This window comes from Microbacterium sp. MMO-35, from assembly GCF_037147555.1.
Classification (GTDB): Bacteria; Actinomycetota; Actinomycetes; order Actinomycetales; family Microbacteriaceae; genus Microbacterium.
Genome location: NZ_JBBCVH010000003.1, coordinates 446,987 through 504,157 on the forward strand (window position 1 = coordinate 446,987; position 57,171 = coordinate 504,157).

Genomic DNA, 57,171 nt, shown 5'->3' on the forward strand with positions numbered 1-57,171 from the left:
TCGGCATCGGCGCCCTCCGCATCGGCCGCTTCGACGGGGAGACCGTCCGGCTCTCGGCCGAGAAGCAAGTGGTGTACACCGTGGGGTCCCTGGGCGCGTTCGCAACGTGGCTGGGCGAGTACGACCCGTCCTCGCCTCCCTGGTACGGCACGGCGACCATCGCGGGTGTCGAATATCTGACGGGCAAGGACCGGGCCAGCACGCGCGCAGTCGACGAGTTCGCGGTGATCGATTCGACGGGGAGGACCTCCAACGTCTACACGGCGTTCCGAGGCATCATCATGGACTTCGGAATCCCGGGTGGATTGGCCTTCCTCGCCGTCGTCGGGTTCCTCTTCGGGCGCATCGCCCTGGTCGCCCGAAGAGGGAGCCCGGTCGCGGCCTCGCTCCTCGGCTACGGGTACGCGACGATCTTCCTGTCCGCCTGGCTTGCCATGACGACGTTCACGAACGTTCTCGTGGTCCTGCTCATCGCCCCGATCGTGGTCCGCTCGGCGTGGATCACCCGCGACTCATCGAACGGTCCGAGCTCGCTCGCGAACTGATCCACTCCGCCCCTCGCGTGCGTTCTCCAGGACCTCCGCGAGTTGGCGAGCGAGCACATCTCGATCGAACTCACTCCGCGCGAGATCTCGCGCCCTGCGGTGAACCTGCGCGAGCCGGGCGCGATCCGCGATCAGTCCCAGCAACTGGTGCGCCGCTGCCCGAAGATCATCGCGCTCCAGGACGAGGCCGACGTCGTGCGAGCGGATCAGGTCGGCCTGCCAGCCTTCGTGATTGATGGCGATCGCCCTCCCGGCCGCGAGCGAATCGAAGAACTTGTTGGCGCTGTTGGCATTCATGGCCGGGTTGTTCGTCACCACCGAGGTCGCGACATCCGCAGCGGAGAACACGGCAGGCATCTCTGCCTTCGGTACGGGGGGCATCACCCTCACGGTCTTTCCGAGCAGACCGTAGTCCTCCGCACGGGACCGCACCGCTGCCTCTCGCGCGCCGGAGCCGATCAAGGCGAAGACCGTGCGAGCATCCAGGGCGGCGGCCTCGCGAGCGACATCGACCAGATACTCGACCTCATTCGCCGCCCCGAACGTTCCCGTGTAGACGATGAGCGGTGCGTCGACGTCGATCCCGTGATCTCGCCGCCATCGCACTCCCACGGCGTCAGGAACATCGAACATCGACACGTCCGCCGCATTGGGGATGACCGAGATCTTCTGCGGATCGGCGCCCTGTTCCGCCGCGTCTTCCCGCATCCCGGGCGAGAGCGCCACGATCTTCGCCGAACGCGCGTACGCGAAGTGCTCGAGTCGGCGCGCGAGCCAGCGTGCGACCGGATGGGACAGGTAGCCCAGCGCGATCGGCACCGTGGGCCACGAGTCCCGGACTTCGAACACGATCGGTGTTCGCCGGCCGAGCGTGGCGAACCAGGCAGGCAGGAAGATCGTGAGCGGCGTGCTCGTCGCGAACACGACCTCCCCCTTCAACGATCGCGCTCGTGCGGCGCTCACAACGGCGAAAGTGACGAATGCGCGCACGCGCTGCAGGGAGCCCATCGAGTTGTCGTAGGGCACGTGGCGTGCGTGCACGGTGAAGCCCGCCGTCTCCCGTGTCGACCACTGCCCGCCGTGGTCGCCGGCGTCGCGCGTTGACGTGATCACATGAACGTCGTGGCCACGGTCGGCGAGCCGCCGCGCGAACTCGTAGGAGCGAGTGCCACCGGACTGCGCCGGCGTGGTGAAGTACTGATGAAGGTAGACGATGCGCATCGGAGTCACAGCCGGATCACCGCGCCGTCTTTGACCGCGTTCCGCGTGTCGAGCACCGGCGTGTCCGACGTTCGGAGCACATCGAGATCGAGAGCGTCGTGGTCGGTGACGAGCAGCACCAGATCAGCGTTCGCGACTTCGCCCCCCGTCAGATCGGCGCGTCGAACCCCCGCCGGCCACGCGTGCGGCGCCACATGCGGGTCCACGGCCGAGAGCTCCGCGCCGAGCTGTGTCAGGAGCGTCATGATGCGCGTCGCCGGGGCCTCTCGGACGTCGCCGGTGTTCTTCTTGTAGGAGAGCCCGGCGATGAGGATCCGGGACCCGTTCACCGATTTCCTGTGCGAGTTCAACGCGTTGATCACGCGCTCCACGACGTAGTCGGGCATGTGCTCGTTGACGTCGTTGGCGAGTTCGACGAACCGGAATGACGAGCCCAGTTCACGGCGCACCTGCCAGGAGAGATAGCTCGGATCGATCGGCAGGCAATGGCCGCCGACACCGGGGCCGGGGGTGAACCGCATGAATCCGAAGGGCTTCGTCGCCGCCGCATCGATGGCTTCCCAGATGTTGACCCCGAGCTGATTCGCGAACATCGCCAGCTCGTTCACCAACGCGACGTTGACATGCCGGAAGGTGTTCTCCAGCAGCTTCGTGAGCTCGGCCTCGCGAGTGCCCGATACCGGCACGGTGCGCTCGACGAACGTGTCGAAGAACTCCTGCACACGCGCGAGGGACGCTTCGTCGATGCCGGAGACGACCTTGGGCGTGGTCGCCAGGTTCCACCGGGCGTTCCCCGGATCGATGCGCTCCGGGGAGTAGCCGACGTGGAAGTCCGGTCCTGCCTTGAGCCCGCTGACGCTCTCGAGGATCGGAACCAGGAGCTCCTCCGTCGTACCCGGATAGGTCGTCGACTCGAGGATCACGGTCGCGCCACTGGTCAGGTGCACCGCGAGCGATCGACCCGCTTCCTCGATGAACGAGAGATCCGGCAGGGAGTCTCGCAGTGGCGTGGGAACGCTGATCACGGCGATGTCGAAACCCGCGGCCGCCGCGTAGTCGGCCGACGGCGTGTAGCGGCCTGAGTCGAGGGCGCTCGCGAGCGTGGCATCGCTGATGTCCTCCACGAACGAGGTGCCGTTCGCGAGGGCCTCCACGCGCCGAGGGTCGATGTCCAGCCCGACGACCGCGAATCCGGCTTCGACGGCCAGCATCGCGACGGGCAATCCGACATAGCCCTGACCGATGACCACAACCTTCTTCGGCATTGGTGTGAAACCCCTTCATATCGATGGATCTGTGATCGGCGTTGAGGGAATCCGCGCCCCGTTTCGCGCATTCCCCGCACTCCAGGCATCAGTCGGCGGTCCGGCTGATCAGGTCGTATCCGTACTTCGCCGCGGTGACCATCTCCGCCAGGACTCGTCGGGAACGCACGAAGCCCATCTGGCCGTGCTCGACATGGCGGACTTCCAGGTCGGTCATGTAGCTCGTGCGAAGCCCGAGCGCGCGGCTCTTCTCGGCGACGGTGAGTTCTTCGCCGAACAGGAAGATGGGATGAGACAGGTCTCCTCCTCGCCCGAAGTACTCCGGGAGGAAGATCATGAACGCGCCGTGCGCGGCGTAGATGTCGTCCGTGACGGTCAGCGCGCGACGGTTGAGCGGAGCAGTCAGGACGCGCTTGACCACGGATCCCATGATCACGGCCTGTGCCAGGGCCGGGCTGCTCATCCTCCGCATGCGCCTTCGCTGCTGAACGATGCTGGGACGATGAAGCAGATGCGGGTTCTGGTCGTCGCCGCTTCGGGCGGACAGGATCCGGGGAGCTATCACGCCGACGTCCTCCGGGCACTCGCGCGCAGCGCTCGCGATGCGCCCGAGGGTCTCGTCGTCGCTGAAGGTGATATCCACGTTGGTGACGATGACCGCAAGGGTGTCGCTCTCCACCCGGCCTTCGATGCCGAATCGCGCACCGCCGAAGTAGCCGAGATTCGTCTCGGGCGCGAGGATCCGAATGCGAGGATCATCCTCCTGGAGGCTGCGGATCCTCGCGTGCTCCGCCTGGTCGACGGAATTGTCGACGATCGTCAGCCGCCACTCGTCGAAGCGCTGGGCGCGAAGACTCGCGACGAACCCGGACAGATCGCCTGATCCGAAATAGGACACGGCCACGATCTCAATCGGCATGGCTCTCCCTCCTCATTCTTGTGGTCGCCCGCTGGCCCAGCCAGATCGATGCGGCGACGTAGAGCGCGGCGCCGCACGCGAAGATCGTGGCCGCGGCTCGGGTCTGATACAGGGGGACGAAGACGGTCAGGGCACCGATGGTCAGCGCACACACGCACAGGAGCATCGCCGTCATGGTGCCCGTGCGATTCATCATCTCCAGCGGCTTGTGCGCCTGCAGTGCGATCTGCCAGAGCGCGGCGCCGATGGCGAGCGGAAGGAAGACCGCCGGCGAAGGGGCGACGCCGTCGAGGAGGAGGGAGAGTGCCCAGGTACTGACCACGGCGAGGCCTGCGACGCAGGCGCCGGTGATGATCGCCACCGCGACGAGGAATCGGAGGTTGAGGCGGAGCGCCTCCGCGCGCTCGCCGGCGTTCCAGTGCTTCATGATCAGCGGATGGACGTACATGGTCAACGGGAACGCGACCATTCCCATCCCGCGGATGATGAGGTCGCCGGTGGCCGCATACAGTCCCAGCTGATCTGCCGATACCGTCGGCGCGAGCCACAGCCGGTCGAAGTACACGAGCACCAGCGAGAGTGCGAGCCAGATCGACATGGGCCACCCGTATCTCCAGAAGACCACGGTGGTCGGGCCGGTGGCGTCGGTCGTCTGCGGACGTCGCCGCTTCAGCACCAGGAGGGCGATGAGCGTCGACAGCGCATATCCCCCGATCATGCAGATCACCGGATCGAGTCGCCACAACGCAAAGGCGAGCAGACTGGCGCCAAGGGCGACGGCGGCCCTGACGATCTCAGCCGAGGAGTAGGCCGTCACACGCGCGCCGCTCTGCGCGTGTGCCTGCTGGACCAGATAAAGGCTGTTCAGAATGGAGAACACGACACCCGTGACGATGATCCAGGGCAGATTCGGGTCCTGCTGCCCCACCCACATCACGGTGACGGCGAGCGGGATCACACCGGCGAGGATCGACGCGGCGATCGCGTAGCGCGATACTCCGTCCGAGGATCGTTCGGCATCGCCGCTGAATCGCAGAATCGCCTGTCGGAGCCATCCGATCGTGATGGCTCCGCCGAAGTTGCCGATCACCCAGACGATCGAGTACATCGCATAGGGCGCCTGGCCGAACGTCTTGATCCACAGGGGCACCGTGATCATCCCGATCACCCCGGGCAGCACCTTGGCAATCGCATACCCGGTCAGATGCCGCGCCGGGCCTTTCAGAGCGACCTGCCCTCGGGATTCGCTACTCATCCGTCGCTCCCACCTCGCGCGCGGGAACGCCGACGACCGTGACACCGGGCGCCACGTCCCGCGTGACGCAGGCGCCTGCTCCGACCGTCGCGCCCGCGCCGATGCGCAGCCCCTGCAGGATCGTCGCGCCCGCGCCGATCAGCGACCCGGCGCCGACGTGGACCTCTCCGGAGACGATCGCTCCGGGATTCACCGAGACGTGGTCGTCGAGGATCGAGTCGTGCCCGATGACGGCCGCCGGGTTGACGTGCGCGTGCCGGCCGAGCCGGATGTTCGTGGAGATCTGCGCGCCGCCGCAGACGACGGCTCCTGCGGCGATGACGACGCGCGTCCCGATCACCGCCGCAGGGTGCACCAGGGTCGCCGGCCGCGCACCCCAGGCCTCGACCCTGTCCGCGATGCGCGCGCGCACCGCGGTGGACCCGATGCCCACCACGTAGCGGGCGCCCTCGAACCGCTCGCGATTCTCCTCGATCCCGCCGAGGTGGCGGATCCCGCGGTCGGCGAGCCGTTCGACCTGGATCTCGGCGGGTGCGTCGTCCACGACGCCGACGACATCCCAGAGCGCGCCCCGGGCGCCGGCGTTGATCGCCTCGATGACGTCGAGCGTCTCTCGCCCGAAGCCGCCGGCACCGATCACGATGATGCCCTCAGCCAACGGATCCACCGAACTTCGTCATCGTCGCCTGTCCCTCCGCCGAGATGCCCTCCCGGGCGATCACGGAGCGGATGGTCGCGAGGAGGATGCGGACATCCAGCTCCAGACCACGGTTGTCGACGTACTCCACATCGAGAGCGAACTTGTCCTCCCACGAGATCGCGTTGCGCCCGCTGATCTGCGCGAGGCCGGTGATGCCGGGACGGACCTCGTGCCGTCGCGCCTGCTCCGGGGTGTATCTCGGCAGGTACTCGACCAGGAGCGGACGCGGTCCCACCACGCTCATGTCCCCGCGGAGCACGTTCCACAGCGAGGGCAGTTCGTCGAGACTCGTCGAGCGCAGGGCACGGCCGAACGGGGTCAGTCGATCCGCGTCGCTGACCAGCCCCGCGGATTCGTCGATGTCGCGCATCGACCGGAACTTGCGCAGCAGGAAGACGCGCCCGCCTCGACCCGGTCTCGGCTGCACGAACAGGACGGGCCTGCCGAGTCGGATCGCCACCGTGAGCGCGACGATCGCGAGCACCGGCGACAGCAGGACGAGCGCCACGACGGAAGCCACGATGTCGAGGAGGCGCTTGAGGAGATCGTAGGGGCGGTTGTCGGGTGCCACGGTTCAGCGCCCTCGAACGAAGGCACCGATGCCCTCGACGACTCGAGCGCGCTGCGACGCGGTCAGCGCCGACCCGCTGGGCAGGGTGAGGCCCGACGCGAACAGCTTCTCCGACGCGCCGTTGATGCTGCCCCGATGGTGGGCGAACACCGGCTGCGTGTGCATCGGCTTCCACAGCGGCCGGCTCTCGATGTCGTCCTGCGCGAGCGCCCGGGCGAGCTCGGACGGCGCCCAGCCGGCGCGGTCCTCGTCGACCAGGATCGACGTCAGCCAGACGTTGTCGTGCTCGTCTCCCTCGGCTCCGAAAACCTCGACCCCGGCGACCCCGGCGAACAGCTCCTTGTAGATTTCCCGCATCTCCCGCCGACGCGCGATCATCGCGTCGAGCCGCGACAGCTGCGCTCGCCCGAGAGCGGCGAGCAGGTTGCTCATCCGGTAGTTGTAGCCGATGTCGACGTGCTCGTAGTGCACCACCGGCTGACGGGCCTGCGTCGCGAGATACCGCACGTGGTCCGCGATCTCCGCGTCATCGGTGAGCAGCATGCCGCCGCCCGAGGTCGTCATGATCTTGTTCCCGTTGAAGGAGACGATCGATGCGCGCCCGAAGCTGCCCGCCGCTCGCCCGGCGTGCGAGGCGCCCAGCGACTCCGCCGCATCCGCGAGCACGGGGACGTCGAACTCCGCCGCGATCGCGAGGATCGACGTGTAGTCCACGGCCTTGCCGAGCAGGTCGACGGGAACGACCGCGCCGACATGCTCACCCGCGTCGCGCAGGCGCGTCAGAGCCTCTCGCAGCAGCGTGGGGTCCATGTTCCCGGTCTGCGGATCGGCGTCGACGAAATAGGGCTCGGCCCCCGTGTAGACGATCGCGTTGGTGGTCGCCGCGAAGGTCATCGTCGACGTCACGACGACGTCGCCGGGAGTGACACCCAGCGTCAGCAGCCCCAGGTGCAGGGCGGCCGTCCCCGAGCTCAGCGCGACGCCGTGCCCGACGTCGAGGCGCGCGGCCAACTCGGCCTCGAACGCGTCGACGTCCGGGCCGAGCGGTGCGATCCAGCCCGAACGCATCGCGGAGATGAGCGACTGCTCCTCCAGCTCCGTGACGTCCGGGGAGGACATGTAGATCCGATCAGCCATTCGCGGCGGCCTCCTGCAGCGCACGGGTCGATACGTCGACGACCTGGTCCACCGTGATGCGGTCGATGACCGCCGTGTCGTTGTCGCGCGGAACAGCCCTCATCCGCGCCTCCCAGCCGGCCTTGTCCAGACGCTCCGGGCTGATCGGTTCGGCGTGCGCGTGCGAGATCTGCGGATGGAACGGGCGCTCGAGGTTCTCCCGGGATCCGACCAGCTCCTCATGCAGCTTCTCCCCGTGCCGCAGGCCGGTGAACACGATCTCGATGTCCTTTCCCGACATCGAGATCATGCGCTTGGCGACCTCGAGGATCGAGACGGGCTCCCCCATGTCGAGGATGAGCACCTCGCCGGCACGGCCGATGCCGCCTGCCTGGATCACCAGCTGGCATGCCTCGGGGATGGTCATGAAGTACCGGGTCGCGTCGGGGTGGGTGACCGTGATCGGCCGATCCTCGGCGATCAGACGCTGGAACGTCGGCAGCATCGAGCCGCGGCTGCCGATCACGTTCCCGAAGCGCACCGAGAGGTACTGCATGCCCGTCTGCTCGCCCGCCCACGCGGTGAGCTTCTCGGCGACACGCTTCGAGTGCCCGAGCACGCTCGTCGGATTCGCCGCCTTGTCGGTGGAGATGTTGACGAAGTGGCACACGCCGACCCGCTGCGCCGCCCGCAGCACGTTCAGAGAGCCCAGGACGTTCGTCTTCCAGGCCTCGTCGGGGTACTGCTCGAGCATCGGCAGGTGCTTCAGAGCGGCCGCGTGGAAGACGACCTCGGGGCGGCGCTCGTCGAAGATGGCGTTCAGGACGGACGCATCGCGGATGTCCGCGAGCACGACCTCGTTGGAATCGAGCAAGCCGTTGCCCGTCGTTCCCAGCTGCGCGGTCTGCAGTCCCGTCTCATCCCGGTCGAGCATGATCAGCTCCCGGGGACCGAACCTCGCCAGCTGACGGCACAGCTCCGACCCGATGGATCCGCCCGCACCGGTCACGAGCACCCGCTTGCCGGTGATGTAGCCGGCGATGAGCTCCACATTGGTATCCACCGGATGCCGGCCGATGAGGTCCTCGATCTCGATGTCGCGGACGTCGATCCTCGTCGGGGCATCCATCATGAGGTCGGTGACCGACGGCGTGACCGAGACGCTCATGCCGGCGGCCTGTGCGGCGTCGCTCAGCCGACGCAGCAGCGCGCTGTCGGCGTTGCCCAGGGCGATGACGAGCCGCGTCGCGCCGGTGCGCTGCGCGAGCTCGGCGATCTGATCGCTGCAGCCGAGCACGGGCACGCCGCGCAGGCGCAGGTTCTTCTTCAGCGGATCATCGTCGATGAGGCCGACCGGGCGGATCGGCGAGATCGGGTCGGTGATGACGGTGTGCAGCAGGCGGTCGCCGAGGTAACCGGCTCCAAGCACGAGCGCCCGCTCGGCGTCGTCGCGCGGCTTGCGGGATCGCTGCAGGGTGACGCGCGTCGCATAGCGGATGCCGAACATGAGCAGCAGCACCAGCGGCCCGGCGAACAGCATGGTCGCTCGGGGAACGCCGATGCCGTTGCCGAACGGGATCACGGCGGTCGAGAACAGGACCGAGATGCCGAGCACGATGATCGCCAGCGCGCGCACCACCTCGAAGGATCCGTAGGAGTAGCGGCCTCGATAGAGGGCCACGCCATAGCCGACGACGAGCTGGATCGCGGCGGCGCCGAGCCCGAGGAACAGTGTCGCCAGCCAGCCCACCGTCGTCAGGGCGAAATCGAGTCGCAGCGCGACCGCGAGGAAGGTGCCGACCACCCATGCCCCGGCGTCCAGAAGCGCCATCAGGGTGCGCCTGTTTCGTTGTTGCCGGGTCATCACTCGGGCTGAGGCCGCGGAAGGCGCGATCACGCGCGCTGCAGTGCTCATCTCTTTCTGTTCCCCCCGTCGCGCAGGACTCCTCCACCCAAGAGAACAATCTACCCATATATCGGTACTCTGACATATCAGAGTCGTCACGTTGCACGAGGATCTCGCGCGCAACGGATCGAGGAGGAGCCGGGCCGTCGGCAGATCCGCCTCAGCGGGCGGGGACGACCGCCCGCTCCCAGCGATCCCCGCCGCGCGCCTGCGCGAGGGCGGATGCCTCGGCGGCAGCCGAGGTCAGCGCCCCGAGGTCGTAGTCGGCGTCCCGGACCCCGGCCCAGCCGACGCTCCCCGACACCCGCAGGGGCGCGCGCAGCCCCGCGTCCTCGATCGACGACACGCGGGCGAGCAGCGCCCTGAGGTGTCGGCGCACCTCCTCGTCCGAACCGGGCAGCAGCGCCCGCACCCGTCCGTCCGCGATCCTCTCCACGTCGGCCGCGACCGGCAGCGCATCCAGGACGTGCCCGTGGAACGCCTCGACGACCCCCGCGAACGCGACGGGCCCGAGCACCTCCTGCACGTCCGCCGGATCGTCGAGACGGATGTCGAGCAGCGACCAGGCCGGGTCGTGGCTGCGCCTGGCGCGGGCGAGGCGGACGCGCAGCACAGCGTGGTCGTCCTCGTCCCCCCTCCCCCCACCGCGCAGCAGCGTCTCCCCCCGGGTGAGCAGCACGATCGTGATCGCCGCGCACTGGCTGGTCAGTAGGATTCCGACGCCGTTGATGTCGCGGAGCATGCGCAGTTCGTCGCCCGGGGCGGATCCGACCCCGGTGATCCCCGCCGCGATGCCGAGCACGGCGACCACGACGAACGCCGATGAGACGAGCGCGAGCGGGATCACCACGTCCCGGGCGCTGATCCGCAGCCGGAACAGCTCCCACGCGGACATCCCCGCGAACACGGCTCCGGCCGAGAACACGACACGGAACACCGCCGGATACGCATCCGTGGTGGAGGTCAGTGCCAGTGCCGCGGGCCCGATCGCGATGTAGGCGATCGCCGCGGGCCAGAACGCCCGACGGTCCGCATAGAAGCGGATGCCGAGCCACAGCAGCGGTTCGAAGCACACGATGAGCCCCGACGACAGCGCCCGCAGCACAGCGCTGTCGAACTGGTTCGCCGCGACCCAGACGTAGGTCGCAAGCAGGGCGATGCCGAAGCCGACGGACCAGGTGATCGTGGCTCTGCTCGGCCGCGGCATCAGGGCCAGGCCGAACACCAGCGCAGCCGACAGCGTCACCAGCGCGACCAGGGTCGCGGAGGTGTTGACAGTGATGCCGATGGGGCCGGGGACGGTGATCATGCGTCGTTCCTCTCGGGGCGGCGCGGCAGGCGCACGCGCATGCGGGTACCCTCGCCGATACGGCTGTGCACGTCGACGGCGCCGCCGTGCGCGGTCACGATGTCCCGGACGGCGACGAGGCCCAGCCCTGTGCCCGGAACGCCGCTGTGCTCGGCCCGCTCGCCGCGGAAGTACGGCTGGAACAGCCTCTCGACATCGGCGGGAGCCATGCCGACCCCCGTGTCGGCGACGACGAGCTCGGCCCGTGCGTCTTCGGCGACGCCCAGCGAGACCACGACGGATCCTCCGGCCGGGGTGTACTTGACCGCGTTGCTCAGCAGATTGTCGATCACCTGCCGCAACCGGAAGGCATCCCCGTAGATGAGGAGCGCAGCGGCCCCGGTGACCGTGACCTGCAGCCTGCCGGCTGCGGCCGTCGGTAGGAACGACGACACCGACGCGTGCACGAGGGCGTGCAGGTCGACGGGTTCGGACAGCACGCGCGCGACGGGTCGCGATGCGTCCAACGCCGTCGTGACCAGGTCCTGCATGCGCTCGGCGGCACCCGCGACCAGGGCGAGCTGGTCGGCCATCCGTGCGGGCAGATCCGCCCGCTCCCGCAGAAGGTCGACGTGGCCCACGATCGCCGTGAGCGGGTTGCGCAGCTCGTGGGTGAGGATCGCGGACATCAGGCGGCGCTCCTCCGCCGCCGCCAGCCGGGCGGTCACGTCATCGATCGTGACCAGCACCATCGCCCCCTGATCGGCGTCGCCCGCCATCGGCAGCGTGTCCACCTCGAGCGCCCGCCACACCCCCTCGGCGTCGTAGAGCCACACCCGCTCGCCGTCGAGCCGTTCGCCGTGCGCGGCGCGGGCGAGCACGGTCCGGCGCATCGGCACCGGATCCCCCTCCCGGTCGTCATACTCGACGGCGGGAGCCGGCAGGGCCGACCCGTCGGCGTCGATCCCGTACAGCCGCCGGTAGGCGTCGTTCATCCGCAGGATCGCACCGTCCTCGCCGACCGTGACGAGGGCGGTGCCGAGCGCGTCGATGATCTGCGCCATCCGTCGCTCATGGGTCGCCGCGCGGCGGGCGACCCGATCGATCTGCTCGGATCCGCGCCGCAGCAGCCTGCGGGCGGCGCGCGATCGGCGCACGCCGATCCGGATCGTCGCTCCCAGGAAGCCGAGCGCGAACGCGGTGATCAGCAGGGCAGCACCACGTCCGAGACGACCCCGGACTGATTGGCGATCGTGAACAGGAACGCCGTGATCAGTGCGATGCCGCCGAGGACGGCGATCATCGAGGAGTACGTGGCGATCCAGGTGATCGGGATCACCCAGAGGAATCCGAGCCGGATATCCGGCGCCCGGGTGGTGAGACCGATCGCGGCGATGTCGACCATCGGCACGACGAGGATCGCGGCGGGCGGGATCCGCTCCCAGGGCAGCACGAGCGCGACGATCGTGGTGAGCAGCGCGAGCACGAGGCCTGCCGTGAAGAGAGGGGTGGCGAAGACCGTCGGCTTGAGCGCGGCGACGAGCACCGCGATCGCCACGGTGGTGCTGACGAAGATGAGCTGCCAGCGCCAGATCGACGCCCTGCGCGACATGCCGATCCTCTCTCTCCGCGCGGCACCACGCCGGCGCCGGATGCGCCGCACGGAGACGCTCCGGAGCTCGCCCGCTCAACGCTTCCGCAAGGTTATCCAAAGAACGACCCCAGGCGGTTCAACCGGGATATCGCGCCGCCTAGCATCGCAGGCAGACGGATGCCCTCCGTCGCCGGATCCGCGGCCCGAACGAGGATCCGGCACCAGTCTCCGATCGCCCCCGAATCCACGATCACCTGCCGAAGGAGGATGCGCGATGATTGCTCCCTCCTCCGTGGCCCCCGCCCCGCCCGGCCGCGGCTGGACGGTGCTGACCGGCGCCCTCGTCGCCCTCACCGTCGCGCTCGGGATCATCGCGGTGCCGTGGTCCCTGACCCAGGAGCGGGCCGTGCCCCCCGCCCCAGCAGGTCCCCGCTGGTTCGGCAGCTACGTCGACGTCGCCCGGGTCGGGGCGACGTCGAGTCTCGCCGGCGGATCCCCCTCGGACGCCGTCGTGCTCGCATTCGTCGGGGCCGTCTCGGCCGACGCCTGCACCGCGAGCTGGGCCGGCGCGTACTCCCTCGCCGACGCCGCGCGGGTCCTCGACCTGGACCACCGGATCGCACGCGTGCAGCAGGGCGGCCGGACGGTCGCGGTGTCGTTCGGTGGAACCGGAATCGAACTGGCGGGCGCCTGCGCATCGGTCGGCGATCTCGTGAGCGCCTACGCATCGGTGCTCGATCGCTATGCGGTGACCACCATGGATCTCGATCTGGGCGCCCGCAGCCTCGACGATCCCGCAGCCGGCGACCGCCGCGCGCAGGCCGTGGCGCAGCTGCAGGCGAACCGTCGCGCCGGCGGCACTCAGCTCGCCGTCTGGCTCACCCTGCCCGCCGGCCGCGGCGGGCTCAGCACGGACGGACTGCGGTCGGTCCGGCAGCTGCAGCAAGCGGGGGTTCGCCTGTCCGGCATCAACGCGATGACCGGGCACGACGACGCCCCCGAGGGCGGACAGCCGCGGGGCGCGGCGGCGATCGCGGCGCTCACCGCGATGCACGATCAGCTCGGACGCCTGTACGACGAACTGAACGTGGATCTGCCGGTGGGCGGCGTCTGGGCGATCATGGGCGCCACACCGACGATCGGGCGCGTCGAGGGCGAGGACCGGGCGTTCACCCTCGACGACGCTGCGACCCTCAACGCCTTCGCGCAGAAGCAGCGCCTCGCCCGGCTGTCGATGCGATCGACGAACGGCGACCCCGCGTGCGCCCCGGCGACGGATCCCGGCGCCGGCGCCTGCCGCGGGGCCCTCCCGCAGGACGACGCCTTCGCCGCCGTGCTGGGACGCGGACTCAGCGCCGCGACAGACCCGACCGCCTCGGCTCCGCCCTCCGCTACGGCGCCGGCACCGCCGGCTTCGACTCCCTCTCCGAGTCCGGACCCGTAACCGGACGTGGAGGGGAAGGCGCCTTCGGGAGGCGCCGCCCGCTCCCCGGGGCCCTGCCCGGGGAGCGGACACCGGTGGTCGATGGGGATCGACATCCGGCCTGTGGACCCGGGGGCCGAGGGGATCGGTCCCCGGAACCACACAGGGTTCGGGTCTCGGGACCCGCGCAGGCGGCAGGGGTCTTGGGGCCCCTGCCGCAGCTGAGGCGCGGACCCCGAGACCCGTGGCCGCTGCCCTGGACGTGGCCGTGGGCGTGGGCGTGGCCGTGGGCGAGGACTCAGCCGCCCGCCGAGGCGCCTTCCGCATGCGCGGTGAGCCGGTAGCCGACGCCGCGCACCGTCTCGATGTACCGAGGATCCGCGGTGCTGTCCCCGATCTTGCGTCGCAGGTTCGCCATGTGCGTCTCGATGGCCCGCCTGTCGGGCTCGCCCACATAGGGCGCGGATCCGAACGCCTCGCCGCGCAGCACGAGCGCGAGGTCGGACTTGCTGCGCACCCGCCGCTTGGACTCGAGCAGCGTGGCGAGCAGATCGAACTCGGTCGGCGTCAACTCGACCTCGTGCTGCGCCACGAGCACGGTGTGCGTGTCGAGATCGAGGCTGATGTCGCGGTGCGCATGCCATCGTCCCGCTGCGCCGCGCGGCGGGACGGCCATGGTGACGGAGGGGTTGCGCGCGGGCGTCGCGGAATCCCCGACGTCGGCGGGCGCGGCCGGCACCGCACCTGTCGACGCCGTGGCGCGCACCGGCGCCGCCTCGCCCGCGGGGGCGGCCGGCCCGGCGTGACGAGGACGACGCAGCAGCGCCTCGATGCGCGCCCGCAGCTCTCGCGGCCGGAACGGCTTGACCAGATACTCGTCGGCGCCGGAGGTGAGTCCGAGCACGACGTCCGACTCCTCCCCGAGCGCGGACAGCATGATGATGAACGTCGTGCTGAGCAGCCGGATCCGGCGTGCGGCCTCGAAGCCGTCGATGCCGGGGAGGTTGATGTCGAGCGTGGTGATGACCGGGCTGTGCTCGGCGACGGCGGCGACCCCGTCGAGACCGGTTGCGGCCAGGACCGTGCGGAATCCTGCAGCCCGGAAGACCTCCTCCAGCAGCGAGCGGACGTCCGGATCGTCTTCGACGATGACAGCGGTCTTCGTGGCGTCTTCGGTCATGCTCTTCCCTGCGGCTCCGGTCGTGAGCATCATACCGGCATGCGGGCTACGGTTCCGATCCTCGGCGAGCACAGCGCCCGGATCCTGGGCGAACGCGGCGAGACGACGGACCCGGACGTCCTCAGCGGCGTGCGGCGCGAGCGATCGTGACGATCCGCGGTGCGTCGGCGTCGAGGTCCTCCGCGGCGAGGTCGTCGGAGGCCGCCCCGACCGGGCGCTCCAGCTCGATGTCCCACCAGGCGTCGGCGAGCTCCTCCGCCATGCCACGCCCCCACTCCACCACGACGACGGATCCAGGTACGTCGACATCGAGATCGTCCAGCTCGGCGGCGGATCCGAGGCGGTACGCGTCCATGTGAACCAGCGGCGCCCCGCCGACCAGCGAGGGGTGGGTGCGCGCGATCACGAAGGTGGGGCTCTGCACCGGGCCGCGGACGCCGAGGCCGTCCGCCAGCCCGCGGGTGAATGTGGTCTTGCCCGCACCGAGCGGACCGGTGAGGATCAGCACGTCGCCGGCGACGAGGTCGGATCCGATCCGCCGGCCGAGCTCCTCCATCCCCTCGGCGGTACAGACCTCGCGCCGCCCCTCGAGGTCGTCGAGCGCGGTCACGACACGCTCCGGCGCGGCACCCGGGGGCCGATCCGCGTCACGATCTCGTAGTCGATGGTGTCCGCTGCATCCGCCCAGTCCCTCGCCGAGGGGACCCCCAGCGTCGGGTCGCCGAACAGCACGGCCTCATCGCCCACCGCCACCGGATCGTCGCCCACATCGACGAGGAACTGATCCATCGCGATCCGCCCGGCGACCGTGTAGCGGCGCCCCCCGATCTGCACGGGTCCGCGCCCCGACGCCTGCCGCGGCACGCCGTCGGCATAGCCCAGCGGAATCAGCGCGAGCGTGGTCTCGGCCTGGGTGCGGTGCGTGTAGCCGTACGAGACGCCGGTGCCCGCCGGCACGCGACGCACGGCGGCGACCGCCCCGCGCAGCGTCATGGCCGGGCGCAGACCGAGGTCTCCCGGATTCCGGTCGTCGAACGGGCTGACACCGTAGAGCCCGATCCCGATGCGCACCGCGTCGAACCGGGTCTCCGGTAGATCGATGGCCGCGGCGGTCGCCGCGAGATGACGCAGCTCCGGGTGGATCCCGTTCGCATCGGCCTCGGCGCACGCCGCCTCGAACGCCGCGAGGGCGGCGCGGTCGTCCTCCGGCGAGGTGTTGGAGACGTGGCTGAACAGGCCGACGATGCGGATCCGGCCGATGCGCTCCAGGCGTGCAGCCTCGGCGAGCAGCCGGGCGCGGTCGGCCGGGGCGATGCCGTTGCGGCTCAGGCCCGTCTCGAACTTGAGATGCACGGGGACCGGATCCGAGCCGCGTGACGCCTCCGCAGCGGCGAGCAGCTGCGCGAAGCTCGAGACGCCGAGCTCGATGCCGGCCTCGGCCGCATCGTCGAACCGACGCCCCGGCGCGTGCAGCCAGGCGAGGATCGGCGCGTTCACACCGTCGCGGCGCAGCTGCAGCCCCTCGTCGACCGTGGCGACGCCGAGCCGGGTCGCCCCTCCGGCGAGTGCGGCGACCGCGGCGGCCGTCGCCCCGTGCCCGTAGGCGTTCGCCTTGACGACGCCGATGACCTCGACGCCGGTGAGTCGGCGCAGATGCCGGGTGTTGTCGCTGATGGCGTCGAGATCGATCGTCGCCTCGCGGAACGGCACGGTCATGGGCGCCCCTCCTGCTCGCGCGGAACGGCACGGTCCTCCGCGGTTCCGCCCTGATGCCGAGGCCCCCCTGGGCCGTCGAGGCCCCCCGCTGCAGTCGTCGCTGTGTGGGGGTCTCGACTCTCCGCGGGGGTCTCGGCGGATCCGGACCGCGCCTCCGCGACGACGTGCGCGGCGGCGAGCCCGGCGTCGTGGGTGAGCGAGAGGTGCAACGTGGTGATGCCGCGCGCGGCGACGGCGACGGCGGTGCTGCCGGTCAGCACGAAATACGGCCGACCTGAGGGCTCGGACGCGACCTCGATCTCGGTCCAGTGCACGCCGTCGGATCCGCCCAGCGCCTTGATCAGCGCCTCCTTGGCCGCGTACCGCGCGGCGAGCGACGGCAGCCGCAGGCTCTGCTCGGAGGGCGCGAACAGCCGCTGCATGAGCCGGGGGGTGCGGGTCACCGTCCGCTCGAACCGCGGGATGTCCACGAGGTCGATGCCGGTGCCGATGATCACCGATTCAGCCTACCGGGCGGGATCCGGCCCTCCGTCGTCTCGTCGCTGCGCTCCTCGCTCAGGGACCACGGGAAGCGGGTCCGCAGCGGCGCGACCTCACTCCACCGTGACGGACTTGGCGAGGTTGCGCGGCTGGTCGACGTCCAGGCCCTTCGCGGTGGCGAGCGCCATGGCGAAGATCTGCAGCGGCACGACCGCGAGGATCGGCTCGAACAGGGCTCCCGCGAGGGGGATCCGGATGACCTCGTCGGCGAACGGCAGCACGGCCGCGTCGCCCTCCTCGGCGATCACGATCACCCGGGCTCCGCGGGCGCGGATCTCCTGGATGTTGGAGACCACCTTGGCGTGCAGCAGCGCGGAGTGCCGCGGCGACGGCACGAGCACGAACACCGGTTGGCCGGGCTCGATCAGGGCGATCGGGCCGTGCTTGAGCTCGCCGGCGGCGAAGCCCTCGGCGTGGATGTAGGAGATCTCCTTGAGCTTGAGCGCACCCTCGAGCGCGATCGGGTAGCCCACGTGGCGTCCGAGGAACAGCACCGAGCGGGTGTCGGCCATCCAACCCGCGAGCTGAGCGACATGGGTCTGCTCCTCGGCGAGCACCTCGGCGATCTTGGCGGGCAGGCTCTCCAGCTCGGCGACGGCCACGGTGCCGTCGGCCGCGGAGAGCGTGCCGCGCACGCGTCCCGCGTGCAGGCCGAGCAGCAGCAGCGCCGTGATCTGCGCCACGAACGCCTTGGTCGACGCGACCGCGACCTCGGGGCCGGCGTGCGTGTAGACGACCGCGTCCGACTCGCGCGGGATCGTCGCACCCTGGGTGTTGCAGATCGACAGGGTGCGCGCGCCGCGCTCACGGGCGTACTTCACGGCCATCAGTGTGTCCATGGTCTCGCCCGACTGGCTGATCGACACCACCAGCGTGGCCTCGCCGATCACCGGGTCGCGGTAGCGGAACTCGTGCGCGAGCTCGACGTCGACCGGCACGCGCGCCCACTGCTCGAGCGCGTACTTGCCGACCATGCCCGCGTACGACGCGGTGCCGCAGGCGGTGATGATGATGCGGTCGATCCCGCGGAACAGCTCGTCGGATCCGTCCAGCTCGGGGATCACGACGGCGCCGTCCTGCACGCGTCCGCGGATCGTGTTCGCGACCGCGTCGGGCTCCTCGGCGACCTCCTTGGCCATGAAGCTCGGCCAGCCGCCCTTCTCGGCGGACGACGCGTCCCACGAGACCTCGAACGGCTCGGGGATCACGGCGGCGCCCGCGAAGTCGGTGACGGTCACCTCGGAGGGCGTGATCGCGACGATCTCGTCCTGACCGATCGCGAGCGCATGACGCGTGTGCTCCACGAACGCGGCCACGTCGGATCCGAGGAAGTTCTCGCCCTCGCCGAGGCCGACCACCAGCGGGGAGTTGCGACGTGCGGCGACCACGAGACCGGGCTCGTCCTCGTGCACGGCGAGCAGGGTGAAGGCGCCCTCGAGGCGGTTGACCACCGCGCGGAACGCCGCACGCAGGTCACCGGTGCGGCGGTACTCGCGCCCGACCAGGGCCGCCGCCACCTCGGTGTCCGTCTCGCTGCGGAACGTCACCCCTTCGGCCTCGAGCTCGGCGCGCAGGGCGGCGAAGTTCTCGATGATGCCGTTGTGGATGAGCGCCAGCTTGTCGCCGTCGGCCAGGTGCGGGTGCGCGTTCGCATCGGTCGGCCCGCCGTGCGTGGCCCAGCGGGTGTGGCCGATGCCGGTGCTGCCGTCGGGCAGCGCGGCGTCGGCGAGCGAGTCGCGCAACATCTGCAGCTTGCCCGCCTTCTTGCGCATGCCGAGGGATCCGGCCTCATCGATCACGGCGATGCCGGCCGAGTCGTACCCTCGGTACTCCAGACGAGCGAGGCCCGCGAGCAGGATGTCCTGGCTGGGGCGCGACCCCACGTATCCGACGATTCCACACATGGTTTCCAGGGTACGGGCGGGAGTTTGCGCAGGAGCCGTACGAATGACCGGTCAGCGACCGGGCGGACGCTCCCCGTGCAGGCTCTCGTACACGTCGTCGACGAACTCGGCGATCGCACCGGCACCGGTCACCGGGCCGCCGGCGAGCATCCCGTCCATGCCGAGCAGGACCGCGGTCGGGGTGGAGAAGTCGCCGATCGAACCGCTCGCGTAGCGGTGCGGGTCGTGCAGCGTCTGCGGCTCGGCGGCGGAGGTGAGGGTGCTCTCCTCCGGTCGCAGCTGCAGCACCAGGCGCACGGAGACCTCGGGCAGCAGTGAACGATACGCCCCGGCGCTCTCGATCACCGGAGTGCAGGATCCGCAGGTCTCGGAGACGAAGAGCAGCAGGAGCGGCTGCTGCGCGGCGAGCTCGCGCAGGTTCACCGTCTCACCGTCGCCGAGTTGCACGGGCACCGAGGGGGTGCGCGTACGCAGGTAGTCTTCGAGCTCCGCGTCCTCGCCGCGAGCGGGCACCGCCGCACTCGGCTGACCGGCGCGCGCCGGCCCGGCGTCATCGGAGGAGCGCTCCCAGGTCAGCGCGAAGGTCACCGCCACGGCCGCGAACGCGAGCGTCCAGGGCCAGAAGGCGGCCGCCAGCACGACGACGCCGCCGAACGGCGGGAGCGCCCCGATCGTCGCGGCGGCGACCACGGCCAGCAGCGTCAGCCAGGCGTTGCGCAGCAGCGTGCGCCCTGTGATCGGGCGACGCTCGCCGAAGCAGGCGCACGATGCGTCCGGCGTCCGCAGTCGTGCCCGCCACACCATCGCGAGGTACGCCGCGAACAGGAGCACCGCGACCACCGCAGCGACCGTCCCGAGGAGTCCGCCGAGCAGCAGCAGCGCCGCGGCGAGCACCAGCTCCGCGATCGGATGCAGCCGGATCAGCCACGCCCGGCGCAGGACGGCGGGGATCCCCAGCGCCTCCCAGCCCGCGGCGTCATCGGGAGCGCGCAGCTTCGCGACCCCGCTGACCGCGAGCACCCCGACCAGGATGAGCGTCGACGACAGCGCCAGCGCCGGCAGCAGAAACACGTATAGAGCACTCCCCATGCTGTCAGTATCCCAGCCGCGGAGAACAGCGGACGCGGAACGGATCCCGGATCAACGCGTTCCGCGCCGTGATCCGAACCGCGTCAGAGCTTGCGCAGCAGCACCGACTCGACGGCGTGCGAGGCGCCCTTGTTCAGCACGAGCGTCGCGCGGTGCTTGGTCGGCATCACGTTCTCGATGAGGTTCGGCAGATTGATCTCGTTCCAGTACCCCATCGCCGTGGCGACGGCCTCGTCGTCGGTGAGGTGCGCGAACACGTTGAAGTACGACGACGGGTTCGTGAACGCGCCCTGGCGCAGCGCGAGGAACCGGTCGACGTACCACTGCGCGATGTGGTCGAGCTCGGCGTCGACGTAGATCGAGAAGTCGAAGAGGTCGCTGACGGCGACGTCGTTGGGCGCGGGCGGCGGCTGCAGCACGTTCAGTCCCTCGACGATCACGACGTCGGGCCGGCGCACCACGACGTGGGCGTCCGGGACGATGTCGTAGCGGATATGCGAGTAGAACGGCGCGCGCACCTCGTCGGCGCCGCTCTTCACCTTCGTGAGGAACTCGATCAGGGCGCGCCGGTCGTACGACTCGGGGAACCCCTTCCGGTCCATGATGCCGCGGCGCTCGAGCTCGGCGTTCGGGTGGAGGAATCCGTCGGTCGTGACGAGCTCGACGCGGGGTGTGCCGGGCCACCGGCTCATCAGCTCGCGCAGCAGACGCGCGATCGTCGACTTGCCGACCGCGACGGATCCGGCCACGCCGACGACGAACGGGGTGGTGTCGTCGGCCTCGCCGAGAAACTGGCTGGTCGCCTCGCCGAGCCGCTTGGTGCTCGTGGCGTACAGGCTGAGGAGGCGGCTCAGCGGGAGGTAGACCTCCTGCACCTCGGTGAGGTCGAGGCGATCGCCCAGGCCCCGGATCTCGACGACCTCGGTCTCGCTGAGCGGCTGATCGAGCCCCTGCGCGAGGCGCGCCCAGTCGGCGCGGTCGATGCGACGATACGGCGACAGCGGCGCGAGGGGATCGGGGCTCACGCGCTCCATCGTATCCGCGCGCAGGCCGTGCCTTCGGCACGCGCACCTGTCGCCGGCGGCTCCCTGCCTTCCGACAGATCGGCGTCACCGCGGCCGGGTATTCTTCCTCCGTGCGTCTCGGAGTGCTCGACATCGGATCCAACACCGTCCACCTGCTCGCCGCCGACGTGCATCCCGGCGGCCGCCCGCTCGCGACCACGAGCGATCGCACCGTGCTGCGCCTGATGCGGTTCCTGACCCCGTCCGGGGCGATCAGCGAAGCGGGCGTGCAGGCGCTCGTGGACGCCGTCGTGCGAGCCCGCACGATCGCCGCGCAGGAGAAGGTCGATGCGCTGCTGGCCACGGCGACGAGCGCGGTGCGCGAGGCCGCGAACGGCGCCGACGTGATCGCCCGCGTCGAGGCGGCACTCGGCCAGCCGCTGCAGGTGCTCGACGGCGAGACCGAGGCGCGCCTGACGTTCCTCGCCGTGCGCCGCTGGTTCGGCTGGTCGGCGGGACAGATCCTGCTCTTCGACATCGGCGGCGGATCCTTCGAGATGGCAGCCGGATCCGAGGAGCTGCCGGACATCGCCGCCTCCGTCCCGCTCGGCGCGGGCCGTTCGACGCTGATGTTCCTGCCCGACGACCCGCCCGGCGAGGAGGCCGTCGAGCGCCTGCGGGCGCACGCCTCCGATGTCTTCGCACCGGTCGCCGCCCGGTTCTCCGCGCTGCCCCGCCCCGATCATGTGGTCGGCTCGTCGAAGGCGATCCGCTCGCTCGCCCGGCTCGTGGGCTCCCCCGCGCCGGGCTCCTCGACCGGCTCGGGGTCCGACGCGGCGATGCTGCTGCCGCGCGCGTCGCTCGGATCCTGGATCCCGCGACTCGCGCGGCTGCCCGCATCGGCCCGTCAGGAGCTGCCCGGGATCACCCCGGACCGCACCTTCCAGATCGTGGCCGCCGCGGTCGTGCTGCACACCGCGATGACGGCGATGTCCGTCGACGAGCTCGAGGTGTCGCCCTGGGCGCTGCGCGAGGGCGTGCTGCTGCGCTACATCGAGGACCGCGCGCACGACCGCGACGCGTAGCGGGAGCCTGCCGCAGCGTGGCAGCCCGCGCCCTTAGGCTGGAGCGATGAGCGAAGAGGGGCACGGCGGCACGCGCGACGGGGGTGGGCCGATGCGCCCGCGCACGCGCCGTGAGTTGCGCGCCGCCCGCGAGGCGGCCCACGCCGAGGCGGCCCGCGCCGCCGCCCCGCGGCCGGTCAAGCGTCTGCGCAACCGCACGCCCGTGATCGCCCCGGATCCCATGCCGCAGGGCGCACCCACGATCCTCACCGTCTGCACGGGCAACATCTGCCGCTCGCCGCTCGCCGAGGTGCTGCTTCGGACACGGCTCGAGGAGTTCGGGGTGCGCGTGCACAGCGCCGGCACCCATGCCCTGGTCGGCGCCGGAATGCCCGAGGAGGCGCAGGCCGTCGCCCTGGCCCGGCACGCTCGCCCCGCCGACGTCGCGGCCCATCGCGGCAGGCGCCTGCGCGAGCAGATGCTGCTCGAGTCCGATCTCGTGCTCACCATGACGCAGGAGCAGCGCGGATTCGCCGTCCAGCTCGTGCCGAGCAGGCTGCACCGCATCTTCCCGGCGCGGGAGTTCGCCCGCGCCGCGAGCGGACTGCCCGATGCGGAGGTCCGCCGACTCGCAGCGACGGGCGGCGACGACCCGCGAGCACGGCTGGGCGCCGTGATCATGGCGATCGCGGGGCGACGCGGATCGATCAGCGACGACGACGACGTACTCGACCCCTATCGCCTGGGGTCCGCCGCGTACGAGACCTCGGCCGCACAGCTGGATCCCGCCCTCGCCGAGGTCGAGCGCGTCGTGCAGGCGGCGCTCGGCAGGACGGCGGAATGAGCGACGTCGCCGCCGACGCCCCGGAGCGGCCCACGGAATCGGGCTCCCCGACGCGCCGCCGTCTGCGCCGATTCGCCTCGAGCGCGTGGTTCCAGCTGCTGCTCGCCGTGGTGGTGACCGGGCTCGTGCTCTCGTTCATCGCGAAGCCGTACGTGGTCCCGTCCGGATCCATGCAGCAGACGCTCGAGATCGGCGACCGCGTGCTCGTGAACCGACTCGCCTACGTCTGGGCGGATCCGGGGCGCGGGGACATCGTGGTGTTCGACGCGGACGAGTCCTGGGGGGGCTCGGCCGTGCAGGATCCGCCGTGGAAGGCGGCGCTGCGCTGGGTCGGCGAGGTCACCGGCTTCGGCCCCTCCGGCCCGCACACGCTCGTGAAGCGCATCGTGGCGACGCCCGGGCAGAAGGTCGAGTGCTGCACCGTCGACGGCCGGCTGATCGTCGACGGCGTGCCCGTCGACGAGCCCTACGTGTATCAGGACCTCCCGTTCCAGGCGGGGAGCCTGGACTGCTCCACCACACCGCGCTCGCCGCGCTGCTTCCCCGCGGTGACCGTCCCCGCGGACTCCTATCTCGTGCTCGGCGATCACCGCTCCGACTCGGCGGACGGCGCCGTCCGCTGCCGCGCCCCCGGGGCCGAGGCGCCCGGGTGCTTCCGGTGGGCGCGCCGCGACGAGATCGTGGGCCGTGTCGTGGCGACGCTGTGGCCGGTCTCCCGCTGGCGAGGTTTCTGACGAACCCGTCGTCTCTGAGGAGCCCGTCGAGCGCCGTCGCATCCCCCTCCGGCCGGCGTACCCCGCTCCCGTCGGCCGCCCCCGCTCCCGCGCTCCACTGCACGTCCAGCCTGCTCGTCTAGGCTCGATCCGTGTCCGCCGCCGATCCGCCCCCGATGACCCGACGCGAGTGGAGGCGGCGCGAGGAGCAGGCCCGCCGTTCCGCCGGCACGGGCCGACCCGCGCCGGCACTCTCCCTCGACCTCGACGGCGCCTTCGAGCAGGCGCTGCGCCCCGACGGCCATGTCGGTGCCGACCCGCATACGCCCGCCGAGATCCTGATCGTGTGCACCGGCAACATCTGCCGCTCCCCGCTCGCCGAGGTCCTCCTGCGGGAACGGCTGAGCGGCGTCGGCGTCGTGGTGCGTTCGGCCGGCACGCACGCGCTGACCGGCCACGGCATGTCACCCGAGGCGCAGGAGCTCGCGGTCCGTCTCGGCGGCGATCCCTCAGCCGCGGCGGCCCACCGGGGGCGGCTGCTCGACGAGGAGCTCCTGCTCACCTCCGACCTCGTGCTCACCATGACGGCCGAGCACAGCACCTTCACCGTGCAGCGGGCACCCGCCCGGCTGCGGCAGGTGTTCGCGGTGCGCACCTTCGCCCGCCTCTCCGCCGGGCTGAGCGACGCGGATCTCCAGGCGATCGCGCAAGAGGCGGGCACCCCACCGCGCGCCCGCCTGGACGCGGTCGTGCGCGCGGTCGGCGAGCGCCGGGGGATCGTGCCCGCGCAGGGCGAGGAGGAGGTGTCGGACCCGTACCGGCGCGGCATGGCCGCCTACGAGCGCTCCGCTGCCGAGCTGATCCCCGCGCTCGACGAGGTCGTCCGGGTCGTGCGGACGACCCTCGTCACGACGTCTTGACCGCAGTCGCCCCCGCAGACGGGGACCAGGTGATCCGCCCCACGGAGAAGTCCTGGATCGTGACGCCCTTCTCCACGCGCTGGTCAGACACGGGGAACCCGAGTCCGGGATTCCAGACGGCGAGGATCGCGCCCACGACGAGGAACGCGCCGGCCGAGGAGAGGAATGCCCTGCCGCCTGCGCCCGACCCCAGCTCGGGGATCAGGACGTCCTGCATGCCGTCCGCGAACGGGCGCAGCGGCACGCGGCCGGCCCGGCGCAGCAGGTCGCCGATCTCCGGCGGAGAGCTCAACCAGCCCGCCGGCGTCGCGAAGCGTACGCCGTTCTCGTAGTCCTGCCCGTATCCGTCCGGGAGCGGGAAGACCGGCCCGACCGGACGGCCAAGCTTCGCATCGGCGTTCTGCGAGAAGACGAGCGCCTCGTGTCGCAGCGGGACCCCGTTGTTCCCGAACCACTGCGCGCTGTACGCGGCGGGCTTCGGCGACAGGTCGACGGCGGCGAGGCCGAACCCGTCCGCGGCGCTCTGATCCCGGTGGTGATGGATGAACAGCGGTCCGGCGAAGGCGCTCTCGTTCCACTGCATCATCCCGGAGATCACGAGCGCGTTCTGCGCGTCCGCGCCGACCGCACGGCTGTCGGCACCGTATTCGGTCGCCCAGATCCTCTTCTCCCCCTCGCCCCGGGCGCGCAGGATCCGCTGCATCTCGACGACCTCCCGCGTCGGGGTGCCATCCCAGCGCGCGGCATCCGACATGCTCTGCGCGTCGTAGGGGTGGAACGCGTACGCGTCCACGGCCCCGATGCCGGCATCGAGCATCTGGCGGAAGAATCGCACGGGCGACATCAGGCCGTCGGCATCCGGGGCGGGGCCCAGACCCGCGGCGAGGATGATCGCGGAGGGGTCGGCGCTGCGGATGGCCGGGACGGCCGCACGGGTCATGGCGGCATAGGCCACGGGATCCGGATCCGGTGCGAAGTACTGGCGTCCGTTCGGCTCGTTCCACAGCTCGTAGGCGGAGATCCTGCCGCGATACCGCTGTACCGCGAGGGAGATGAAGCGCGCCCAGGCCGCCGGATCGGCGGGCCGGGTCTGCTGATTCGACGACCCTCCCAGTGCGGCCCAGGGCGGGGTCGTGGTGAAGACCCCGAGGATCGACATGCCGTCGCCGCGGGCGAGGTCGACCACCCGGTCCAGCCCCGTCCAGATCAGGCTCCCCCGCGTCTGCTCGATCCAGCGCCAGGGGATGTCGATGCGGAGGTTCTGCACCCCCAGCGCGCGCATGAACGCGAAGCTCTGCACCTGCGAGTCGGCGCTCTCGGCGAGGAGCCCGGAGTTCGCGGAGATGCCGATGCCGCTGAACGCCGGCACGGTCGTTGCCGCATTCGCCGGGGCGGCGACGCCGCCGCCGAGCGCGACTCCGGCCGCTCCTGCCGCGACGAGGAACGCGCGCCGCGAGATCGACCCGCGCACGGGCGCCTTCGGTGTGGAGCGGAACGCGGGCATCGGAACTCACCTTCTGCCGACCGGCGCCTGCCGGAGGATGGGCCTGGACGCCACGCCCGCGATAAATATATCGGTTTGCAGTTGTCATTAGATATACCGGTTGCGTGGGAACCTGACCACGTCCTCTAGGCTGATTCCCGGTTGCAGCCGAACGCAGCAGCGAACGGCGACCGCGTTCGTCCCCGACGCGACCACCCCCCGCGTCGCCCTCCACGACCCGAATCGGAGAGAGATGTTGTCTGCCCCCCAAGAACGCTCTGCGCTCGTGACCGGCATCACCGGCCAGGACGGCGGCCATCTGGCACAGCTCCTGCACGATCGCGGCTATCGCGTGTATGGCTTCATCCGCGGGCAGAACAACCCGCGCCGCGCGCAGACCCTCGCCGAGTACCCGTTCCTGACCCTCCTCGAAGGCGACCTCACCGATCTCGGATCCCTCATCCGCGCCGTCGAGACGGCAGACCCCGACGAGGTCTACAACCTCGCCGCGGTCAGCCACGTCGGCTACTCCTTCGGCAACCCCGCCCTGACCGCGGAGGTGACCGGGCAGGGCGTGCTCAACGTGCTCGAGGCGGTCCGCCTCACCGGGCGCGCCGAGCGCACGCGGATCTATCAGGCGTCGACGTCGGAGATGTTCGGCGGCCTCGACTACAACCGTCCCGGATCGGGCTACAACGAGGAGTCGCTGTTCCACCCCCGCAGCCCCTACGGCGTCGCGAAGCTCTACGGGCACTGGATCGCGAAGAACTATCGGGAGAGCTACGGCATGTTCGTCTCCTCCGGCATCCTCTTCAACCACGAGGGCGAGCGACGGGGCCCGGAGTTCGTGACGCGCAAGATCACCCAGGCCGCGGCCCGGATCTCCCTGGGCCTCCAGGACGAGCTGCTCCTCGGCGACCTCTGGCCCAAGCGGGACTGGGGCTATGCCGGCGACTACGTGCACGGGATGTACCTGATGCTGCAGCACGACGAGGCCGACGACTTCGTGCTGGCGACGGGCGAGACGCACTCCGTCGAGGAGTTCGTCGAGCGCGCATTCGCCGCCGTCGGCATAGAGGACTGGCGTGCGCACGTGAGGCAGGATCCGCAGTTGCTCCGTCCCGCCGAGGTCGACATCCTCCTCGGGGATCCGCGCAAGGCGGAGCGCGTCCTGGGATGGCGTCGCGAGGTCGACTTCGACGGTCTCGTATCGCTCATGGTCCAGCACGACCTGGCCGAGCAGCGCCGCCTGTCGTCATGACCTCACCGCTCGAGGGCATGGACCTCGTCGTCACCGGCGTCGACGGATTCGTCGGACGCCACGTCGCCCGCCTCGCCCGTGCCGCAGGGGCCCGCGTGCACGGTCTCTCGCGCTCACCGGGCGTCGACGACCTGCTGGCGGACGTGCTGGCCTCCTACCGGGGGCTGGATCTCCGCGCCGCCTGGCCGCAGGACGTCCCGGCGGACGCCGTGATCCACCTCGCCGGGCGCTCGGCCGTCGGCCCGTCCTTCCGGCACCCGCAGGACTACATCGCCGACAACAGTGCGATCGTGACCACGATGTGCGAGAGCCTGCTCGCTCGGGGCCGGCCGGTCCGCATCGTCGGCGTCTCCTCCGGCGCCGTCTATGCCGCCCCGGCCGACGGGACGCCGGTCACCGAGGATGCTCCGACCGCGGCGTCCTCCCCCTACGCGGTCAGCAAGCTCCTCGTCGAACGCCAGCTGGAGTACTACCGCTCCCGAGGTCTGGACACGATCGTCGCGCGGCCGTTCAACCACATCGGCCCCGGCCAGGGTCCGGGATTCCTCATCCCCGATCTCGCGATCCGACTGCGTGCCCTCCCGGACGGCGAGGCGCTGACCGCGGGCAACCTGGAGACCGCCCGCGACTACACGGACGTCCGTGACGTCGCGCAGGCCTACCTGGACCTCGCCGCCGCGGCGGCGCCGGCTCACGACGTCTACAACGTCGCTCAGGGCATCTCCACCAGCGGGCGCACGATCCTCGAACTCCTGTGCGCGCAGCTGGGCCGGCCGGTGCCGCGGGTGATCGTGGATCCGGCCCTGATCCGACCGGGCGACGCGCTCCGCATCGCGGGGTCCGCGGATCGCCTCCGCGAGGATCTCGGCTGGACGCCGCGTCACGATCTCGGCGAGTCGATCGCCGCCGCCTGCGCCTAAGGCGCGGCCGAGAGGCAGCTCTCGCCGTTGTTCAGTCGGCTCAGCGCCTCCTGGAACAGCTCGGCGACGTAGGCGTTGCCGGCGGGGGTCATGTGACTGCCGTCGCCGTTGTACTTCGGGTTCAGCACGTGCGGATCGGCGGGGTCGGCGACGGCCCGGTCGACGTCGACGACACAGGCCACCTGCGAGGGGCTTGTTCGCAGGAACGCGTTCCACTGGTTCCGGGCCTCCTCCCCTTCGCCCTCCGCTCCGCGCGGAGGCTCCGTGAAGGCGATGATCTTCGCGTTCGGCCACTCCTGCTGTGCTTTGCCGACGAGTGCGACCCAGGCCGCCCCGACATCGTTCACGCTCGTGCCCGCGACCAGGTCGCTGGACGACGCCCAGACGGCGACGTAGTCGGCATCGATCTCCGGGGCGAGCTGCCACTTCGGCGAGTCGGGCAGGAAGTTGGACGTCCAGGATCCGGCCGCAGCCAGGCTCGACGCGACTCCACCGTTCTGCCGCGCCCACTGCTGGTGCCAGGAGCTGATCTCGCCCTCGTGAGACACCTTCTGGTTGGCGCCGGCGTTCAGCGAATGCCCCAGCACCGAGACCACCGGGATCTTGTGCTCGGGGTCGTCGAAGGCGTACTCGACGGCGATATCGAGATAGCCGCCCTGGAGCGTGAATTGGCCTCGGTTCGCCTGGGTCGTCATCGGGCCGTTCGCTACGCCGGAGCGTACCCACGCCACGGCCGGCGAGACGCCGATCTGCGTGCTGGTCGGGGCGCTGAACGAGACCCCCAGCAGATAGGAGGTTCCCGCGGTCATCGGCACGGCACTCGCGTCGAACCAGTCGGTCACCAGCGCCTTGCCGTCCGTGAGCTTGCCGCCCGCGGAGAGCCGCGCGGTCGCAGCGCCGTCGAAGGATCCCTTCTCGGCTCCCTGCTTGCCGAGATAGACCGCGTTCACCTGCACGGGGTTCGCGATCATCTGGTCGCCGCGGTAGTCGAGGTTGCGGATCACGAGCCGGTACCGGGTCGCGTCGACCGAGGGGATGAACGGCACCCGCTCCTCCACGACGCCGGGGGCGGGCACCGAGATCGGGAGCGTAGCCGAGGTGTGCCCGAGGGAGTACAGCGCGTGCCGTTCGCCGGCAGCGGGAGCATCGGCCGCCGCAGCCACCGGCGTCGTGTCCGGCTTCCCCTTCGCCGAATCGACGGCCATGCCGATCACGACCCAGCTCACGAAGCCGCCGGCCGCGAGCACCACGCACGCCGCGACGACGATGGACACGATGAGCAGCGTGCGACGGGACGTCCTCGCTCGTGCGGATCCGCGAGCCATCATCGCTCCTTCCTCCCCGCGCCGAGCCTCATCGCCGGACGCTCCACGAGGAGGAAGCTGGCCGAGGCGAGGGCGACGCTGATGACAGTGACCAGCATAAGGCTCCGGATCCACCCGCCCCAGTCGTCGCCGCCCGCGAGCCCCCAGCGCTCCAGCACGATGATGACCGGGTAGTGCCAGAGGTAGATGCTCAGCGAGGTCGTGCCCAGCCAGTGCAGCACGGGGTTGTCGACGATCCCCGACACACGCCAGGGCCGCCCGGTGCCGTCGACGGGGATGATCAGCAGCAGGATCAGCGCGGTGGCGAAGATCGCGAAGGCGCTGGCGATCAGCCGCGGCGCGACGAAGAAGAAGGCGCTGCTCGCGACGAACGCGACCGCCAGCACGATCCACGCCACCGGCCGCACCGTCCGCGCGCGGTCGATCGACAGATCGCCCCGGCGCAGCGCGAGGAAGAAGACGATCGCGAGCATGCCCCATCCGAAGTTGTCGGACCAGGGCAGGATGCTCCGCGTGAGCACGGCGATCGGGTTCGGCCCCCACTCGGTCATGTCGGGGGTGAGCGGGCTGCGCGCCGCGACGAGGGCCAGCACGACACGGCTGACGGTTCCGACGAGGATCAGGAGCACGCCGGGGGCCGCGGCCACCGCGTAGCGGGAGGCGCGCGGCGCGAGCCTGGCCGCCGCGGCCGCCGCGAGCGCGGCGAGGAACGGGAGCATCAGGTAGAACGCCAGCTCGACGGTCAGCGTCCACGAGGAGTTGATCCCCGTCTGCAGCTGGCTCGGCAGGTAGTTCTGCAGCAGCGTGAGATGCAGCAGCAGAGCCCCCGGATCGAAGATCGAGCCGGTCCCTCCCCCGCCGCCGCGCGCCTGCACCACCATCGCGTTCTCGACGTACAGCGCGCCGAAGAGGTTCGCGACCCAGAAGATCAGCAGGTATGCGGGGAAGACGCGGAAGATGCGCGCGCGCACGTAGCCGCCGAGGCCGCGCAACGGAGCCGAGCCGTCGAGGATCGCCCGGGCGAACGGCATGTAGATCAGCATCCCGCTCATCACGAAGAAGACCACGATCGCCTGACCGAGGACCTCGACGTGGGTGACCTTGAGAATCGAGGGCGAGTAGTGCGCGGTGACGTGCACGAGGATGACGCAGAGCGCGAGGAAGCCGCGCAGACCGTCGAGGCCCACGAGGCGCGCGCGGGTCGTCCGCACCGGTGCCTGCGTCATGCCGGGACCTCCGCGACGTGGACGGAACGGAGCCGCGGCGACGCGGGCCCGGGATCGGAGGAGAGGGGGCGTCCTTCGCGGGCCAGCACCTGGACCTGCGCCAGCAGCAGAGCGAACGCCATCGCCAGCGGGGGCATGGTAACCACGGGGAAGTCGAGCTGGAAGCCGATGAAGATCAGCCCGATCAGCACACTCCCCGTGACCCCGGCCCCCGGGGTGCCCCGGCGCATCGCCAGGACGGCGAGCACGAGCGCGAGGATCAGCAGGATCAGGAACACGAGACCCGCGAAGATCCCCGCGCGGTAGATCACGATGAGCGGCGTGTTCGCCGCGAAGTTCACGTGGTATCCGTAGATCGGGTCGTAGAACTCCCGGATGTGCCAGCCGTGGCCGAACAGCCAGAAGCCCGACATCTGCTCCGGGTAGTTGCCCAGCGCAGTAAGTCGCGCGCTCGCGCCGACGTCGCGGCTGTTGAACGAGTCGAACAGCCGCGACGACACCGCGGGGACCATCGTGATCACCGCGACCATGGCCAGGCCCGCGATGACCATCGCCGTCCTCCCGGCGGCGTGGATCCTGCTCGCGACCACCAGCACGAGCGCGGCGACGATGAGCGAGAGCAGCGCGGATCGCGACAGCGTGGCCACGAGGGAGCCCGCCAGCACGGCCATGAGCACGGCCCTGCGTGCCCCGGCGAAGACGGCGCCTGCGATGCCCAGTGCCAGCAGGAACACCAGGCCGGCGCTGTTCGGGTCCACGTACAGTCCCGAGGCGCGCAGCACCTCCGACCCTCGCACCAGCGCGGTGCGGGCGTTGACGGCCGCATCGCCGCCGTAGCCGAGGAAGGCGAAGCGGTTCACCCAGGCGCCGGAGGGGTCCAGGACCAGCATCGCCACGGTGAAGAGACCGCCGACGGCGGCGCCGAGGACGAAGGCGCGCATGAGCACGCGCCGTAGCGGGTCGTCCAGGCAGACCGCGGTGATCATCGTCCCGGTCGCGATGGCCCACTTCAGGTACTCCCACATCCCCTTCCCGCCGGTGAACGCCGCGAGACAGGCCACCAGGCAGACCAGGATGAAGACGATGACCGCGCCGCCAAGGACACCGAGCGGCTGCCGCCCCCGGTACGGGTGCAGCATCGCCAGGGGGACGAGCACCAGGGCGAGCATGACCGCGAGCGGGATCCCCGTGCCGGGCACAGCCGCGAACGGCGCGAACCCCAGCACCAATCCGGGGGCCGCCGCGAACACGCCCGGATGGCGCAGGAACAGGTGCAGCAGCAGCGGCACGGCGGCGATCGCGACGCCGACGACGACGAGCACGGTGCTCGTGCGGATCAGGCCGAGCGCGATCAGCGCGAACGAGGCTGTGGCGATCAGCACGACGCCGGCGGCGCGCCAGCTCACGCCAGCCATTCCGCCACCGCCCTCTGCGGGGCCCCCTCGGCCCAGTGCGCTCGGTTGCGGGCGTCCAGCTCCTCGCCCGCGACCCGCGCATGTGCCGGATCCTGGAGCATCCGCCGCGCCTCCTCGATGAACTCGGCGCCCTCGACCGCCGTGAGGCCGAGGACGCCGTCGAGGCTGCCGATCGCGGCACGGGTGCCGACGACCGGGAGCCCGCGGCTGGCCGCCTCGAGGATCTTGACCCGCACGCCGCCGCCGGTGCGGATGGGCGCGAGCACGGCACGGCAGGTCGCGAGCAGCCCGTCGAGGTCGTCGACGAAGCCGAGATCGCGCACGCCCTCGGGCAGCTGCAGCTCGGTGTCCGCTCGCCCGACGATCACGAGCTCGGCACCGGGGATGCCGGCACGGATCCGCGGCCACATCTCGAGCAGCACCCTCAGCCCCTCGGCGTTCGGCCGCCATTGCCGATCGCCGACGAAGGCCACGCGCGGTGCGTCGAGATCCCGTGCGGGGATGTCGGCGCGCGCCCGGAGCGTGAGGTCGAGCCAGCGCACCCGGTCGATTCCGGCGGCGCGGTACTCTGCCGCCTCGTCCTCGTCATAGGTCCCCACCGACCGAGCCGTGCGTGCGATCCGCCTCTCGTCCCGGCGGATCGCCGGCGCCTGCAGGCGCCCCGCCAGACCGTAGGCGGCCGACCAGACGTGGGACTCGGAGACGACCGTGTTCACATAGAGGGGCGAGGTCCGCCCGGTCGCGAGGAACGGCTCCGCCATATAGGCGTGGTCGGCGACGAAGAGGTCGGCGTCGCTCTGCGCGACAGCGCGGCGGAACGCCTCGACGTCGAACCGCTCGTGCACCGCGCTGCGCCCCGTGCGCAACGCCCTCGCCGCGACCTGCGGGAGGCGCACTCGAGGCTTCTCCACGATCACGCCGTCCGGCCGGGCCTGCTCCTGCGGCCCCATGCCGATGTAGCGCACCGAGAGGCTCTCGCGCGCCAGCGACATGACCAGGCGCAGCATCGCCATGTCCCCCGTCTGGTCGCGGATGGGATCCTTCGCGACCAGGAACTCAGCGCGACGCATCGGTCACCGGATTCGGGCGCGAGACGCGGACCAGTCGCGCGAACAATCCCACCAGAAGCACCTCTCCACAGACGGCAGCGATCGCCGCGGCCAGGTCGCCGCCGACATGCCATGCTACCAACGAGATCAGCAGCAGCAGACGGAGCACCAGGGCGACGGCGTTGGCCGCGATGCGCGCGACATCCGCCCTGCGGACGTAGAGCACCGTGACCCAGACGTTCGTCATGGCGCGGAGCCCGGCGAACGGCGCGAGCACGAGCATCACCTCACCCATGGGGCGGTAGTGCGGGATCGCCAGGAGCACGACGGCGACCGCATAGGCACCGATCGTGAGCACCACCGCGATGCCCACCGTCGGGCGCAGCGGAGGCTCGCCGGCCGCGCCGCCCCCGACCTCCCGCAGCGACGCCGCGAACTGCTGGCCGTAGAGCTGCCCCACGGTCGAGGCGGCCAGCACCAGCTGCGAGGCGAAGGAGTAGACGCCGACCACCGCGTGATCGGTCAGCAGGCCCAGCAGCAGGATGTCGCCCTGCAGGTAGAACGAGAGCACCACCGCGTCGATGACGAGGGCGGCGTGCTCGCGCCAGTGCCCGAAGCGACGCGGCCGATGCCCCGCGCAGACGCGTCCGGTGAGCAGGACGACGGGCAGGTACGGCAGCAGGTAGATCAGGCAGGCCAACGGCAGCGTGGCGGCGTGCCCCGCGACGAGGATGTAGGCGCCGGCGAGCACGATCGACGAGATCTGCCGGTAGGCGTCGACCCGCATGATGCGGGCCGGCATCCCGGCTCGCATGGCCTCGCTCTTGTAGGCGTTGAAGATCATCTCCAGCCCGGCCACCAGCAGGGCGAAGCCGAGGAGGAAGGACCAGGGGTACGCGATCCCTCCGAGCACCGCGATGCCTGCTCCGATGAGCGCCCGCAGGGTCCGCTCCGACTCGAACTCCTCCTCCGAGACGCGCACACAGCGCACGACGAAGATGTTCTCGATCGGTGCGGAGACGATCGCGGCGAGCGCGTACGCCGAGGCGTAGGCGCCCAGGTCCGAGACGCCGAGCGTCCCGATCAGCAGCACCGTCCAGAGCAGGCCCATGGCCCGCCCGGCGACCATCCAGACGCTGGCGGCGCCCAGGTGCAGGAACGAGCGGATCATGTCTGCACGGTCCTCTCGATGCTCAGGTGTGCCGGGGCATCGCCGGGTGGCGGGACCAGCGTCCGGCCCGCGCCGGATAGCATGGCCTCACCAGATCCTATTTGACCGGCGGGAGGATGCGTGCGCGCCCGGATCGATCCGCTCACCGGCATCCGCGGCTTCGCCGCAGGCTGGGTCGTCCTGCTGCACGTCCACCTGCTGTTCGCGCTCCCGGCGCTACCGGTGCTGGACCGCCTCATCGACGGCGGCAACCTGGGCGTCGACCTGTTCTTCATGCTGAGCGGGTTCGTGATCTCCTACACGTATCTCGACCGGCTGCGCGCGCCGCGGGAGCCCGGGGCCGTGCGGACCTATCTCTGGCTCCGCGTCGCCCGCGTCTACCCCGTCCACCTGGTGATGCTCCTCGTGGTGGCCGTGCTCGTCGCCGCGATGACGGCGGCGGGCTCCCCGCCCACGAACGGCCGGCAGTTCTCCGGGGTGAGCTTCGTGATGAACGTCCTCATGCTGCAGGCCGTGCCCCCGGCGCTCGCGTGGAATGATCCGGCATGGTCGATCTCCACGGAGTTCGCCGCATACCTCGCGTTCCCGCTGCTCGTCCCCCTGCTCGTGCGGCTGCGACGACGAGCCGTCCTGGCGCTGATCGGAGTGCTGCTGGGCGCGGGGATGGTCGCGCTCTGGCTGATCCTCTGGCACGGCGAGAGCTGGGCCTTCTGGTCCGGCTACGCCCTGATGTGGACGCGGATCGTGGTCTGCTTCCCGATCGGCTGCCTGCTGTACCTGCTCTGGCGCGACCAGCCGGCCGAGGGCCGGCGACGGCTGAGCCGGGTGCTGCTGCCGGTGTCGCTCGCCGGAGTGGTGGCCGCGTGCTTCCTGGCGCCCTCGGCGGGCGCGGTGACCCTCCCGGTGCTCGCCTACCCGTTCCTGGCCGCCCTGCTCTTCGCGCTGGCCTCCGGCGACTCGGGGCCGGCGCGCCTGCTCTCCACCCGACCCGCGATCTGGTGCGGGAAGGTGTCGTACTCGGTCTACCTCGTCCACTTCCCGCTGATCCTGGTGATGCGCACCGTCGCCGAGAGGCTCGGCCTCTTCTCCAGCGTCGCCGGCACGATCGCGGTCGTCGCGGCGACACTCGCCGGCACGGTCGTCGCGGGCGGGATCCTCTATCACTTCGTGGAGGAGCCGAGCCGTCGGCTGCTCAGGCGGCTGGCAGAGCAGCGCGCCATGAGGTCGCGAGGCGCCTGAACGCCTCGGGCACCGTCAGCCGCTCGCCGAGGGCCCGCACCGATGCGTCCAGCCGTGCCATCGCCTCCTCGTCGAGCACGAGCCGGTTCACCGCGGCGGCGAGCTCGTCGATCCCGCCGTCGACGATCTCGGCCTCGTCGGAGAGGCCGGGGTACCGCAGCGCGATGACCGGGGTGCGGTAGGCGATGGCCCGCGCCGCCACACTGGAGGCCACGTGCGTCTGGGGCCCGTAGGAGCTGCGCCGCCCATAGGGCAGCAGGATCGCACGGACGCCGCCGAAGAACGCATCCTCCTGCGCGCCCTCGACGCCGCCCAAGATCTCCACCCCCGGCACCGGGGGCAGGAGCTCGGTGCCCCGGCCCGCGACGCGGATCGCGATCCGGTCGTCGATCAGCACGCGCAGCCGCTCCAGATCCTGGAAGCCCTTGCCCTTGTACACGTACCCGAACAGGCCGACCGCGAGGGGGCGCTGCGGAGCGGGAGGCAGCACGGGCCGGGCCGGGGGCGGCAGGAAGCTGACCGCGACCGGGCCGTGCCCGAGCTCGGCGGTGATCGCCTCGGCGCCGGAGGCGGTGAGAGCGGACAGGTGCACGCCGCTCAGCACCCTGCGCTCCAGAGCGCGACTGAGCGGCATGGTCGGGTAGTGCAGGGCGTGCACGAGCAGGCGGCTGCGCCCGATCCCGCGCGTCCGCCACGGCAGCCACACGCCCAGCGGGGCGTCGTGCAGGGTGGCGCTGCGGATGACGCGGGGATCCCGCATCGCCCGCTGCGCGAGTCCCCAGAACGGCACGAGCACTCCCCCGCTCTGCTCCGCATGCACCACGACGGCCCCCGGAGCCGCGCGCACCGCAGCGCGGATCGCGCGGCGCGCGCGGATCACGTCGCGCACCGAGTCCTGGCCTGCGCCCCCGTGACGGATCTCGACGACGTGGCCGAACGCGCCCCGCGCCTCGATGAGCATGTCGTCGGCGTAGTCGCTGACGCCGCTGGATCCCGGGCGCGGGGCGACGTAGACCAGCGTCGCGTGAGACAGCGGATCGGCGCTGCGCTGCGGCATCAGTGGAACATCCTCTTGTAGCGCGCGGTGTAGGCCAATGCGGATCGGCGCTCCCCTCGGTGCCGCGCGGGAACGCCGGCGACGATCTCACGCTCCTGCACGTCCTCCCGGACGAGGGAGCAGGCGCCGATCACCGCGCCGCGGCCGATGTGCACGCCCGCCACGATCGTGGAGCGCGACGCCACCCAGACGTGGTCCCCGATCGTGACCGGCAGGAACTCCGCCTCGAACGTGTCGGAGTGCACCAGATGCTGTCCGGTGATGATGTGGGTGTCGCTGGCCAGGGCGACGTCGTCGCCGATGTCGATCCCCCCACGCGCGTCCAGCATGCAGCGGAACCCGAGGGAACAGCCCGTGCCGATCCGCAGCCGATGGATGTCGAGCACGGTGCTGCCCCGGCCGACCGTGCTCCCCTCGCCGATCCGCGCACCCCAGGCGCGCAGCGTGCCGATCCGCAGCGCATGCGACGGCACGTGCGTGACGACGATGTTGAACAGCGCGAAGCCGACCTGCTGCCACTTCTGGCGCAGATCCATCATCTTCTCCGGCGTGTGGCGCGGCCGGTCTCGACGAGATCGTCGTCGAGACCGTCGGCCTCTCGGGTCGGCGGTTCGTCCACGAGCTCGGCCAGCACGCCATCGCCCTCGCCCTCTGCGGGAGGCTCGTCCTCCAGGTCGTTGGTCGCGGAGGCGTATCCGTAGGTGTAGTACGCGTAGGCGTCCACGCCGGTGCGCGCAAGACGGTTCATCACGACGCCGGCCAGCGGAGCCTTGGCCTGCTGCAGCGCGGTCATCGCGGTGGTGAACTGCTGCCGGCGCACGCGCTCCACGCCGACGACGACGATCGACGCGTCGGACAGATGCGAGAGCACCAGCGCGTCGGAGACCGCGAGCACGGGCGGACTGTCGATCACGACGTAGTCGACGTGGCGGCGCAGGACCGCGATGAGCTCCGCGAACTGCGGCGACGCGAGCAGCTCGGCGGGGTTCGGCGGGATCCGCCCCGCGGGAAGCACGTGCAGGCGACGGTGGGAGCCGACGGTCTGCAGGGCGTCGGCGAGCGAGACCTTGCCGAGCAGCACGTCGGTGACCCCGACGCCGCCCTCGATGTCGGCGAGCCCCGCGATCGAGGGCTTGCGGAGGTCGGCGTCGACCAGCGCGACCCGGTTGCCGCCTTCGGCGAGCACCGCCGCGAGGCTCAGCGAGGTCGTCGACTTGCCCTCGCTCGGCACGGTCGAGGTGATCAGGAGCACCCGGCGCTCATCGCCTTCCGCGTCGACGAACTGGAGGTTCGTGCGCAGCGCCCTGATCGACTCCGCGAAGGTGTTACGACCTTCGATGATGTCGAGCGGGCGCCGCCGGTGCAGGCGCTTGTCCTTCGACACCATGCCGAGCACCGGGACGGTGAGCGAGCGCTCGATGTCCGTCACGTTCCGCACGCGCGTGTCCAGGGCGCCGAACAGGAAGGCGAGCCCGATGCCCAGCAGCAGCCCGGACAGGCCGCCGACGGTGATGAAGATCCACGGCGTCGGCCAGGACGGAGCCTGCGGAGGCACGGCCTTCTTGATGACCGTCGCCTTCACGAACGGATCGGATCCCGCGACGGGGGCCTCGATCTTCTTCTCGATCACCGTCGAGAGCTGGTCGGCCACCGCGTTCGCGATGTCGGACGAGCTGATCGGGTTCCCGGCCTTCGCCGTGATCTCGATGATGAGCTCGTCGCTCTGCGCCGTCGCGGAGACCTGGCCGGCCAGCTGCTCCGGGGTCGTCTTCAGCCCGAGCTGCTCGATCACCGGCTCCAGGACGATCGGATCCGACGCGACCGTCGCGTAGGAGAGCATGCGCGCCTGCGTGTACGTCGACCCCTGCAGCAGCTCGCTCGCCGTCCCCAGGGACTGGGTGGAGATGAACAGACGTGAGGTGGAGGCGTAGGTGTCCTTGACGAGCAGCAGCGAACCGGCGCCGACGGCGAGGCCGACCGCGAGCAGGAGGAGCATCAGCGCCCAGAAACGCTGGAACACTCTCAGCACGTCGAAAAGCCCCACGGCGGTGTCCTCTCGGATCGGGGATGCTGCGCGAGGGGATGCGCCGCCTTCCCATTCTGTACCATCGAGGGCCCCGTTCCCGGCGGATTGCGGCCCAGGCGCCGCCTATCCCCCGGGCGGAGCGCCTGCGCCCGTCACGGGACGCAACGACTCGACGAGCGCCGCCTGGAGCCGGGCGGCGTAGGGAGCGGCCAGATGCTGCTCGTCGGCCCGGATCACCGTGTCGCTTGCGAACGGCGGGCACCAGCCGTCCTGGGAGCAGAACCAGAGCCGAGTGTCGATCAGCGTGAATGCCGTCCCGGACTTCTGCGCCGTCTGGGCCGCCGCGAGCTGGTCCCGCCAGGTGTCGCGGATCCGGCCGGTGCACGACTTCACCGTCGCGATGTTCGTGTAGCAGTCGCTGAGGCTCGGCCCCTGCGGAGGCGAGGTCAGCATCACGACGGGGAGACCCTTCAGCGCCTGCACCGAGGCGGTGACGCCCTTGTTCCACGCTTCGCGCGCCGTCTGCCCGTCGGCGAGGATGAGCGCGTTCATCTCCGCCTCGCCGTCGGCGGCGATCACCAGGTCGGGGTGCAGCGCGAGCGTGCGATCACGGGCCCATTCGCGGTGCGCGTCGCACTCCTCGGGATAGCCCGCGCGGCGGTTCCCCGCCTGGAAGGATCCGGAGACCGAGACGTCGACGAACGGGCACTGGGAATGACTGAGCATCCGCACCCGGTAGCCGAGCTCGTTCAGGGCGGGTCCGAGCCCCGGCATCCACGACAGCGCGACAGAGTCCCCGAGGAGCACCGCGGTGCGCGGCAGGTCGGCACCGCCGATCACGCACTCGTCCTCGGTGTCGGCCGTCACGTCGAGGCAGCTGCTGCCGAGCAGCGACTGCGGGCTCGCCGCACCGGAGTTGATCTGGTCGACGACGGGGCCTGGCCAACTGCGTGCATCGAGCGCCGCGGTCACGGCGGTCTCGACCGTGCTCACCGCGTCTGCACCGCCGGGAACCGCCGGTGCGGTGGGCGTCGGCGACGCCGATGCGTTGGGGGCCGCGATCGGCGGATCAGTGCGCTGGACGACCAGCGCGACCCCGACGAGGGCCACCGCGGCCACGAGCGCCGCGACCGCAGCGACGCGCACGCCGATCGTCCGCCTCCGCCGCGCACGCTCGCTGCTGCGATGGTGCCGATGCCGCGATGTGCGCGGCTCGAGCCACGAGGAGCGTCGGATCGGGTCCTCGATCAGGTGGAAGGCCGCCGCGGCGACCACGAGCGAGAGCGGGATCGCCGCCCAGAGGTACAGCGGCGACTGCTTGCCGACGAGCGCCGCCAGGAAGACGAAGATCGGCCAGTGCCACAGGTAGGCCGAGTAGGAGATCTGCCCGAGATAGCGCATGACCGGGTTGGTCGCGATCAGCAGATGCGACTCGCCGCCCACGCCCGACGTGATGATCGCCGCCGTGGCGATCACCGGAATGAGGGCGAGGTAGCCCGGATAGGGGTCCTGCGGGGTGAGCACGACGGAGGCCCCGAGGATCACGATCAGGCCGCTCCAGGAGAGGATCGGCCGTACGACGGCCGGGATCCGCTCCCACAGCCTGTTGCCGAAGAAGAGCAGCGCGCCGGCGCCGAGCTCCCACGCACGTGTGAGGGTGGACAGGTAGGCGACCTGCGGATGGGTGGCCGACTGGAAGACGCTCCAGGCGAGGGAGACGACCGTCACCGCGATGATCACGCCGATCACGCCCGCATAGCGCAGGGCCGGGCGACGGCGGGCGCGCCGGTGCACCAGCCAGACGCCGGCGAGGATCAGCGCGGGCCAGAGCAGATAGAACTGCTCCTCCACGGCGAGCGACCAGTAATGCAGCAGCGGGCTCTGCGGGAGCCAGGTCGCGAAGTAGTCGGTGTTGTTGAGCGCGAAGTTCCAGTTCGCGACGAGCAGCATCGCCCAGACGCCGTCCCACAGGATCGACACGGCGCGGACCAACGGGAAGACCAGGAAGCCCACGAGGACCGTGACGACGACGACGACCGTCGCCGCGGGGGCCAAACGCCGCGTGCGGCGGCGATAGAACGCGAACAGGTCGATCGTGCCGGTGCGCTGATGCTCCCGGATGATCAGTCCGGTGATCAGGTAGCCCGACAGGACGAAGAACAGGTCGAGAGCGACGAATCCGCCCTTCGGCCACTCGATCAGGTGGGAGAAGAGGATGACGAGCAGGCCGACCCCGCGGATCCCTTCGAGATCGACGCGGAATCCCCGCCCGGCGTTGACCAGCAGCTTCATCCCCATGACCGTGACAGGGCGCGAAGACCCTGCGCTCCTCTTCCCCTCGTCCCCGGTGCGCCGACCGACGCCGACGTCACTACTATGAGTTAACCGCCTAGTTAACGCACAACTACTATATGAAGCGCGGAACCGCGTCTTGCGCACAATCCCGCGTCATCAGTCCGATCATGTGCCGATAATCGGTCCGACACCATGAGGGGATACGAGTCCCGACGATGCCGACGGAGAAAGCCAGCATAATCCTCCACGTCGTGGAGTCCTTCGGCGGCGGGGTGTCCGACGCCGTGAACAGCTTCCGGATCGCGACGCCCGAGCACGAGCATCACCTGCTCTACGCCCTTCGCCCGGGCGTCGACGTGCCGCCCGGGATCTTCGACGGCTTCGCGAGCGCGGTCCCGCTGCCCGCCGGCCACAGCGCGAGGGTTCGCGCCACCCGACGCAGGGTGCGGGAGCTGCAGCCCGACCTCGTGCACGCCCACTCCAGCTTCGCCGGCGTCTACACCCGGCTGGCGGTGAGCAGGCGCACCGTGCCGATCGTGTACTCGCCACACTGCCTGTCCTTCGAACGGCGCGACCTGAGCCCGGCGATGCGCGGCGTCTACCAGGCGATCGAGCGGCTCCTCGTGCCCAACACCACCTCCTTCGCCGCATGCTCGGAGCGGGAGGCGCTGCTGGCGCGCGCCCTCGCGCCGGGACGCCCGGTCCGCGTCGTGGCCAACATCCCCCGCCCGGGGCTGGACGGCAGCGCCCGCGCCGAGCCGCCCGGCGATGCGACCGTCGTCATGATCGGGCGCCTCGCACCGCAGAAGGGCATCGCCGCGTTCGCACGGCTCGCCCGAGAGCTGCGCGAACGCGGCGTGCCCGCACGAGCCGTGTGGGTCGGCGGCGGCGAGGAGCACCTCGCCGCGCCGCTGCTCGACGCCGGCGTCGAGGTCACCGGCTGGATCTCACCGGACGCGGTTGCCGAGCACCTGAGCCGCGCCTCCCTCTACGTGCACACCGCCGAGTGGGAAGGCTTCCCCATCGGGCTGCTCGAGGCGCTCGCCTCGGGGGTGCCCTCGCTCCTCGTGGACCGCCCCTATGCCGACGAGCTGCCCCGCGAACTCGTCGTGTCGGACGACGAGCTGGCGGCCAGGGTCGAGGTGCTGATCGGCGACCCCGGCGCCCGGGAGGCGCTGCGCGCAGTGGGCGCCCATGCCCTGGCACAGCACACCCCGTCGCGGCAGCAGGAGGACCTGCGCCGGATCTACCGCGAGGCGCTCACTCCGGCGTCAGTACCGGCCGCTGATTCCGTCTGATCCTCCACAGGAACGAACTGCGCGTCCGATCACGGCCCTGTTATGATCACGGTGAATTCGTTGTCGACGACATGTTTCCCCGGGCATGCCGTAGAGGATGATCGCGGGTGTGCCTGGGGCACGCCAGCAGCATTGCTTCGCCTCTTTCCGGAGGGGAAGAGCCTTGGGGGAGGTTGACCAGCCGTGGTGGACTACGGAGCACAGACAGACATCGAGCCGCGCCGTACGGGGCATCGTCGTAGACCAGGCCCGGATGCGGCTGCGGCGCACGCACGCTCGGGCCGCGCGGAGCCGGTGAGCGCGGGAAGCGCGTCGGAGGCCCGCAACAGGCATGACTGGCGCCGGTCCTATGCGCTGCGCCTGCGCGTCACCGATGCGCTGGTCGTGATCGTCGCCGTCTTCGCCGCCGTGGTCCTGCGCTTCGGCGACACCGACACGGCGCTGCCCAGCGAGCTCGTCTCGCTCGGCTATCCGATCATCGCCGCGGTGATCGCGGTCGCCTGGATGACGATGCTCAGCGTCGTCGCCACGCGCGATCACAAGGTGATCGGCGAGGGATCCACCGAGTACAAGCGCGTCGGCACCGCGACGTTCCGCACCTTCGGCGCCTTCGCGATCATCGCGTTCGCGTTCAAGATCCCGATCGCGCGCGGTTACCTGCTGGTCGCCCTTCCGCTCGGCCTCTGCCTGCTGCTGCTGGGGCGCTGGGCGTGGCGCAGCTGGCTGCATCGCCAGCGCCAGCAAGGCGCCTTCGTGCAGCGGGCCCTGCTGATGGGCGAGCGCACCCAGTTGCGTCATGTGGCCGAGCAGATCCACAGCGTGCCCTCCGTGGGACTCCGGATCGTCGGCGCGATCACCGAGAGCGGCACCCGCACGGAGCTCGTGGCCGGCGTCCCCGTGATCGCGGGATTCACCGATGCCGTGGCGCGGCTCGACGACGTCGACGCCGACACGGTGATCTTCAGCGGTTCCGACCGGATCTCGCCGCAGCAGATGCGGGAGATCGGCTGGGAGCTCGAGTCCCGCGGCATCGACCTCATCGTCGCTCCCGCGCTCACCGACATCGCCGGCCCTCGAATCCATGCGCGTCCGGTCGCCGGTCTGCCGCTCATCTACGTGGACTTCCCGACCTTCGAGGGCGGGAAGTTCTGGACTAAGCGTGCCGCCGACATCGTGATCTCCGGCCTGGGCCTGCTGCTGCTCTCGCCGCTGTTCTGTTTCATCGCACTGATGGTGCGCCGCGACGGCGGCCCGGCGCTGTTCCGTCAGGAGCGCGTGGGACTCGGCGGGCGCACGTTCGCGATGCTGAAGTTTCGCACCATGGTCGTCGACGCCGAGGAGCGTCTGGCGGGACTCCTGGATCGCACGGACGGCAACGGCGTGCTGTTCAAGATGAAGAACGATCCGCGCGTCACGCCGTTCGGGCGCTGGCTGCGCAGGTACAGCATCGACGACCTCCCGCAGCTGCTCAACGTGCTGCGCGGCGAGATGTCGCTGGTCGGCCCGCGCCCGCCGCTGGCAGCCGAGGTGCAGCGCTACGAGGACCACGTGCGCCGTCGTTTCCTGGTCAAGCCCGGCATCACGGGTCTCTGGCAGGTGAGCGGCCGTTCGGATCTGTCGTGGGAGGACAGCGTCCGGCTCGATCTGTACTACGTGGAGAACTGGTCGGCCGCCGGTGACCTGATGATCCTGTGGCGCACGGCACGCGCCGTCCTCGCCCCCGAAGGCGCATACTGACGGCCGCCGCGCCGCAGCGGCAAGCATGACGGGGATCATCGTCCACGAGTGGCTCGAGCGCTTCGGCGGTGCCGAGAACGTCGTCGACCGTTTCGCAGCGCTGTATCCGGGGGCGCCGATCCAGGCGCTATGGAACGATGCGCCCGGGCGTTTCAGTCCCGCGCGCGTGCACGAGACCTGGCTGGCCCGCACGCCGCTGCGGCGATGGAAGGCGCTGGCGCTCCCCTTCCAGCCGCAGACCTGGCGCCATCTGGGCGTCGAGGACGCCGAGTGGATCGTGTGCAGCTCGCACCTGTTCGCCCATCACGCGCGCTTCGCCGGGCCGGCGCGTGACGCTCCCAAGCACGTCTATGTACACACCCCCGCGCGCTACATCTGGAATCCCGAGCTCGACGAGCGCGGCAGCAGCGCGGTCGTGCGGGCCGCTGCTCCGGCCCTGAGAGCGATCGATCGCACCAGGGCGGCGGAGGCCGCGTCGATCGTGGCCAACAGCATCGCCGTGCGGGATCGGATCCGCGAGCACTGGGGCGTCGACGCGGGCGTCATCCACCCTCCCGTGGATGTCGCGAGCCTGCGCACCCCCGCGGTGCTCGGTCCCGACGAGGCCGCGGTGCTCGACGCCCTCCCCTCCGAGTTCCTCCTCGGCGCCTCGCGCTTCGTGCCCTACAAGCGCCTCGACGTCGTGGTCCGCGCCGGCGCCGCCTCCGCGCTGCCGGTCGTGCTCGCCGGGGGCGGCCCGGAACGCGATGCACTGGCCACGCTGGCCCAGGAGCTGGGCGTGCGGCTCACCCTCGTGGACAGCCCTGGCCGCGCACTGCTCAGCCAGCTGTACCGTCGCAGCGTCGCCTACATCTTCCCCGCCGTCGAGGATTTCGGCATCATGCCGGTGGAGGCGATGGCGACCGGCACGCCGGTCATCGGCCGCACCACCGGCGGTGTCGCCGAGTCGGTGCAGGACGGCCTCAGCGGGGTGCTGATCGAGGATCTCGCCGCGTTCGGCGGCTCGGATTTCCGCGCGGCGCTGGATCGAGCATCCGGGCTCGACCGCTCCGCCGTCGCCGACAGCGTCCTGCGCTTCGACACCGCCCAGTTCGATCGCGCCGTGCGGGAGTGGCTGCCGGGCTGATCCGCGACGCGCCGGATCTCGTCATCGAATTGACAGGGCCGTCACTCTGACATGAAAATGGTTTTAACCGTGTCTTGACTGGGGTCTTCGGCACGGATCACACATCAACCGTCTGGGGCGGTCTTGCGTCATGGGGCGCAACATTGCTGCCGGCACAGCGATAGAGCACTGGGGAGTCTCTGCTATGACCGATATCAACGATGTTCGGAGTGCCCGAAATCAGGCCGGGATCTCGCGCCGCACCGTGATGAAAGGCGCAGCCTGGTCGGCTCCGCTTCTCGTCGCCGCGGTCGCCGCGCCGGCCTATGCGGCATCCGACAAGGTGCCCGCTAAGGGCCTGAACGGCTGGGTGGAGGTCGGCCGAAGCTGCGGCTTCGGAACCAACACCTACTACCTGGACGGGACCAAGGGCAGCTTCCACACCGGCGGCACCAAAGATCGCGGCATCTGGCTCTTCGCGGGTCCCACCGCCGCCATCTCGGGCGCGACCATGATCGTCTATCTGTCCAAGAGCGATCTGTCCTTCACGAACGGCTCGGGCGCAGGGTGGAGCAACCTGGTGCGGAGCAGCGCAGACGATGCAACCAAGCCCGCCAACGGCTTCTTCGCCTACAAGGCCACCTACACGGGCGGCTGGACGTACCAGACCGGCAACTTCGTCGACAACAACGGCGACCCGCAGACCCAGGTATGGGTGGCGAACACCCAGCCGAAGTGGACGGACGATCTGGGGCGGAGCTGCGACTCGATCACGTCGTACATCAGGCGCATCGTCACCGTGGACGGCACCACGTACTCCTTCCTCCGCGGCCCGGTCACGCCCTCCTGAGCGCCCGACCGGTTCGACATCCATCAACGATCCTGGAGCCATTCATGACTGAGAACAACCCCACGCCCGACAGCACGGACGCACCCGTGACCGAGTCATCGGAGCAGTCGCCCGCTGGCGACAGCACGACAGTTCAGAGCGCGCCGACGGAGACCGTCGTCACCGGGCTCTTCATCGCCCAGAACTAGCATCCGCGCGCGTCGCAGGCGCAACCGAAGGGCCGGGATCGCACTCTGCGGTCCCGGCCTTCGCTGTCCTCGGACCCGCGCGAAATCCGCGCCCGATCACCCTGCCGGACGCGGTGCGCGGGTATCCCGTCGGAGCGCAATCGTGCCGCCCCGACCGTTGCGGGCTCAGCGATGCCCACCATCGCCCGCGCGCCTGCGACGACGGCCGAGGGTGCGGATCACCAGTACGCCGATCGCGGTCCCGAGCGTGTTCGCGATGACGTCGGAGAGCGTAGAGAAGCGCCCCGGGATGGCGAGCTGCGCGAGCTCGATCGCCACGCTCGACGCGCCGCCCACCGCGATGAGCGCCCCCGCAGACGCCCGCGGCCAGGCCAGCGCCAGCAGCACCCCCAACGGAGCGAACAGGACGATGTTGGCGGAGAACTCCAGGACGGCGTAGACGGCGTCGAAGGGGGGCTCCCCATGACGCCGCCACTCGTGCGATGACGGCGACGATCCCGGTGACCCGACCGGCCTCTTCAGGCGGCAGCAGCGTGAGCAGCAGGATCCAGATCGCATACGGAACGAGCAGGATCCGCGCGACCACGATCATGAGCAGCCTCCCTCGCGGGACGGAGGCGGCACTCAGCTGTCGCGTCACCGGCCGACGCCAACTGGCCAGCCGGCGCGGAGAGCCGAAGCGCCGCGGCGGATCAGAGCGCGAGCCGTTCGCGCACGACCTCGGCCAGCGCATGGGCGTGAGCGTGGGCGGAGGCCTCGTCGGCCGCCTCGACCATGACGCGTACGAGCTGCTCGGTGCCCGAGGGGCGCAGCAGCACGCGACCCGTGTCGCCGAGCTCGGCCTCGACGGCGCGGACGGCCTTCTGCACATGCTCGTCGTCGGTCCGCGTGCGATCGACGCCCTTGACGTTGACGAGCTTCTGCGGATACACGGTCATGATCGAGGCGAGCTCGGCCAGCGTCTTGCGCTGTCGTGCCATCTCGGCCACCAGGTGCAGGCCGGTCAGCACGCCGTCGCCCGTGGTGGCGAAGTCGCTCATGATCACGTGGCCCGACTGCTCGCCGCCCAGCGAGTACCCGCCGGCGTTCATGTCCTCGAGCACGTAGCGGTCGCCGACGGCGGTCTGCCGCACGGTGATGCCCTGCTCGCGCATGGCGACGTGCAGGCCGAGGTTGCTCATCACCGTGGCGACCAGGGTGTCCTGCGCGAGCCGTCCGCGCTGCTTCATCGCGACGGCGAGGATCGCCATGATCTGGTCGCCGTCGATGATCGTGCCGTCCGCGTCGACCGCGAGGCAGCGGTCGGCGTCGCCGTCGTGCGCGATGCCGACGTCGGCGCCGACGCGCACGACCTCGGCGGCCAGCTTGTCGAGATGCGTGGATCCGACGCCGTCGTTGATGTTGATGCCGTCGGGATCCGCCCCGATCACGGTCACCTTGGCACCCGCGTTGCGGAACGCCTCCGGCGAAGCACCCGAGGCCGCGCCGTTCGCACAGTCGAGCACGACGTGAATGCCGTCGAGTCGATGCGGCAGCGAGGCCAGGAGGTGGATGATGTAGCGGTCCTCGGCGTCGGAGAACCGGCTCACCCGGCCGACGTCGGCGCCGGTGGGCCGCAGCTTCTCGCCGCTCATCGCCTCTTCGATGCGCTCTTCGACGACGTCGGGCAGCTTCACGCCGCCGCGGGCGAAGATCTTGATGCCGTTGTCGGGCGCCGGGTTGTGCGACGCCGAGATCATCACGCCGAAGTCGGCGTCGATGTCGGCGATGAGGAACGCGGCGGCCGGGGTCGGCAGCGTGCCCGCGTCGAGCACGTCCACTCCGGAGGAGGCGAGGCCCGCCTCGACGGCGGCACTGAGGAAGTGTCCCGAGATCCGCGGGTCGCGAGCGACCACGGCGGTGAGACGCTTGCCGGCGGCCTTGCGGGCCTCGGCAATACGGCCCTGGCCCAGGACGACGGCAGTCGCCTGGGCCAGGGTGAGCGCGATATCGGCGGTGAGGGGGCCGTTGGCCAGCCCCCTCACCCCGTCCGTACCGAACAGAGCCATAGAGGGACTGTAGGGTTTAGCGCTTCGAGTACTGAGGAGCCTTGCGGGCCTTCTTGAGACCGGCCTTCTTGCGCTCCTTCACACGGGCGTCGCGCGAGAGGAAGCCGGCCTTCTTCAGGGTCGGGCGGTTGTTCTCGGCGTCGATCTCGTTCAGTGCGCGGGCGATGCCCAGGCGCAGCGCGCCGGCCTGACCCGAGGGGCCACCGCCGGAGATGCGCGCGATCACGTCGTAGGCCCCGGCGAGGTTCAGCACCGTGAACGGGTCGTTGATGAGCTGCTGGTGCAGCTTGTTCGGGAAGTAGTCCTCGATCGTGCGGCCGTTCACCGTGATGGTGCCGGCGCCCGGGACGAGGCGCACGCGGGCGATGGCCTGCTTGCGACGGCCCACGGCAGCGCCGGGGACGTTGAGAACGGGGCGCGGAGCGGTCTCGACGGCGGCGGCCTCAGGGGTCTCCGTCGAGAAGTTCTGCGGGAATTCGGTGGTGTCGATGTCAGCCACGAGTATGTCCTTGTTCGTAACGGCGCTTACTGGGCGACCTGGTCGAGGGTGTACGTCTTGGGCTGCTGAGCGGCGTGCGGGTGCTCGGAGCCGGTGTAGACCTTGAGCTTCGCCAGCTGCTGGCGGCCCAGGCTGTTCTTCGGGAGCATGCCGCGGATCGCCTTCTCGACGGCGCGGACCGGGTTCTTCTCGAGCAGCTCGGAGTAGGCGACGGCCTTGAGCCCGCCCGGGTGACCCGAGTGGCGGTAGGCGATCTTCTTCTGGAGCTTCTGACCGGTGAGCGCGACCTTGTCGGCGTTCACGATGATGACGAAGTCACCCGAGTCGATGTGGTTGGCGAAGGTGGCCTTGTGCTTGCCGCGCAGAAGCGCTGCGGCGTGCGAGGCGAGGCGGCCGAGAACGACGTCGGTGGCGTCGATGACGACCCAGTCACGCTGGACCTGCCCGGCCTTGGGGGTGTAAGTGCGCGTCACGATAGTGCTGCTTTCTTGATCGAACGGAGAGGTTCGTGAATCCCACTCCGGGGTGGTTCCTTGCGGAACACGCCAGTGGAGGGCTCACGTTCGTGCGTGCGACCAGCAGTGATCGCACACCAAGGGAACAGCTTACGGCACGGATCCGATGCCGCCAAATCAGATGATCCGCGTCGTCCCGGGTCGGACGTCTGCGCAGCCGGCGAAGAACGCCTTGGCCATCGCCCCCCACTGGTAGATCGGCTGCCAGAACCGCACCGCGAGGCTCACGTGCTCGTCGATGCCGATCACGGGCGCGGCAACCGGCACGCAGCGGTCGAAGATGTAGCGGGCTCGCATCACATGCTCATCGCCGGTGACGACGAGCGGATGCCGCACCCCATCGTCGCGCACCGCCTCGGCCAGGGCCGCCGCCTCCCCCGCCGTCGTCCAGGGATCCGCATGCACGCACACGAACTGCGGCCGGCACCCCACGCCGGGCCAGACCGAGAGGTAGACCGGCACTCCCCCGGCATCCCGCGCGATCCGCTCGCCTACCGCGATACGCGCCTCGGTCGGCGGCCCGAGGATGAAGACCGCGTCGATCTCGTGCACGTCGTACCGGTCGGACGGCGTCGTGAAGACCGAGACCGACATCGCGACGTACACCGCGACGATGACGGCGAGGATCCCCCACAACCAGGCACGGCGACGACGCGAAGCGGTGCGGGGCATGCAGGGATCGTAACCGGTGCTGGACGGCAGAACGCTGAGCGTCCGGTGCGGACGCGTCCGCCCCGCGCACGGCAGGCCGCTCCGAGCGCCCGCGAATGCGGACGCGGGGTCGGATCCGAGCATCCCGAACCTCGGATCCGACCCCGGTCGGCGCAGTCCACGGCGGCCCCAGCAACCCCGCCCCCGGCACGGGCTTGCGCGCCACGAACTGCTTCGGCGAGCGACCGTTCCTGAGACCGGCGCACCCACCGCTGGTTAAGGAGAGACATCCACGGAAAAAGTGACGCGCCCGCGCCATCCCGCCTGCACCGACTACGGGTCGACGAACTCGAACGTCATCCCGTCGGAGTCAGGACCCCAGAGATCGATGGGGACATCCGGATCATAGACGTCCAGCGCATGCTCCCACCCGGGGCCCCAGAAGCCGTCCGCATCGACGTAGCGCATCGTGAAGTAGTACCAGCCGCGCGAGTCCATGACCAGGCGCCGGCGAGCGACGCCGTCCGCGTCGAGGGGGATCAGCGCCGTGTGCCCCTCGATGGACTGCACGAAGACCGTGCCGTTCGGCGCCCCGTGGAAGGAGACCACCAGCCCGGTCCTCTTCGCCTCGGGCACGGTCATGTCCTCGGTGCCGACGATGCCCTCGAACCCGTGCACCTCAAGTGCCAGCACCGTGAAGGATCCGGTCTCGGCGGGTGACGCCGCTTCGGCGGAATATGCCCACGCCTGGTAGGCGTAGTCGCCGGCGACGAGCTGAAGGCCACGGGTGTCGAAGCTCCAGCTGCCGTCGGCGGCCACGACCGGCGTGTACCGCGCGCCGTTGAGCTGGAGCGCGACGCTGTCACCCGGCGAGGTCGATCCGGTGAGCACCGGTGAGATGTAGCCCGTGCTGCGGAGTGGGCTGGTGAGCCCCGGTGACGGCCCGGCCTCCGCCGAGTCATCTGTCGCCGACGCGGGCTTCGGTGTCGGGGCGGGACCGGGCACGTCGGGGCCGGCTGCGACCGGCCGCTCCGGCGCGGTGGGGAAAGATGCCGAGGGGTCCGCGGTGAGGCCGGCGTCGGGGATCGAGGGATCGGCGATCAGCCTGCCGGTCGGCGGATCTTCGATCGCGGGGGTCGGCGTGTCCGGCGCGGTGGTCGGCAGCTGCGGCAGCGTCACGTGCGGAGGGGGTGCCGGAACCGAGGCCGGGACCGCGGGCACCGTCTGCGCCACCGCGTTCGTCTCCGGCACGATGAGCAGCGGAGCGGCGACGAGGGTTCCGGCCGTGACCGCCGCGCCGCCGATGAGCGCCCAGGCGAGGAGCCCGGCACCGGAAGCCGCCACGACAGCTGCGGCCGTGGTCGCCGAGGACAGCGTCGCGGAGGCGGTGCCGATGCCCGCGGTGCCCAGCAGCACCGCGAGGGTGCTGCGCTGGATCCGACCCGCCGCGCCGCGCAGCCCGTGCAGCAGCGCCGCGCACTCCCCGCAGTCCACGATGTGCAGGTTCACCGTCGCGGAGATCTCCGCGTTCGCCGGCTCGGTGAGATACCTCGGGAAAAGCCGCGCCGCATGATCCTCGTCCCCGCGCAGCGACACCGGGATCTGCCGGGTGAGCCAGTTCAGCCTCAAGCCGAGCCGCGCGCGACGCTGCAGTGCCGAAACCGCGTTCGGTTTGATCCCGAGATCGCTCGCGATGGCGAGCCGGGGAGCCTCGGCGACCTCGGCGAGCCAGAGCACCCGCTGCCATCGCTCCGGGAGCTCCTGCAGTGCCGCGAGCACCTCGGCAGCCTCGCTGTCGGCCTCGGCGATGCTCAATGCGTCGCGGGGGTCGACCTGGTCGGACTCGGCGGCGTCGACGATGTTCTCGGCGTCCTTGCGCCAGCGGATCGCCGTGTTCCGCATGACGGCTTTCAGGTAGGAACGGAACGCGAACGCCGGGCCAGAGTCGGTCGTAGTGACCTGGGCGTAGACCGCGAGAAACGAATCCGACACGAGATCGTCCGCGCGCGAAGGGAAGAGGCGCATCGCGTGGCGCCGTGCCGCGCCGGAATGCCGGAGCCACAGCGCCGCGTACGCGCGCTTGTCGCCGGAGCGGAGCGCCGTCAGGAGCTCGGCATCGGAGCGTTCATCCACCGCGGCCCCTCCCAGAATCGGGAACGAAGAGCGTGTTCCCCAGAAGTCCACTCGATCGGCGCGCCTGAGCGCCGGAGGCGGACCCTTCGGGCTCCGCGTCTTCGAGGATACCGGCCGCAGGAAGAGGCGGGCGTGAAACCGCCGAAGGCCTCCCTGCACGGCAAGGAGGCCTTCGGCGGTGCCGTCCGCCTACGGGGTCGGCGTGTGCGGGCCGACGCTTCCCCGGGCGAGGAAGAGGTCGAGACCCTTCACCACGTCGAGGGCGTTGAGCGAGATCGCCGCGACATCGAAGCGCCCGGCTTCCAGCGCCGTCGAGCCCGTCGTCCACCGCGTCGGAGCGTTGTGGATGAATCCGGGCGTTGCGGGGTTGTTGTTCGCGCCGGGGTTGTTCTGCACGTTGATGGAGATGCGCAGCGTGTTCTCGAGGACATCGTCGAGAAGCCAGTTGAGCAGAAGCTTGACGGGGGCCGTCGCGACGTTGAGCGCGCCGGTGATGATCCCTGCCAGCGTACTGAAGAGAGTCTGGAGCGCCGCCCCGATGAGGCCGAGCGGGTCCGCCAGCGCCACCACGTCGGTGAGCGACATCCAGGGGCCCCACGCGCCGAACCCATTCCGCGTCCGAATACGAACCGTGTTCTGGATGATGTCATCGAGAGTCTGGGCGATACCCTGAATGAAGTTGTCGATTGCGTTGGTGGGCAGCTGATAGCCGGGGTCGGCGAACAGGATCGTGTTCGGCGGCAGGTTGTTGATCCAGGCGGCCGGGTCGCTCGCACCGAACGCGCTGCCGCCGAGAAGTGCACCGATGTCGATGGTGGCCTTGCCGTCGCCGAGGTTGAGCTGGATCGGCTGGTTGACCCCGGAAGGGATGTTCCCGGTGAGCGTCGAGGTGTTGAACTGACCCTGACCGTTCCCGGTGAGCGGGTACTGCACCTGAGCGACGACCGTCGCCAAGAGGCCGAGCGCGGTCTCCACCGACCCCTTGATCAGCGGACTGTTCAGGATGTTGTTGATCGTGGTGACCAACGTGCTGAGCAGATCCGAGGTCAGCGTGAGCCGCAGGTGTGCGAGCAGGTAGTCGCGGTGCAGCCGGTATCCGCTCGGGTCGGTGACGTTGTTGCACGCCTGCACGAGGACCGCCCGGGCGGCGATCGCGCCGACCTGCAGTTCGAGGTCGGCGAGGTTCGCCAGTTGACCGGCGGGACCACTGCCGATGAGCGAGGCGATGATGTCCTTGAGCTTGATCGTGGAGAAGTCGGGGTAGCTCGCCTCCGTCGTCGTACGCACGATGCCGTGGTCGTCTACGAAGCCCGACGCGCCGCGCGACTCCGAGTCCGGACCGGAGCCATAGCTGTACTGGTTCAGCGCGCCCACGTCCGGCTTGAGGATGAAGTCGAGGATGGAAGCGAGCGCCACGTCCACGCCGGTGAGGTTCACGTTGAGGCCACCAAGTGCGGTGACGCTCAGCGGGTCGGTGTGCTCGTCGACGCCGCCAGGGCCGACGGGGGCGTGGCTCGGCGGGTTGTGCTTGAAGCCGGACTCGTTGCGCAGTCCCGGCGCGCTGGCGATCGAGCCGTCGACCGACAACAGCGTGTCGAAGTTGAGGTTGAAGAACCCGCCGCTGAGCATCTTGCCCCGGCCAACCACGTTCCACTTACCCGGGTCGCAGCTCACCGCGTATGCCGGAGCGGCCGTGGCCACCATCAGCGCCGGCACGGTCCACGCCGCACCCTTCATGATCGTGCGTCGCGAGACCCCCCGCGCCGCGCCTTCGTCCCGCGCGCCCTCTGCGTCAACCATGCGTATCCCCTTAGCTTCGTCTGCGCAGGGAGAGAGACCCCCGCGAGTCAGTTAACAAGGGAGTATACATACTCGGTTGACACACAGGTTAACGTGCGCCGGCGCCCCCGCGCCGCTACCGGGTGCGCGCCTGCCGCAGGAATGCGGAAGGGGTCGTGCCGACCTTCGCGAACACCCGATGCAGGTAGACCCGGGAGACGCCGAGCTCGGCCGCCAGATCGTTGACGGTGAAGGAGCGCTCCGCACGATGCGTCATGACGACCGCTCCCGCGGTATCGATCAGCTCGGCCTCCCGCGCCGTCAGCTCCTGATCCGTCGGCCCGATCACCTTCTCGAGCAGCGTCACCGCCGCGCCGTCGAGCAGCTGCTGCAGCTCACCGGCCGCGCTTGTGGACTCTTCCTGATCTGACCCGAGAACACCCTTCACGCGCGCCGTGAACTCGGCGACAGCCGGCGGATCCGAGATGTGCACATGCCCGAGCCCGAGCTCCGGACGACGGCGGTCATCGAGCCTGTCCAGCGGCACGGCACATTCGAGCAGTTCGATCTGCTCGGTGATGCCCAGCGTGAGATCGGCATCCGCGGCGACGATCGCGAGCTCGCCCGCGGAGAGCAGCATCGGGGCACCGCCCGCGAGACGCAGGGTGGCATAACCGTCGACAACGACCAGGAGCCGGGCTCGGCTGCCGCTCCCGGCGATCGGATCCTTCTTCGACTTGAGCACCGCGGTCGCGCATCTGATTCCGGTCAGCGACCCCTGTGCCAGGTTCACCGACCGCCCGCTCGCCTTCAGGCCGTCCGTGACGAACACGCTCCAGCCCAACGAACGGATCAGCTGCCGGGCGCTCTCACCGGTCAGCTCCGGCCAGTCGCGGCCGTTGCTCGTATTGTCGTCACTCACATCTCGTAAAGACTATGCGTTGCCGCCGCGATCACGCGACTGGTCCGTTTCCCGGCGTTTCCAGAACTCCGCGGAGGCCGGCTCCGAAGCGGCCTCCTTCCCGTCACTTTCTCGCGGCACCGCACTCCTTATCGATCAGTGGATGATCTTCTGCGTGCGCACGCAGAAGATCGGGTTCGCGTCGCCGCGTCGGGTTCACGCGGGATCTCCAGCAGCGGAAGGACTCTCGTGAGAACAGGCGATCGGATGAGAGCCGCCGGCGGGCTACGACGGCGGGCCGCGATCATCGAGGCGCATGTGCTCCAGAGGCTGCGCACCGCCGACCTTCTGCGTCACGAGTGCGGCCTCGACGTCGTCCTCACCGCCGACTCGATGCTCTCGCTGATGACCTGGATGCGGGGTCGAGAGCGCTCGGAATGGCCGCACCTCCTGCTGGTGGACCTGCTGGACCCCTCCGGGAGCGACCGCGACCGCGCTGCCGTCACCGCCCTGCGCGAGGCGGGCATGCGGGTGCTGCTGGTGTCTGCGCTAAGGCCGCGCCTCGCTGCTCGACGGATCCTGGACACGGGCATCGACGGCGTCGCCTCGAAGTCGGACGATGAGCGCGTGCTCGCAGCGACGGTGCTCGCGACGCTCGCGGGCGACCGCCCGGTGACCAAGAACGCGGCCGGAGCGATGCAGCCGCTGCCCGGATCCCCCCACCTGTCGAGGCAGGAGACGAAGGCCCTGGAGCTGTATGCCACAGGCCAGCCGATCGACCTGGTCGCAGAGCAGATCGGGGTGCGCCCCGACACCGCGCGCAAGTACCTGAGCCGCGTCAAGCAGAAGTACGCCGCGGTGGGGCGGCCCGCACGGTCGCGACTCGATCTCGCCCGGCGGGCGTGGGAGGACGGGATCAGCGGGTGAGCATCCGCCAGAGACGCGTCCGAGGAGACCGCCCTGCCGATCGAGTGACGCCAGGTCCTGCCGATGACCTCGGCAGGAGGTCACCGGCATCGGAGCGGGATCCCCAGACCACCGCGCCCCCGTAACTTGGCAGTGCTCTGAGGGAGGTGCGGCCGTCGTGCCGCAGGGATTGAATGGGAAGGGCTGGGGCTCGGCATGAAACTCAACACAACATCGCCACTCGCGCGAACGGGGAGGTGGCTGACGGCAGCGGCGCTGGCGACGGCGGCGATCGTCGTACCGGGACTGGCCGCTCACGCGGAGGTCCAGGCGGGCAGCAGCGTATGGATCGGCAACGGTGTCGGATACGGCGGGACGAGCCTTCACGAGGTCTACGCTCCGGTGCCCGCTGACACGTCGAACCCCGGCACGCCCAACTATTGGGCGTACTGCGTAGAGCACGACGTCTCGGCGAAGTCGAAGACCGACGCGACCCTGGTGGATTCCTCGGACTACCTCGGCGCCAACTACTTCACCGACCCGGCGATCCAGGGCAAGGTGAACTGGGTTCTGGCGCACAGCTACCCTGCGCTGAGCCTTGACGCCTTTGGCACCGCCGCCGGCACTCCCGGCATCTCTGTCAACGACGCGATCGAGGCGACGCAGTATGCGATCTGGCGTTACACCGACCTGACCTGGGATGCCGCGTGGTCCTGGGAGACCGACGACTCCAAGAACGCGTACTGGTACCTGGTGAACGGCGCGAACGCGAGCGCGGGCATGACGCCCGCAGACGCCGTCACCGCTTCGGTCACCGGCCCCGCGTCGGCGCAGTCCGCCGATGCCCTGGTCGGCCCGTTCACGGTGCACACCAACCAGGCGACCGTCGTGGTCTCGGCAGATCCCGCGGCGACCTTCACCGACGCGGCCGGCGACGCGATCGACGCGAGTGCCGTCGTCGACGGCCAGCAGATCTATCTGGACCTACGCGGAAGCACGGCAGCCGGATCCGCAAGGGTCACGGTCACCGCCGCGGCGGCGGGCGGAACGGGCCTGGTGCTCTCCGTGCCCAAGACCGCGGGGGGCACGGCCACGGCGGACAGCCACGCGCAGTCCCTCATCCTCGTCGCTCCGAGCGGCGCGCACACGACCGGGAGCACGACCGTCCAGTGGACGGCGCCTGCCGTTCCCTCGATCGGGACGACGCTGGTGGATTCCTCGGACCAGGACCACACCCTGGCCTGGGACGGCGGCACCCTGACCGACACCGTCACCTACCAGAACCTCACCCCCGGCAAGACCTACACCGTCGCCGGT

General features: G+C 70.4%; 51 protein-coding genes and 2 pseudogenes (2 of these 53 only partly in view). 16 read left to right on the forward strand and 37 right to left on the reverse strand.

What is annotated here, in order from left to right; genetic code table 11:
* On the forward strand, positions 1–545 hold the 3' end of the coding sequence (locus WFJ01_RS08970; protein WP_292883906.1) for an O-antigen polymerase. 664 nt of this gene lie to the left of the window's left edge; 545 of the gene's 1,209 nt are visible here — the last part of the coding sequence; the start codon falls outside the window, past its left edge; it ends in the stop codon at positions 543–545.
* Here the strand turns inward: WFJ01_RS08970 and WFJ01_RS08975 are convergent.
* The 12 genes and pseudogenes from WFJ01_RS08975 to WFJ01_RS09030 form a co-directional block, all read right to left on the reverse strand.
* On the reverse strand, positions 513–1,766 hold the full coding sequence (locus WFJ01_RS08975) for a glycosyltransferase family 4 protein (protein ID WP_292883904.1): 1,254 nt from the start codon (positions 1,764–1,766) through the stop codon (positions 513–515). The genes WFJ01_RS08970 and WFJ01_RS08975 overlap by 33 nt on opposite strands.
* 5 nt (positions 1,767–1,771) lie before the next feature.
* Positions 1,772–3,031 carry a nucleotide sugar dehydrogenase gene (locus WFJ01_RS08980; protein ID WP_292883902.1) on the reverse strand — a complete coding sequence of 420 codons (1,260 nt, stop codon included), beginning with the start codon at positions 3,029–3,031 and terminating at the stop codon, positions 1,772–1,774.
* Positions 3,032–3,119: 88 nt separating this feature from the next.
* Complete coding sequence (locus tag WFJ01_RS08985) at positions 3,120–3,494, reverse strand: hypothetical protein (RefSeq protein WP_292883900.1); 375 nt, start codon at positions 3,492–3,494, stop codon at positions 3,120–3,122.
* Between the two features lie 66 nt (positions 3,495–3,560).
* Positions 3,561–3,950 (reverse strand): annotated as a pseudogene (locus WFJ01_RS19075) (glycosyltransferase); the annotation flags it as partial.
* Positions 3,940–5,205, reverse strand: coding sequence for a lipopolysaccharide biosynthesis protein (locus WFJ01_RS08995; RefSeq protein ID WP_336628844.1), 1,266 nt, complete (start codon positions 5,203–5,205; stop codon positions 3,940–3,942). The gene WFJ01_RS08995 and the pseudogene WFJ01_RS19075, both read right to left, overlap by 11 nt.
* Positions 5,198–5,863 (reverse strand): NeuD/PglB/VioB family sugar acetyltransferase, encoded by a 666-nt coding sequence (locus tag WFJ01_RS09000; protein WP_292883894.1) that lies wholly within the window; start codon positions 5,861–5,863, stop codon positions 5,198–5,200. Before WFJ01_RS09000 ends, WFJ01_RS08995 begins: the two co-directional genes overlap by 8 nt.
* Positions 5,856–6,476: a sugar transferase gene (locus tag WFJ01_RS09005; RefSeq protein ID WP_292883892.1), complete on the reverse strand. Its 621-nt coding sequence runs from the start codon at positions 6,474–6,476 to the stop codon at positions 5,856–5,858. Before WFJ01_RS09005 ends, WFJ01_RS09000 begins: the two co-directional genes overlap by 8 nt.
* A 3-nt stretch (positions 6,477–6,479) precedes the next feature.
* Entirely contained in the window at positions 6,480–7,613 is a 1,134-nt protein-coding gene (locus WFJ01_RS09010; RefSeq protein WP_292883891.1) for a DegT/DnrJ/EryC1/StrS family aminotransferase, read from the reverse strand.
* Positions 7,606–9,423: a polysaccharide biosynthesis protein gene (locus WFJ01_RS09015; RefSeq protein ID WP_292883890.1), complete on the reverse strand. Its 1,818-nt coding sequence runs from the start codon at positions 9,421–9,423 to the stop codon at positions 7,606–7,608. The genes WFJ01_RS09010 and WFJ01_RS09015 overlap by 8 nt, the downstream gene beginning before the upstream one ends.
* A gap of 235 nt (positions 9,424–9,658) precedes the next feature.
* Positions 9,659–10,807 (reverse strand): hypothetical protein, encoded by a 1,149-nt coding sequence (locus tag WFJ01_RS09020; protein ID WP_292883889.1) that lies wholly within the window; start codon positions 10,805–10,807, stop codon positions 9,659–9,661.
* Complete coding sequence (locus WFJ01_RS09025) at positions 10,804–11,943, reverse strand: PAS domain-containing sensor histidine kinase (protein WP_336628845.1); 1,140 nt, start codon at positions 11,941–11,943, stop codon at positions 10,804–10,806. Before WFJ01_RS09025 ends, WFJ01_RS09020 begins: the two co-directional genes overlap by 4 nt.
* A 47-nt stretch (positions 11,944–11,990) precedes the next feature.
* Positions 11,991–12,398 (reverse strand): hypothetical protein, encoded by a 408-nt coding sequence (locus WFJ01_RS09030; protein WP_336628846.1) that lies wholly within the window; start codon positions 12,396–12,398, stop codon positions 11,991–11,993.
* Positions 12,399–12,654: 256 nt separating this feature from the next.
* Here WFJ01_RS09030 and WFJ01_RS09035 point away from each other — a divergent pair, with 256 nt between their 5' ends.
* Complete coding sequence (locus tag WFJ01_RS09035; protein WP_292883887.1) at positions 12,655–13,824, forward strand: glycosyl hydrolase family 18; 1,170 nt, start codon at positions 12,655–12,657, stop codon at positions 13,822–13,824.
* Between the two features lie 277 nt (positions 13,825–14,101).
* On the opposite strand, the gene WFJ01_RS09040 is transcribed toward WFJ01_RS09035, so the two are convergent.
* From WFJ01_RS09040 to coaA, 7 genes and pseudogenes are all read right to left on the reverse strand, one after another.
* Entirely contained in the window at positions 14,102–14,983 is an 882-nt protein-coding gene (locus tag WFJ01_RS09040) for a response regulator transcription factor (protein WP_292883886.1), read from the reverse strand.
* 121 nt (positions 14,984–15,104) lie between these two features.
* Entirely contained in the window at positions 15,105–15,593 is a 489-nt protein-coding gene (gene tsaE, locus WFJ01_RS09045; protein ID WP_442928053.1) for a tRNA (adenosine(37)-N6)-threonylcarbamoyltransferase complex ATPase subunit type 1 TsaE, read from the reverse strand.
* Positions 15,590–16,699 (reverse strand): alanine racemase, encoded by a 1,110-nt coding sequence (gene alr / locus WFJ01_RS09050; RefSeq protein WP_292883885.1) that lies wholly within the window; start codon positions 16,697–16,699, stop codon positions 15,590–15,592. The genes tsaE and alr overlap by 4 nt, the downstream gene beginning before the upstream one ends.
* Positions 16,700–16,848: 149 nt before the next feature.
* Positions 16,849–17,196: pseudogene (locus tag WFJ01_RS09055) on the reverse strand (holo-ACP synthase); the annotation flags it as partial.
* A 96-nt stretch (positions 17,197–17,292) separates the two neighbouring features.
* Positions 17,293–19,143, reverse strand: coding sequence for a glutamine--fructose-6-phosphate transaminase (isomerizing) (glmS, locus tag WFJ01_RS09060; protein ID WP_292883884.1), 1,851 nt, complete (start codon positions 19,141–19,143; stop codon positions 17,293–17,295).
* A 51-nt stretch (positions 19,144–19,194) separates the two neighbouring features.
* Positions 19,195–20,232: a MauE/DoxX family redox-associated membrane protein gene (locus tag WFJ01_RS09065; RefSeq protein WP_292883883.1), complete on the reverse strand. Its 1,038-nt coding sequence runs from the start codon at positions 20,230–20,232 to the stop codon at positions 19,195–19,197.
* Between the two features lie 83 nt (positions 20,233–20,315).
* Complete coding sequence (gene coaA / locus WFJ01_RS09070; RefSeq protein ID WP_442928054.1) at positions 20,316–21,266, reverse strand: type I pantothenate kinase; 951 nt, start codon at positions 21,264–21,266, stop codon at positions 20,316–20,318.
* A gap of 101 nt (positions 21,267–21,367) precedes the next feature.
* On the opposite strand from coaA, the gene WFJ01_RS09075 reads away from it, so the two are divergent.
* The 4 genes from WFJ01_RS09075 to WFJ01_RS09090 all read left to right on the forward strand — a co-directional run bounded on the left by WFJ01_RS09075 (position 21,368) and on the right by WFJ01_RS09090 (position 24,777).
* On the forward strand, positions 21,368–22,321 hold the full coding sequence (locus tag WFJ01_RS09075) for a Ppx/GppA phosphatase family protein (protein ID WP_292883881.1): 954 nt from the start codon (positions 21,368–21,370) through the stop codon (positions 22,319–22,321).
* A gap of 46 nt (positions 22,322–22,367) precedes the next feature.
* Positions 22,368–23,144, forward strand: a complete 777-nt coding sequence (locus WFJ01_RS09080; protein ID WP_292883880.1) for an arsenate reductase/protein-tyrosine-phosphatase family protein — start codon at positions 22,368–22,370, stop codon at positions 23,142–23,144.
* Positions 23,141–23,878 carry a signal peptidase I gene (gene lepB / locus WFJ01_RS09085; protein WP_292883879.1) on the forward strand — a complete coding sequence of 246 codons (738 nt, stop codon included), beginning with the start codon at positions 23,141–23,143 and terminating at the stop codon, positions 23,876–23,878. Before WFJ01_RS09080 ends, lepB begins: the two co-directional genes overlap by 4 nt.
* A gap of 131 nt (positions 23,879–24,009) precedes the next feature.
* On the forward strand, positions 24,010–24,777 hold the full coding sequence (locus WFJ01_RS09090) for an arsenate reductase/protein-tyrosine-phosphatase family protein (RefSeq protein ID WP_292883878.1): 768 nt from the start codon (positions 24,010–24,012) through the stop codon (positions 24,775–24,777).
* Here WFJ01_RS09090 and WFJ01_RS09095 read toward each other — a convergent pair.
* Positions 24,764–26,281, reverse strand: a complete 1,518-nt coding sequence (locus WFJ01_RS09095) for a cellulase family glycosylhydrolase (RefSeq protein WP_292883877.1) — start codon at positions 26,279–26,281, stop codon at positions 24,764–24,766. The two genes, WFJ01_RS09090 and WFJ01_RS09095, sit on opposite strands and share 14 nt — an antisense overlap.
* Before the next feature lie 265 nt (positions 26,282–26,546).
* On the opposite strand from WFJ01_RS09095, the gene WFJ01_RS09100 reads away from it, so the two are divergent.
* Positions 26,547–27,521, forward strand: coding sequence for a GDP-mannose 4,6-dehydratase (locus WFJ01_RS09100; protein WP_336628847.1), 975 nt, complete (start codon positions 26,547–26,549; stop codon positions 27,519–27,521).
* A complete protein-coding gene (locus WFJ01_RS09105) occupies positions 27,518–28,441 on the forward strand; it encodes an NAD-dependent epimerase/dehydratase family protein (protein WP_292883875.1) in 924 nt (307 codons plus the stop codon). Before WFJ01_RS09100 ends, WFJ01_RS09105 begins: the two co-directional genes overlap by 4 nt.
* On the opposite strand, the gene WFJ01_RS09110 is transcribed toward WFJ01_RS09105, so the two are convergent.
* The 5 genes from WFJ01_RS09110 to WFJ01_RS09130 are packed head-to-tail and all read right to left on the reverse strand — an operon-like array spanning position 28,438 to position 34,627.
* The gene (locus WFJ01_RS09110) at positions 28,438–29,766 is read right to left on the reverse strand and encodes an SGNH/GDSL hydrolase family protein (RefSeq protein ID WP_292883874.1); all 1,329 of its coding nucleotides are present in this window, start codon (positions 29,764–29,766) and stop codon (positions 28,438–28,440) included. The genes WFJ01_RS09105 and WFJ01_RS09110 overlap by 4 nt on opposite strands.
* On the reverse strand, positions 29,766–30,992 hold the full coding sequence (locus tag WFJ01_RS09115) for an acyltransferase family protein (RefSeq protein WP_292883873.1): 1,227 nt from the start codon (positions 30,990–30,992) through the stop codon (positions 29,766–29,768). Before WFJ01_RS09115 ends, WFJ01_RS09110 begins: the two co-directional genes overlap by 1 nt.
* Positions 30,989–32,398 carry a hypothetical protein gene (locus WFJ01_RS09120; RefSeq protein ID WP_292883872.1) on the reverse strand — a complete coding sequence of 470 codons (1,410 nt, stop codon included), beginning with the start codon at positions 32,396–32,398 and terminating at the stop codon, positions 30,989–30,991. The genes WFJ01_RS09115 and WFJ01_RS09120 overlap by 4 nt, the downstream gene beginning before the upstream one ends.
* A complete protein-coding gene (locus tag WFJ01_RS09125; RefSeq protein WP_292883870.1) occupies positions 32,395–33,477 on the reverse strand; it encodes a glycosyltransferase in 1,083 nt (360 codons plus the stop codon). Before WFJ01_RS09125 ends, WFJ01_RS09120 begins: the two co-directional genes overlap by 4 nt.
* A complete protein-coding gene (locus WFJ01_RS09130) occupies positions 33,464–34,627 on the reverse strand; it encodes a hypothetical protein (RefSeq protein WP_336628848.1) in 1,164 nt (387 codons plus the stop codon). Before WFJ01_RS09130 ends, WFJ01_RS09125 begins: the two co-directional genes overlap by 14 nt.
* A 120-nt stretch (positions 34,628–34,747) precedes the next feature.
* Between WFJ01_RS09130 and WFJ01_RS09135 the strand changes: the two genes are divergently transcribed.
* Entirely contained in the window at positions 34,748–35,866 is a 1,119-nt protein-coding gene (locus tag WFJ01_RS09135) for an acyltransferase family protein (RefSeq protein WP_336628849.1), read from the forward strand.
* Here WFJ01_RS09135 and WFJ01_RS09140 read toward each other — a convergent pair.
* The 4 genes from WFJ01_RS09140 to WFJ01_RS09155 form a co-directional block, all read right to left on the reverse strand.
* Entirely contained in the window at positions 35,820–36,923 is a 1,104-nt protein-coding gene (locus tag WFJ01_RS09140; protein WP_336628850.1) for a hypothetical protein, read from the reverse strand. The two genes, WFJ01_RS09135 and WFJ01_RS09140, sit on opposite strands and share 47 nt — an antisense overlap.
* Complete coding sequence (locus WFJ01_RS09145; protein ID WP_295032339.1) at positions 36,923–37,462, reverse strand: acyltransferase; 540 nt, start codon at positions 37,460–37,462, stop codon at positions 36,923–36,925. Before WFJ01_RS09145 ends, WFJ01_RS09140 begins: the two co-directional genes overlap by 1 nt.
* Positions 37,459–38,967: a polysaccharide biosynthesis tyrosine autokinase gene (locus tag WFJ01_RS09150; protein ID WP_336628851.1), complete on the reverse strand. Its 1,509-nt coding sequence runs from the start codon at positions 38,965–38,967 to the stop codon at positions 37,459–37,461. The genes WFJ01_RS09145 and WFJ01_RS09150 overlap by 4 nt, the downstream gene beginning before the upstream one ends.
* 105 nt (positions 38,968–39,072) lie before the next feature.
* A complete protein-coding gene (locus WFJ01_RS09155; protein WP_336628852.1) occupies positions 39,073–41,241 on the reverse strand; it encodes an acyltransferase family protein in 2,169 nt (722 codons plus the stop codon).
* 218 nt (positions 41,242–41,459) lie between these two features.
* Between WFJ01_RS09155 and WFJ01_RS09160 the strand changes: the two genes are divergently transcribed.
* From WFJ01_RS09160 to WFJ01_RS09180, 5 genes are all read left to right on the forward strand, one after another.
* Positions 41,460–42,542, forward strand: coding sequence for a glycosyltransferase (locus WFJ01_RS09160; protein ID WP_336628853.1), 1,083 nt, complete (start codon positions 41,460–41,462; stop codon positions 42,540–42,542).
* Positions 42,543–42,836: 294 nt separating this feature from the next.
* A complete protein-coding gene (locus WFJ01_RS09165) occupies positions 42,837–44,279 on the forward strand; it encodes a sugar transferase (RefSeq protein ID WP_336628854.1) in 1,443 nt (480 codons plus the stop codon).
* Between the two features lie 25 nt (positions 44,280–44,304).
* Positions 44,305–45,405, forward strand: a complete 1,101-nt coding sequence (locus WFJ01_RS09170) for a glycosyltransferase (protein WP_292883866.1) — start codon at positions 44,305–44,307, stop codon at positions 45,403–45,405.
* Between the two features lie 244 nt (positions 45,406–45,649).
* Complete coding sequence (locus WFJ01_RS09175) at positions 45,650–46,234, forward strand: hypothetical protein (RefSeq protein ID WP_292883864.1); 585 nt, start codon at positions 45,650–45,652, stop codon at positions 46,232–46,234.
* 44 nt (positions 46,235–46,278) lie between these two features.
* The gene (locus WFJ01_RS09180) at positions 46,279–46,422 is read left to right on the forward strand and encodes a hypothetical protein (RefSeq protein ID WP_292883862.1); all 144 of its coding nucleotides are present in this window, start codon (positions 46,279–46,281) and stop codon (positions 46,420–46,422) included.
* A 165-nt stretch (positions 46,423–46,587) separates the two neighbouring features.
* On the opposite strand, the gene WFJ01_RS09185 is transcribed toward WFJ01_RS09180, so the two are convergent.
* The 8 genes from WFJ01_RS09185 to WFJ01_RS09220 form a co-directional block, all read right to left on the reverse strand.
* On the reverse strand, positions 46,588–46,980 hold the full coding sequence (locus tag WFJ01_RS09185) for a VanZ family protein (protein ID WP_292883860.1): 393 nt from the start codon (positions 46,978–46,980) through the stop codon (positions 46,588–46,590).
* Positions 46,981–47,114: 134 nt separating this feature from the next.
* Positions 47,115–48,470 carry a phosphoglucosamine mutase gene (glmM, locus tag WFJ01_RS09190; protein ID WP_336628855.1) on the reverse strand — a complete coding sequence of 452 codons (1,356 nt, stop codon included), beginning with the start codon at positions 48,468–48,470 and terminating at the stop codon, positions 47,115–47,117.
* A gap of 16 nt (positions 48,471–48,486) precedes the next feature.
* A complete protein-coding gene (gene rpsI, locus WFJ01_RS09195) occupies positions 48,487–48,969 on the reverse strand; it encodes a 30S ribosomal protein S9 (RefSeq protein WP_045249782.1) in 483 nt (160 codons plus the stop codon).
* Between the two features lie 26 nt (positions 48,970–48,995).
* Positions 48,996–49,442 (reverse strand): 50S ribosomal protein L13, encoded by a 447-nt coding sequence (gene rplM / locus WFJ01_RS09200; protein WP_045249783.1) that lies wholly within the window; start codon positions 49,440–49,442, stop codon positions 48,996–48,998.
* A gap of 159 nt (positions 49,443–49,601) precedes the next feature.
* On the reverse strand, positions 49,602–50,156 hold the full coding sequence (locus WFJ01_RS09205; RefSeq protein ID WP_292883855.1) for a hypothetical protein: 555 nt from the start codon (positions 50,154–50,156) through the stop codon (positions 49,602–49,604).
* A 312-nt stretch (positions 50,157–50,468) separates the two neighbouring features.
* Complete coding sequence (locus WFJ01_RS09210) at positions 50,469–52,268, reverse strand: sigma-70 family RNA polymerase sigma factor (protein WP_292883853.1); 1,800 nt, start codon at positions 52,266–52,268, stop codon at positions 50,469–50,471.
* 189 nt (positions 52,269–52,457) lie between these two features.
* Positions 52,458–54,068 (reverse strand): choice-of-anchor G family protein, encoded by a 1,611-nt coding sequence (locus WFJ01_RS09215; protein ID WP_292883851.1) that lies wholly within the window; start codon positions 54,066–54,068, stop codon positions 52,458–52,460.
* A 115-nt stretch (positions 54,069–54,183) separates the two neighbouring features.
* Positions 54,184–54,969 (reverse strand): helix-turn-helix transcriptional regulator, encoded by a 786-nt coding sequence (locus WFJ01_RS09220; protein ID WP_292883849.1) that lies wholly within the window; start codon positions 54,967–54,969, stop codon positions 54,184–54,186.
* Between the two features lie 246 nt (positions 54,970–55,215).
* Between WFJ01_RS09220 and WFJ01_RS09225 the strand changes: the two genes are divergently transcribed.
* The gene (locus WFJ01_RS09225; protein WP_292883847.1) at positions 55,216–55,875 is read left to right on the forward strand and encodes a hypothetical protein; all 660 of its coding nucleotides are present in this window, start codon (positions 55,216–55,218) and stop codon (positions 55,873–55,875) included.
* Between the two features lie 381 nt (positions 55,876–56,256).
* A protein-coding gene (locus WFJ01_RS09230) for a VaFE repeat-containing surface-anchored protein (RefSeq protein WP_292883845.1) crosses the window boundary here: on the forward strand, positions 56,257–57,171 show its 5' portion. 420 nt of this gene lie beyond the right edge of the window; the window shows 915 of its 1,335 coding nt (coding positions 1–915); its start codon is at positions 56,257–56,259; the stop codon falls past the right edge of the window.

What these genes read in the sequence shown, in the direction of transcription:
- WFJ01_RS09155 (WP_336628852.1), bottom strand. Translation starts at nt 41,241, where the DNA reads ATGAAGCTGCTGGTCAACGCCGGGCGGGGATTCCGCGTCGATCTCGAA.
- WFJ01_RS09080 (WP_292883880.1), top strand. Translation starts at nt 22,368, where the DNA reads ATGAGCGAAGAGGGGCACGGCGGCACGCGCGACGGGGGTGGGCCGATG.
- WFJ01_RS09115 (WP_292883873.1), bottom strand. Translation starts at nt 30,992, where the DNA reads ATGACGCAGGCACCGGTGCGGACGACCCGCGCGCGCCTCGTGGGCCTC.
- WFJ01_RS09225 (WP_292883847.1), top strand. Translation starts at nt 55,216, where the DNA reads ATGAGAGCCGCCGGCGGGCTACGACGGCGGGCCGCGATCATCGAGGCG.
- WFJ01_RS09215 (WP_292883851.1), bottom strand. Translation starts at nt 54,068, where the DNA reads ATGGTTGACGCAGAGGGCGCGCGGGACGAAGGCGCGGCGCGGGGGGTC.
- WFJ01_RS08985 (WP_292883900.1), bottom strand. Translation starts at nt 3,494, where the DNA reads ATGAGCAGCCCGGCCCTGGCACAGGCCGTGATCATGGGATCCGTGGTC.
- WFJ01_RS09185 (WP_292883860.1), bottom strand. Translation starts at nt 46,980, where the DNA reads ATGCGATCTGGATCCTGCTGCTCACGCTGCTGCCGCCTGAAGAGGCCG.
- WFJ01_RS09030 (WP_336628846.1), bottom strand. Translation starts at nt 12,398, where the DNA reads ATGTCGCGCAGGGCGTCGATCTGGCGCTGGCAGCTCATCTTCGTCAGC.
- WFJ01_RS09020 (WP_292883889.1), bottom strand. Translation starts at nt 10,807, where the DNA reads ATGATCACCGTCCCCGGCCCCATCGGCATCACTGTCAACACCTCCGCG.
- WFJ01_RS09035 (WP_292883887.1), top strand. Translation starts at nt 12,655, where the DNA reads ATGATTGCTCCCTCCTCCGTGGCCCCCGCCCCGCCCGGCCGCGGCTGG.
- WFJ01_RS08975 (WP_292883904.1), bottom strand. Translation starts at nt 1,766, where the DNA reads ATGCGCATCGTCTACCTTCATCAGTACTTCACCACGCCGGCGCAGTCC.
- lepB (WP_292883879.1), top strand. Translation starts at nt 23,141, where the DNA reads ATGAGCGACGTCGCCGCCGACGCCCCGGAGCGGCCCACGGAATCGGGC.
- alr (WP_292883885.1), bottom strand. Translation starts at nt 16,699, where the DNA reads ATGACCGTGCCGTTCCGCGAGGCGACGATCGATCTCGACGCCATCAGC.
- WFJ01_RS09145 (WP_295032339.1), bottom strand. Translation starts at nt 37,462, where the DNA reads ATGATGGATCTGCGCCAGAAGTGGCAGCAGGTCGGCTTCGCGCTGTTC.
- WFJ01_RS09180 (WP_292883862.1), top strand. Translation starts at nt 46,279, where the DNA reads ATGACTGAGAACAACCCCACGCCCGACAGCACGGACGCACCCGTGACC.
- WFJ01_RS09105 (WP_292883875.1), top strand. Translation starts at nt 27,518, where the DNA reads ATGACCTCACCGCTCGAGGGCATGGACCTCGTCGTCACCGGCGTCGAC.
- WFJ01_RS09015 (WP_292883890.1), bottom strand. Translation starts at nt 9,423, where the DNA reads ATGGCGCTTCTGGACGCCGGGGCATGGGTGGTCGGCACCTTCCTCGCG.
- WFJ01_RS08980 (WP_292883902.1), bottom strand. Translation starts at nt 3,031, where the DNA reads ATGCCGAAGAAGGTTGTGGTCATCGGTCAGGGCTATGTCGGATTGCCC.
- WFJ01_RS09125 (WP_292883870.1), bottom strand. Translation starts at nt 33,477, where the DNA reads ATGCGTCGCGCTGAGTTCCTGGTCGCGAAGGATCCCATCCGCGACCAG.
- WFJ01_RS09065 (WP_292883883.1), bottom strand. Translation starts at nt 20,232, where the DNA reads ATGGGGAGTGCTCTATACGTGTTTCTGCTGCCGGCGCTGGCGCTGTCG.
- coaA (WP_442928054.1), bottom strand. Translation starts at nt 21,266, where the DNA reads ATGGAGCGCGTGAGCCCCGATCCCCTCGCGCCGCTGTCGCCGTATCGT.
- WFJ01_RS08995 (WP_336628844.1), bottom strand. Translation starts at nt 5,205, where the DNA reads ATGAGTAGCGAATCCCGAGGGCAGGTCGCTCTGAAAGGCCCGGCGCGG.
- WFJ01_RS09170 (WP_292883866.1), top strand. Translation starts at nt 44,305, where the DNA reads ATGACGGGGATCATCGTCCACGAGTGGCTCGAGCGCTTCGGCGGTGCC.
- WFJ01_RS09130 (WP_336628848.1), bottom strand. Translation starts at nt 34,627, where the DNA reads ATGATCCGCTCGTTCCTGCACCTGGGCGCCGCCAGCGTCTGGATGGTC.
- glmS (WP_292883884.1), bottom strand. Translation starts at nt 19,143, where the DNA reads ATGTGTGGAATCGTCGGATACGTGGGGTCGCGCCCCAGCCAGGACATC.
- glmM (WP_336628855.1), bottom strand. Translation starts at nt 48,470, where the DNA reads ATGGCTCTGTTCGGTACGGACGGGGTGAGGGGGCTGGCCAACGGCCCC.
- WFJ01_RS09160 (WP_336628853.1), top strand. Translation starts at nt 41,460, where the DNA reads ATGCCGACGGAGAAAGCCAGCATAATCCTCCACGTCGTGGAGTCCTTC.
- WFJ01_RS09110 (WP_292883874.1), bottom strand. Translation starts at nt 29,766, where the DNA reads ATGGCTCGCGGATCCGCACGAGCGAGGACGTCCCGTCGCACGCTGCTC.
- WFJ01_RS09140 (WP_336628850.1), bottom strand. Translation starts at nt 36,923, where the DNA reads ATGCCGCAGCGCAGCGCCGATCCGCTGTCTCACGCGACGCTGGTCTAC.
- WFJ01_RS09010 (WP_292883891.1), bottom strand. Translation starts at nt 7,613, where the DNA reads ATGGCTGATCGGATCTACATGTCCTCCCCGGACGTCACGGAGCTGGAG.
- WFJ01_RS09205 (WP_292883855.1), bottom strand. Translation starts at nt 50,156, where the DNA reads ATGCCCCGCACCGCTTCGCGTCGTCGCCGTGCCTGGTTGTGGGGGATC.
- WFJ01_RS09040 (WP_292883886.1), bottom strand. Translation starts at nt 14,983, where the DNA reads ATGACCGAAGACGCCACGAAGACCGCTGTCATCGTCGAAGACGATCCG.
- WFJ01_RS09095 (WP_292883877.1), bottom strand. Translation starts at nt 26,281, where the DNA reads ATGCCCGCGTTCCGCTCCACACCGAAGGCGCCCGTGCGCGGGTCGATC.